The 49,487-nt window shown below is 64.1% G+C and carries 48 protein-coding genes and 1 other RNA gene; 21 read left to right on the top strand and 28 right to left on the bottom strand.

Annotation, left to right across the window (positions count from 1 at the left end; genetic code table 11):
- Nucleotides 1-55: 55 nt before the first annotated feature.
- Nucleotides 56-379, bottom strand: coding sequence for a hypothetical protein (locus XH98_RS30145; RefSeq protein WP_271620760.1), 324 nt, complete (start codon nt 377-379; stop codon nt 56-58).
- 221 nt (nt 380-600) lie between these two features.
- On the opposite strand from XH98_RS30145, the gene XH98_RS30150 reads away from it, so the two are divergent.
- Nucleotides 601-852 carry a DUF3551 domain-containing protein gene (locus tag XH98_RS30150; protein WP_271603486.1) on the top strand — a complete coding sequence of 84 codons (252 nt, stop codon included), beginning with the start codon at nt 601-603 and terminating at the stop codon, nt 850-852.
- Nucleotides 853-915: 63 nt separating this feature from the next.
- Nucleotides 916-1,170: a DUF3551 domain-containing protein gene (locus XH98_RS30155; protein WP_271620761.1), complete on the top strand. Its 255-nt coding sequence runs from the start codon at nt 916-918 to the stop codon at nt 1,168-1,170.
- Between the two features lie 21 nt (nt 1,171-1,191).
- Here the strand turns inward: XH98_RS30155 and XH98_RS30160 are convergent, their stop codons facing one another.
- Entirely contained in the window at nt 1,192-1,482 is a 291-nt protein-coding gene (locus XH98_RS30160; RefSeq protein WP_271620762.1) for a hypothetical protein, read from the bottom strand.
- A 246-nt stretch (nt 1,483-1,728) separates the two neighbouring features.
- Between XH98_RS30160 and XH98_RS30165 the strand changes: the two genes are divergently transcribed.
- A complete protein-coding gene (locus tag XH98_RS30165) occupies nt 1,729-1,983 on the top strand; it encodes a DUF2933 domain-containing protein (RefSeq protein ID WP_271620763.1) in 255 nt (84 codons plus the stop codon).
- Nucleotides 1,984-2,325: 342 nt separating this feature from the next.
- Nucleotides 2,326-3,732, top strand: a complete 1,407-nt coding sequence (locus XH98_RS30170; protein ID WP_271620764.1) for an FAD-dependent oxidoreductase — start codon at nt 2,326-2,328, stop codon at nt 3,730-3,732.
- A gap of 20 nt (nt 3,733-3,752) precedes the next feature.
- On the opposite strand, the gene XH98_RS30175 is transcribed toward XH98_RS30170, so the two are convergent.
- On the bottom strand, nt 3,753-4,067 hold the full coding sequence (locus XH98_RS30175; protein ID WP_271620799.1) for a GNAT family N-acetyltransferase: 315 nt from the start codon (nt 4,065-4,067) through the stop codon (nt 3,753-3,755).
- A 223-nt stretch (nt 4,068-4,290) separates the two neighbouring features.
- A complete protein-coding gene (locus XH98_RS30180; protein ID WP_442868649.1) occupies nt 4,291-4,833 on the bottom strand; it encodes an AAA family ATPase in 543 nt (180 codons plus the stop codon).
- 123 nt (nt 4,834-4,956) lie between these two features.
- Between XH98_RS30180 and XH98_RS30185 the strand changes: the two genes are divergently transcribed.
- Complete coding sequence (locus XH98_RS30185; protein ID WP_271620766.1) at nt 4,957-5,139, top strand: hypothetical protein; 183 nt, start codon at nt 4,957-4,959, stop codon at nt 5,137-5,139.
- 193 nt (nt 5,140-5,332) lie between these two features.
- On the opposite strand, the gene lepA is transcribed toward XH98_RS30185, so the two are convergent.
- Nucleotides 5,333-7,144, bottom strand: a complete 1,812-nt coding sequence (gene lepA / locus XH98_RS30190) for a translation elongation factor 4 (protein WP_271603499.1) — start codon at nt 7,142-7,144, stop codon at nt 5,333-5,335.
- A gap of 114 nt (nt 7,145-7,258) precedes the next feature.
- On the opposite strand from lepA, the gene XH98_RS30195 reads away from it, so the two are divergent.
- Entirely contained in the window at nt 7,259-8,884 is a 1,626-nt protein-coding gene (locus XH98_RS30195) for a glycosyltransferase family 39 protein (RefSeq protein ID WP_271603500.1), read from the top strand.
- A gap of 9 nt (nt 8,885-8,893) precedes the next feature.
- Here XH98_RS30195 and XH98_RS30200 read toward each other — a convergent pair whose 3' ends face one another.
- The 5 genes from XH98_RS30200 to XH98_RS30220 form a co-directional block, all read right to left on the bottom strand.
- On the bottom strand, nt 8,894-9,211 hold the full coding sequence (locus tag XH98_RS30200; protein ID WP_057744504.1) for an HPr family phosphocarrier protein: 318 nt from the start codon (nt 9,209-9,211) through the stop codon (nt 8,894-8,896).
- Entirely contained in the window at nt 9,208-9,609 is a 402-nt protein-coding gene (locus tag XH98_RS30205; RefSeq protein ID WP_007597752.1) for a PTS sugar transporter subunit IIA, read from the bottom strand. Before XH98_RS30205 ends, XH98_RS30200 begins: the two co-directional genes overlap by 4 nt.
- Nucleotides 9,610-9,816: 207 nt before the next feature.
- Nucleotides 9,817-10,281: an HPr kinase/phosphorylase gene (locus tag XH98_RS30210; RefSeq protein ID WP_271620767.1), complete on the bottom strand. Its 465-nt coding sequence runs from the start codon at nt 10,279-10,281 to the stop codon at nt 9,817-9,819.
- A gap of 26 nt (nt 10,282-10,307) precedes the next feature.
- A complete protein-coding gene (locus XH98_RS30215) occupies nt 10,308-12,098 on the bottom strand; it encodes a sensor histidine kinase (protein ID WP_271603502.1) in 1,791 nt (596 codons plus the stop codon).
- A gap of 112 nt (nt 12,099-12,210) precedes the next feature.
- Nucleotides 12,211-12,912 (bottom strand): response regulator transcription factor, encoded by a 702-nt coding sequence (locus XH98_RS30220; RefSeq protein WP_027535781.1) that lies wholly within the window; start codon nt 12,910-12,912, stop codon nt 12,211-12,213.
- Between the two features lie 239 nt (nt 12,913-13,151).
- Between XH98_RS30220 and XH98_RS30225 the strand changes: the two genes are divergently transcribed.
- From XH98_RS30225 to XH98_RS30235, 3 genes are all read left to right on the top strand, one after another.
- On the top strand, nt 13,152-13,898 hold the full coding sequence (locus tag XH98_RS30225) for a HugZ family pyridoxamine 5'-phosphate oxidase (RefSeq protein ID WP_271620768.1): 747 nt from the start codon (nt 13,152-13,154) through the stop codon (nt 13,896-13,898).
- Nucleotides 13,899-13,976: 78 nt separating this feature from the next.
- Nucleotides 13,977-16,571, top strand: a complete 2,595-nt coding sequence (locus XH98_RS30230; RefSeq protein WP_271620769.1) for a CHAT domain-containing tetratricopeptide repeat protein — start codon at nt 13,977-13,979, stop codon at nt 16,569-16,571.
- A 280-nt stretch (nt 16,572-16,851) separates the two neighbouring features.
- A complete protein-coding gene (locus tag XH98_RS30235; protein WP_271620770.1) occupies nt 16,852-18,468 on the top strand; it encodes a phosphoenolpyruvate carboxykinase in 1,617 nt (538 codons plus the stop codon).
- A gap of 174 nt (nt 18,469-18,642) precedes the next feature.
- On the opposite strand, the gene XH98_RS30240 is transcribed toward XH98_RS30235, so the two are convergent.
- On the bottom strand, nt 18,643-19,458 hold the full coding sequence (locus XH98_RS30240) for an acyl-CoA thioesterase (protein WP_271620771.1): 816 nt from the start codon (nt 19,456-19,458) through the stop codon (nt 18,643-18,645).
- A 194-nt stretch (nt 19,459-19,652) separates the two neighbouring features.
- A complete protein-coding gene (locus XH98_RS30245; protein WP_271620772.1) occupies nt 19,653-22,178 on the bottom strand; it encodes a glycogen/starch/alpha-glucan phosphorylase in 2,526 nt (841 codons plus the stop codon).
- 218 nt (nt 22,179-22,396) lie between these two features.
- On the opposite strand from XH98_RS30245, the gene XH98_RS30250 reads away from it, so the two are divergent.
- Nucleotides 22,397-22,630, top strand: a complete 234-nt coding sequence (locus XH98_RS30250; RefSeq protein WP_271620773.1) for a hypothetical protein — start codon at nt 22,397-22,399, stop codon at nt 22,628-22,630.
- 63 nt (nt 22,631-22,693) lie between these two features.
- Here the strand turns inward: XH98_RS30250 and XH98_RS30255 are convergent, their stop codons facing one another.
- Nucleotides 22,694-22,987: a GIY-YIG nuclease family protein gene (locus tag XH98_RS30255; RefSeq protein WP_271620774.1), complete on the bottom strand. Its 294-nt coding sequence runs from the start codon at nt 22,985-22,987 to the stop codon at nt 22,694-22,696.
- A gap of 175 nt (nt 22,988-23,162) precedes the next feature.
- Here XH98_RS30255 and XH98_RS30260 point away from each other — a divergent pair, with 175 nt between their 5' ends.
- Nucleotides 23,163-23,594 carry a hypothetical protein gene (locus XH98_RS30260; RefSeq protein ID WP_057744520.1) on the top strand — a complete coding sequence of 144 codons (432 nt, stop codon included), beginning with the start codon at nt 23,163-23,165 and terminating at the stop codon, nt 23,592-23,594.
- A 112-nt stretch (nt 23,595-23,706) separates the two neighbouring features.
- Here XH98_RS30260 and XH98_RS30265 read toward each other — a convergent pair whose 3' ends face one another.
- Complete coding sequence (locus tag XH98_RS30265; RefSeq protein ID WP_271620775.1) at nt 23,707-24,468, bottom strand: DUF2865 domain-containing protein; 762 nt, start codon at nt 24,466-24,468, stop codon at nt 23,707-23,709.
- A 149-nt stretch (nt 24,469-24,617) separates the two neighbouring features.
- Nucleotides 24,618-25,181 (bottom strand): orotate phosphoribosyltransferase, encoded by a 564-nt coding sequence (gene pyrE / locus XH98_RS30270; protein ID WP_057744523.1) that lies wholly within the window; start codon nt 25,179-25,181, stop codon nt 24,618-24,620.
- 199 nt (nt 25,182-25,380) lie between these two features.
- Between pyrE and XH98_RS30275 the strand changes: the two genes are divergently transcribed.
- Nucleotides 25,381-26,007, top strand: a complete 627-nt coding sequence (locus XH98_RS30275) for a glutathione S-transferase family protein (RefSeq protein WP_057744525.1) — start codon at nt 25,381-25,383, stop codon at nt 26,005-26,007.
- 43 nt (nt 26,008-26,050) lie between these two features.
- Here the strand turns inward: XH98_RS30275 and XH98_RS30280 are convergent, their stop codons facing one another.
- From XH98_RS30280 to XH98_RS30290, 3 genes are all read right to left on the bottom strand, one after another.
- Entirely contained in the window at nt 26,051-26,686 is a 636-nt protein-coding gene (locus XH98_RS30280; RefSeq protein ID WP_220001402.1) for a LysE family translocator, read from the bottom strand.
- Nucleotides 26,687-26,975: 289 nt separating this feature from the next.
- Nucleotides 26,976-30,038, bottom strand: coding sequence for a DNA polymerase I (gene polA / locus XH98_RS30285; RefSeq protein WP_271620776.1), 3,063 nt, complete (start codon nt 30,036-30,038; stop codon nt 26,976-26,978).
- A gap of 81 nt (nt 30,039-30,119) precedes the next feature.
- On the bottom strand, nt 30,120-30,962 hold the full coding sequence (locus tag XH98_RS30290) for a LysR family transcriptional regulator (RefSeq protein WP_271603513.1): 843 nt from the start codon (nt 30,960-30,962) through the stop codon (nt 30,120-30,122).
- Nucleotides 30,963-31,058: 96 nt separating this feature from the next.
- On the opposite strand from XH98_RS30290, the gene XH98_RS30295 reads away from it, so the two are divergent.
- Nucleotides 31,059-32,030 (top strand): quinone oxidoreductase family protein, encoded by a 972-nt coding sequence (locus XH98_RS30295; protein WP_271620777.1) that lies wholly within the window; start codon nt 31,059-31,061, stop codon nt 32,028-32,030.
- 107 nt (nt 32,031-32,137) lie between these two features.
- On the opposite strand, the gene XH98_RS30300 is transcribed toward XH98_RS30295, so the two are convergent.
- Nucleotides 32,138-33,205: an acyltransferase family protein gene (locus XH98_RS30300; RefSeq protein ID WP_271620778.1), complete on the bottom strand. Its 1,068-nt coding sequence runs from the start codon at nt 33,203-33,205 to the stop codon at nt 32,138-32,140.
- Between the two features lie 193 nt (nt 33,206-33,398).
- Here XH98_RS30300 and XH98_RS30305 point away from each other — a divergent pair, with 193 nt between their 5' ends.
- The 6 genes from XH98_RS30305 to XH98_RS30330 all read left to right on the top strand — a co-directional run bounded on the left by XH98_RS30305 (nt 33,399) and on the right by XH98_RS30330 (nt 40,282).
- On the top strand, nt 33,399-34,715 hold the full coding sequence (locus tag XH98_RS30305; protein WP_271620779.1) for a UDP-glucose dehydrogenase family protein: 1,317 nt from the start codon (nt 33,399-33,401) through the stop codon (nt 34,713-34,715).
- Nucleotides 34,716-34,833: 118 nt separating this feature from the next.
- Nucleotides 34,834-37,308 carry an ATP-dependent helicase HrpB gene (hrpB, locus tag XH98_RS30310; RefSeq protein ID WP_271620780.1) on the top strand — a complete coding sequence of 825 codons (2,475 nt, stop codon included), beginning with the start codon at nt 34,834-34,836 and terminating at the stop codon, nt 37,306-37,308.
- A gap of 130 nt (nt 37,309-37,438) precedes the next feature.
- Nucleotides 37,439-37,939: a TIGR02281 family clan AA aspartic protease gene (locus XH98_RS30315; protein ID WP_442868651.1), complete on the top strand. Its 501-nt coding sequence runs from the start codon at nt 37,439-37,441 to the stop codon at nt 37,937-37,939.
- Between the two features lie 60 nt (nt 37,940-37,999).
- Nucleotides 38,000-38,296 (top strand): nucleotidyltransferase family protein, encoded by a 297-nt coding sequence (locus XH98_RS30320; protein ID WP_271603519.1) that lies wholly within the window; start codon nt 38,000-38,002, stop codon nt 38,294-38,296.
- Nucleotides 38,286-38,627 (top strand): HepT-like ribonuclease domain-containing protein, encoded by a 342-nt coding sequence (locus XH98_RS30325; protein WP_271620781.1) that lies wholly within the window; start codon nt 38,286-38,288, stop codon nt 38,625-38,627. Before XH98_RS30320 ends, XH98_RS30325 begins: the two co-directional genes overlap by 11 nt.
- Nucleotides 38,628-38,782: 155 nt before the next feature.
- A complete protein-coding gene (locus XH98_RS30330) occupies nt 38,783-40,282 on the top strand; it encodes a phosphomannomutase/phosphoglucomutase (protein ID WP_271620782.1) in 1,500 nt (499 codons plus the stop codon).
- Between the two features lie 183 nt (nt 40,283-40,465).
- On the opposite strand, the gene XH98_RS30335 is transcribed toward XH98_RS30330, so the two are convergent.
- The 9 genes from XH98_RS30335 to XH98_RS30375 form a co-directional block, all read right to left on the bottom strand.
- Entirely contained in the window at nt 40,466-40,975 is a 510-nt protein-coding gene (locus XH98_RS30335) for an Lrp/AsnC family transcriptional regulator (RefSeq protein WP_057748368.1), read from the bottom strand.
- A gap of 99 nt (nt 40,976-41,074) precedes the next feature.
- Nucleotides 41,075-41,995: a sugar kinase gene (locus XH98_RS30340; protein ID WP_271620783.1), complete on the bottom strand. Its 921-nt coding sequence runs from the start codon at nt 41,993-41,995 to the stop codon at nt 41,075-41,077.
- 8 nt (nt 41,996-42,003) lie between these two features.
- Entirely contained in the window at nt 42,004-42,942 is a 939-nt protein-coding gene (nudC, locus tag XH98_RS30345) for an NAD(+) diphosphatase (RefSeq protein WP_271620784.1), read from the bottom strand.
- A gap of 11 nt (nt 42,943-42,953) precedes the next feature.
- Nucleotides 42,954-43,373 (bottom strand): HIT family protein, encoded by a 420-nt coding sequence (locus XH98_RS30350; protein WP_057748378.1) that lies wholly within the window; start codon nt 43,371-43,373, stop codon nt 42,954-42,956.
- A 235-nt stretch (nt 43,374-43,608) separates the two neighbouring features.
- Nucleotides 43,609-44,736, bottom strand: coding sequence for a muconate cycloisomerase family protein (locus tag XH98_RS30355; RefSeq protein WP_271620785.1), 1,128 nt, complete (start codon nt 44,734-44,736; stop codon nt 43,609-43,611).
- Nucleotides 44,733-45,488, bottom strand: a complete 756-nt coding sequence (locus XH98_RS30360) for an SDR family NAD(P)-dependent oxidoreductase (RefSeq protein ID WP_271620786.1) — start codon at nt 45,486-45,488, stop codon at nt 44,733-44,735. The genes XH98_RS30355 and XH98_RS30360 overlap by 4 nt, the downstream gene beginning before the upstream one ends.
- On the bottom strand, nt 45,488-46,282 hold the full coding sequence (locus XH98_RS30365; RefSeq protein ID WP_271620787.1) for an amino acid ABC transporter ATP-binding protein: 795 nt from the start codon (nt 46,280-46,282) through the stop codon (nt 45,488-45,490). Before XH98_RS30365 ends, XH98_RS30360 begins: the two co-directional genes overlap by 1 nt.
- Entirely contained in the window at nt 46,279-46,941 is a 663-nt protein-coding gene (locus XH98_RS30370) for an amino acid ABC transporter permease (RefSeq protein WP_271603527.1), read from the bottom strand. Before XH98_RS30370 ends, XH98_RS30365 begins: the two co-directional genes overlap by 4 nt.
- A 112-nt stretch (nt 46,942-47,053) precedes the next feature.
- Nucleotides 47,054-47,908, bottom strand: a complete 855-nt coding sequence (locus XH98_RS30375) for a transporter substrate-binding domain-containing protein (RefSeq protein ID WP_271603528.1) — start codon at nt 47,906-47,908, stop codon at nt 47,054-47,056.
- A 183-nt stretch (nt 47,909-48,091) separates the two neighbouring features.
- On the opposite strand from XH98_RS30375, the gene ffs reads away from it, so the two are divergent.
- Together ffs and XH98_RS30385 are read left to right on the top strand one after the other, a co-directional pair.
- Nucleotides 48,092-48,188: signal recognition particle sRNA small type (gene ffs / locus XH98_RS30380), an RNA gene on the top strand.
- A gap of 95 nt (nt 48,189-48,283) precedes the next feature.
- Nucleotides 48,284-49,487 (top strand): DNA polymerase III subunit gamma/tau (locus XH98_RS30385; RefSeq protein WP_271620788.1); only part of this gene is annotated, 1,204 nt, incomplete at its 3' end.

The raw sequence follows: 49,487 nt of genomic DNA on the forward strand, positions 1-49,487 counted from the left end.
GCTGCCGAGCGGGGCTCAGCAGCCTCTTTCCGTGTCAGGTGACAGGGCGATAGCGTCAGCGACGGGTCGGATCTTTGGCTCTGCCTGGACGAAGGGCCTGGGGACCTCCTCCCTGACCGCCATTGCTGCCGCCTGCCGACGCGGCCCCGCCAGTGCTGCCGGTGCCAGCGCTGCCGCCCATGCCGGTTGTGCCGCCGCTCGATCCGGTACCCGCCGAGGAGCCGGCTGCTCCGGTCCCCACACCGGCACCGCCTGTTCCGGCACCAGCGCCGGCACCTGCTCCGCCAGCGCCGCTGCCGCCTGCCTGCGCGTGGGCGAAACCGATCGACGCTCCGGCAAGCAGCGCGCACATGGTCAGCGAGAAGATTGTCTTTCGCATCGTTCAACTCCGTTTGAGGTTGTGCCGGTCAACCGAAGCCGCGTGAGGACGTTCCTAAACCGATGGTGATCCCTCGTGACAGATGAGGCACGATGTCGTGCGCTGCAGGATTGGTGCTTGCCCTTTCGGGGAACAATTCGTAAGCCATGTTCAGCCGACCGGCGACGTTGCCAGGGTCCAGCATTTTGCGGCGCGGTTCGGCTGACAAGATGGAGGATCTCATGCGAATCGCCATTCTGGTTGTTGTCATGGTGGTGGGGCTCTCTTCCGCAGCGCGCGCTGACCGTGATTATCCCTGGTGCGTCATGGGCGGAGAGCTCGGCTATTCCGGCGACTGCATGTATGAGACGCGAGAGCAGTGCCTGGCCTCGGCATCCGGACGATGGAACCTCTATTGCGACATCAATCCGCGCGTGAGGTTCAGGCAGGCGGCGCCACCTCCGCCTCCGCGCCGGACGCAGAGATCACAGTAAGTCCGGCAGGCGCGCGGCAGTCCGCTGCGGCAAGCCGGATTCGAACATCCCCGGAGTCACATCATGCGCGCGGTTCTCCTTCTGCTGGCCTGGATCGCAATGTCCGCGTCCACGCCGGCCTCGGCTCAACGGTTCAACGGCAATTATCCGGTGTGCCTGCAGACATGGGAGTGGGGGGGCGCCACCTATATTTCATGCCAGTATAGTTCCTGGGACGAGTGCAGGGCGGCGGCTTCAGGCCTTTCCGCCATGTGCTTGACGAACCCCTATGTGCAGGAACGGCCGGCCGAGCCGGTCCGCCTTCCGCGTCCCCGATAGGTGCGCTTGCGCGGTCGAACCTCACAGCCAATTGTCTTCGACAAAGCACCAGATCAATCCGCAGGTCAGTGCCAGGCCTGCCAGAAGCTTGTGCGGACTGATGATCAGGATGCCGGGCAGCGGCACCGCGCCATAGGACAGAAGCAGCCAGATCGCGATCGTCGCCAGGGGGACCACCACGATCCCCTCGACTCGCCGAAATCCAAGCAGGCGATCGGGGAGCCAGAACACGGCAATGATCGCGAGCCCTATCGCTCCGATCACGACGACGAGGTAGAGGCCGTATGCAACGGCCATGGCGAGCGTATGCATGCGTCGATCCCGATGAAGATCGCAGGATCCGATCGTGATGGCGCACCGGTTAACGATGCGTGCATACGGCCCCCGGCTCTGCGGCTTGCCCTGGCCTGTCTCGGGCTTGCCCGGATGCGGAAGCGGGCCTGTTGACCGTCGTGTGAAATTCCTCGGCGGGCAAAGGGGCCTTCGCCGAAGGCTTGACGTGCATCAACAATAAAAACAACCGCGCCGCTAAGCTCCGGCAATCGCAGGAGCATAGCTATGTCGGTGCAGGACCATTCCGACGATCGAGAGCGCCATCAAGAGGGCATGTCGACCAAAGCCAAGGCCGGCATCGTGCTGATAGGCCTCCTGATCATCGCCGGCCTGCTCCTGTTCACCGAGCACAGGGCGCATGTGCTCGGGCTGTTCGTCTGGCTGTCGCTCCTCGCCTGTCCGCTGATGCACTTGTTCATGCACGGCCGACATGGCCATCGTCACGGCGGTAACAGGCGAAACGATTCGAGGGGCGTGTGATGCACGATGAGGCACCCGCCAAGGGCCTCTGGACCCTCGTCATCGTCAATTCGGCGGTCCTCATATTGTTCGCCTAATGCTCGTCCATACGTCTGCTCTTGGAGGCAGATCGGATACGGCCGGCGAGGCCAGACGTCGCCAACGAGCCTCGCCGACCAATAAAACGTCACCTCTGACACTCGGCTCACAAGGCAAAGCTCAGAGAAGCTTTGAACCTCTCCTTCGCCACCTCGACCTATGTCTTGGGCGACCCTTGTCCGCGTGAACTTGTGTCGTTGCTGTTCGCCTTCGACGATGGCGAGTCCTCGGCTTCGCCGTCCGACGAACTCCAGGGAGGAACGGATGAGCAAAGTCGTCATTTGCGGCGGGGGCGTGATCGGCTTATGCGCAGCCGCGATGCTTGGTCGCGACGGCCACCGCGTCACAGTCCTGGAGGCTGATCCGGCAGATCGACCCACGGCGTCCGCCATTGGATGGGAATCGTGGGAGCGCCCGGGAGTTGCCCAATTCAGGCAACCTCACAACCTCACTGCGCGGTTTCGGATGATCAGCGATCAGGAACTGCCTGGCTTGACGGATGAGTTGCTTGGCGCCGGCTGCGTTTGGGTGGACTATCTCGACAGTCGCTCGCTTCCCCCGACCCTGACAGACAAGGCACCGCGTCGCGGTGATGAGGCCTTGCGTTTCGTCACGGGGCGGAGACCGATCGTTGAATGGGCCGTCGCCGCCATGGCGCAAGCCGCACCCAACGTGACCGTCCGCCGTGGCATCAAGGTTCGCGAATTGATCACGGGCGCAGCGGCTGTCGGTGCTGTGCCGCACGTGACCGGGGTCCGCACCACATCGGGCGAACAGATTCGCGCTGATCTCGTCATAGACGCCATGGGGCGGCGAAGCCCGGCCTGCGAATGGATTCCCGGCGCGGGAGGCCGCGCTCCGATCGAGGAAGCCGAAGACAGCAACTTCGCCTATTTTACCAGATATTTTTCCGGGCCTCAGCGCCCGCGCAGGATGGGACGCGCGCTCACGCCGATGGGCTTGTTCTCGATCCTGACCCTGGACGGGGACAACGACACCTGGTCGGTCACCTTGTATACCTCGTCAAGGAACAAGGCGATGCGTGCCTTGCGCGATCCAGCCACGTTCCATCGTGTGGTTTCGGCATGCCCGCGGCAAGCCCATTGGCTGGACGGAGAGCCGATCACATCAGTCCTTCTGATGGCAGGAGTCATCGATCGTTACCGGCGGTTTGTCGTCGATGGCCAGCCGGTGATCACGGGATACGCCGCGGTCGGTGATGCCTGGGCGTGTACCAACCCGTCCGCCGGACGCGGCCTGAGCGTCGGTCTTCTGCACGCACAGGTGCTCCGCGACGTCGCTCGTCGTCACGTCAACGATCCCGTAGCGTTCTGCCTGGAATACGACGCCGAGACCGAGCGTCGGGTCGGTCCGTTTTATCGAAACCAGATCGCAGCGGATCGGGCGCGGATCGCCGAGATGAACGCGCTGGAAGCGGGCCTGCCGATGCCGGCACCCAACCCGGTCATGGCAAAGCTTCTCCTTGCCTCATCCGAGGACGCCGACGTGCTCCGTGGCATGATCGAAATCGCGCTGTGCGTTGCGCTGCCTCAGGAGGTCATGGCCAGACCGCGCATCGCCGCAAAACTCGCTGCAATGGAGGGCTATTCGCTCCCGCCGGACCCGAACATCATCGACCGTGATCGGATGGCGGCGCTGCTGGACGGCTGATCCCTGCGACGAAATCGCGATCATGTTGGCCGAGCGTTTGTTGCGTCCGGCATTGTTCTCTCGTGAGACCAGGCCAGACCGGCAACGCGGCGAAATCCAATCGCTTCCCAGAACCGCGCCGCGGTCTGATTGCCGGCATGTACGGTCAGGGTCGAAACGCTGCCAGAGGCGTTCTGCAACAGCGCAGTGGCAATGGCTTTGGCAACATTGCGCCGCCTGAACGCGCGATGCACGTAGAACCGTCGCATTCGCCACGTCGGTTGTCCCGCCAGGGCAGGTTCGTCGGTCATTGCGCCGATCCCGGCGAGTCTGTTGTCGAGATAGCAGGCGTAGATTGCATGAAAAACGGCAGGGGTTTCTGTCTATTCCGTGGCCAGCCGGGTCATGTGCCGATGGCTATCCGCGATTGCGTCCGCCTCCAGGTCGGCGAAGCCGGTCGGCAATTGATCAGCCACTCGTTCAAGTGAAATGTCCGCCACTTTTGGAGTCCCATGAGACGCCGTTAGAGCCGCATCCGACCTAAAGCGCGATGACAATTTAACCGAATCTCATCGCGCCTTAGAGTTCAACTTCAATTCGCTCCTCGTCGTCTCCGAGTGGTTCAAACCGGCTCTTGAGAGCGTCGAAGGTGTGTCGGACGATATGCAGGCCTCCGTCGAGATACAAGTTGCGCCGCTCGACACGTCGCCAGGCTTCGTCGTCCGGACACTCTAAACGATAGAGCCGCGCGCTGGCCCCCAAGGCCACAGCGGTCGCTCTGGTCTGACTCCGCTGGGTTCGCGACCAGAAGCCGAGATCGAGCACCACGTCGAGCCCAAGCTCGACGCATCTTGTCCAGTGCGTCTCAATCAACTTGGAGACACGGTCGTGGAAATCCGCAAACCGATCAACGGCAGGATCGCCGCCATAGAGACGCGCCATCCATTCGTCGTGACTGAAGCGGATGGCGGGCAACTTTCGCTCCAGCCTCCGCGCGAAGGTTGTTTTCCCGGCACCGATGTATCCGTGGATCAGGTGAGCGGTTGGCATATTGCTGTTCCGAGGGGCCGGCTTATTCAGATGCGGGCGGATGAAATTATGGCTGAATGACAATCTACTCAAGGTAGCAAAAAAGAAGCGAGCACGCTAGGTTGCGGCGCTCGATAGGCGGATTTTCTCCCTTTGCTGGCTTTCTACCCTACGGGCGCTATGTCGCTGACAGGCGCTTTGGCCAAGGAATCCCTCATGAGCCGAACTATGCATATACCCACGGGAATCTTCGATAGCTCGCGCTATGGATTCGCGCAGGTTGCCACTGTCCCCACACCATTCGACGTGGTCGTGCATCTGTCCGGCCAGGTTGCTTGGGACGCGGATCAGAACGTCATTGGTGCCGGCGATATCGCAAAGGTGACGGGAATGGTTTGATGGGACAGCGCCGTCTGCCGGTTGCACCACTGCCATGATGCCACCATACCACTGTTTTGCCCGACGGAGCAAGGCCGGTTTCGTATAAATCGAAATATCGCAACGCCGCTGACGCGTCGGCTACTGTGCATGGGGTTGTTTTCGAGATCTGCGCCGTCGGGCCCCGAAATCCCGGGCCGAACCCTGACCGGTCTCAGCTATCCACCTTCAGCGCGGCAATGAAAGCTTCCTGCGGAATGTCGACCTTGCCGAACTGCCGCATCTTCTTCTTGCCTTCCTTCTGCTTCTCCAGAAGCTTGCGCTTGCGCGTGATGTCGCCGCCGTAGCACTTCGCGGTGACGTCCTTGCGCAGCGCGCGCACGGTCTCGCGCGCGATCACCTTGCCGCCGATCGCCGCCTGGATCGGGATCTGGAACATGTGCGGCGGGATCAGCTCCTTCATCTTCTCGACCATGGCGCGGCCGCGCCCCTCCGCGCGGGTGCGGTGGACCAGCATCGAGAGCGCGTCGACCGGCTCGCCGTTGACCAGGATCTGCATCTTGACGAGATCGGCCGGCTTGTAATCGGTGAGATGATAGTCGAACGAGGCGTAGCCCTTCGACACCGACTTCAGCCGGTCGTAGAAGTCGAACACGACCTCGTTGAGCGGCAGATCGTATTTCACCATGGCGCGGGAGCCGACATAGGTCAGCTCCTTCTGCGCGCCGCGGCGGTCCTGGCACAGCTTCAGCACGCTGCCGAGATATTCGTCGGGGGTCATGATCGTCGCTTCGATCCAGGGCTCCTGGATCTCCTCGATCTTCACGACGTCGGGCATGTCGACGGGATTGTGGATCTCGAGCTCGGTGCCGTCGGTCAGCTTCATCTTGTAGATGACGCTCGGCGCGGTCGCGATCAGATTGAGGTCGAACTCGCGCGACAGCCGCTCCTGGATGATCTCGAGGTGGAGCAGGCCGAGGAAGCCGCAGCGGAAGCCGAAGCCGAGCGCGGCCGAGGTCTCCATCTCGAAGGAGAAGCTGGCGTCGTTCAGCCGCAGCTTGCCCATCGCGGCGCGCAGCGTCTCGAAGTCGTCGGCGTCGACCGGGAACAGGCCGCAGAACACGACGGGGATCGCCGGCTTGAAGCCCGGCAGCATCTCGGTGACGGGCTTGCGGTCGTCGGTGATGGTGTCGCCGACGCGGGTGTCTGCGACTTCCTTGATCGCGGCGGTGATGAAACCGATCTCGCCGGGGCCGAGCTCGTCGACCTGCTGCATCTTCGGCGTGAAGAAGCCGACGCGCTCGACGTCGTAGGCCGCGCCCGTTCCCATCATGCGGACGCGCTGGCCCTTCTTCATCGTGCCGTCGACGATGCGCACCAGAACGACGACGCCGAGATAGACGTCGTACCAGCTGTCGACCAGCAGCGCCTTCAACGTCGCATCGCGATCGCCCTTCGGCGGCGGCAGGCGGGTGACGATGGCTTCCAGCACATCGGGGATGCCGAGGCCGGTCTTGGCCGAGATCATCACCGCGTCCGACGCATCGATGCCGATGACGTCCTCGATCTGCTGCTTGACCTTCTCGGGCTCGGCCGCGGGAAGGTCGACCTTGTTCAGGACCGGAACGATCTCGTGATTGTTGTCGAGCGCCTGGTAGACGTTGGCGAGGGTCTGCGCCTCGACGCCCTGGCTGGCGTCCACCACCAGCAGGGAACCTTCGCACGCCGCCAGCGACCGCGACACCTCGTAGGCGAAGTCGACATGGCCGGGCGTGTCCATCAGGTTGAAGATGTAATCCTTGCCGTCCTTGGCGCGGTAGGCAAGGCGCACGGTCTGCGCCTTGATGGTGATGCCGCGCTCGCGCTCGATGTCCATGGAATCGAGCACCTGCTCCTTGCCCGCCATTTCGCGGTCGGAGAGGCCGCCGGTCATCTGGATCAGGCGGTCGGCCAGCGTCGATTTGCCATGGTCGATATGGGCGACGATGGAGAAATTGCGGATGTTGGAAATGGGGACGGTCGTCATGGGCGCGGGATACCACTCACATCCCCGTGCGGCAACCATATTGCTGTATTTTCAGGGCGTTTCTTCACGCCAAGCTGATTCCACCATGGTCCAAAACGCGCTACGCAAGCGCCCATGTCCACCACCTCGATCCCCTCCGCCCGACCGCGCGTAAAAGCCCGGGTCAGCTTTGACCGCTTCCGGGCCTGGCTGGTTGCCTACGCGATCGCCCCCTCCGCCCGGCTCTGGCTGGTGATCCAGCTGGCCATCCTCCATGCGGTGATCTGGACCTTCATCCTGATCAATCTCAAGGCAGCGCAGGACGTTCACATGGACGTCGCAGAAGCCTGGGGCTGGGGCCAGAAATTCCTGTGGGGCTATGGCAAGCATCCGCCGCTGTCGGGCTGGATCGCCGGGCTCTGGTTCAAGGTCTTTCCCGCGACGGACTGGGCGACCTATGCGCTGGCGATGGCGACCGTCAGCGTCGGCATGGTGATCTGCTGGCTGGTGAGCTTGCGTGTGGTCGATCCGCGCCGCGCCTTCCTGGTCGTGGTGATGGTCGCGCTCTACCCGATCTTCAATTTCAAGGGTTTCAAGTACAACCCCGATCTTTTGCAGCTGGTGACGCTGCCGCTCGTCGTGCACGCTTATCTCAACGCGTTCGAGAAGCGGAGCTGGCAGTCCGGAGTCTGGCTCGGGCTCGCCGGCGCGCTGGCGCTGATGACCAAATACTGGGTGCTGACCATGATCGGCGCCATCGGCCTTGCCGCGCTGATCCATCCGGAACGGATGCGGTTCCTGCTGTCGCCGGCGCCCTGGGTCGCGATCGCGACGATGGCCGTTGCGATGATCCCGCACATCATCTGGCTGGCGGATTCGCATTTCGTGCCGCTGACCTATGCCGGCGATACCTACAGCATCGAGGACGCCGGTCTCGTGCATCAGCTCGTGCTCGGTTACGTCCTGCACAATGCCGCGCTGCTGGCTCTCCCCGTCACGCTCGCCGCACTTGCGATGGCGCTGGTACCGCCATGGTGGACCCTGCTGTTGCGCGCACCCTTGCGCATCGTCACGCGGGCTTGGGCGCGCGGCGTCAATCCCGGCGTCGATGTTTCCCAGGCGCGCAATATCTGGATCATCCAGATCATCGTCGCGGTCGGCCCGCCGCTCGGCGCGCTCGCCTTCAGCATCTATATGAAGACCGACTGGGGCATCTCGCTGTTCTTCCTGGTGCCCTTGGCGCTGGTCGCGATTCCTGCGCTGCGGGTGCAGAGCGCCGTGCTGTTCAACATCGTAGCGATCTGGCTCGTGCTCAGCGTCGCGACGCTCGTCGCTTCGCCCTGGATCGCTGCGCGCGAGATGGCGGCGAACAAGGACAACACGGCGACCTACGGCGCGCGCTCCGAGCTCGCGCGCGAGCTGACGCAAGCCTGGCATTCCCGCTTCGCCTCGCGCTGGGCGGTCGTCGCCGGCACGATGGAGTCGATCCAGCCGATGGTGTTCTACAGCCCCGACCATCCGGTCGCGTTCATCCCGAACGAGGCCTGGAGCTCCGGACTGTCGTCACTCGACGACGTCAAGAGATACGGCTTCATCGGCGTGTTCGATCCGACCGACGGCCGCCTGCCCGCGTTCGAGAAATGGGTGTCGGAGATCGCGCCGAACGCCGAGCGGATCGTGATGACCACGCGCCGATTCACCCATGGCAAGGCGGGCCCGGCGATGACGTGGAACATCTACATTGCCCCGCCGGCGAAGTGATCGCGACGCCTAAACGCCCTCCTCGTTGAATTTGCTTTCAACGAGTTCGGTGATTGCCGCAAGCGCAGCTTCCGCATCAGTGCCGGCTGCCGCGACCGTGATCGTGGTCCCCGGTCCTGCGGCAAGCATCATCAGGCCCATGATCGAGGTGCCGCCGACGGTCTCGCCGCCGCGCGTCACCCACACCTGCGCGTTGAAGCGCTCCACCGCCTGGACGAATTTCGCCGAGGCGCGGGCGTGCAGGCCGCGCTTGTTGATGATCAGGAGCTCTTTGGAGATCGCGCCGGCGGGCGCGCCCGCCCCGGCTTGTGGCGCGTCGTCGCTCATTTGCCGGCGAGCACGCGGCTGGCGATGGTGACGTATTTACGGCCGGCTTCCTGAGCCATCGCGATCGCGTCCGGCAGCGGGCGCTCCTCACGTACCTTGGCGAGCTTCACCAGCATGGGCAGGTTGATACCCGCGAGCACTTCGACCTTGGGCCGGCTCATGCAGGAAATCGCAAGGTTCGACGGCGTGCCGCCGAACATGTCGGTGAGGATCGCAACACCGTCGCCTGAATCGACGCGGTTAACCGCCTCGATGATGTCGCTTCGGCAGAGATCGGAATCGTCTTCAGCGCCGATCGTAATCGCTTCGATTTGCTTTTGTGGACCCATCACATGCTCAAGCGCCGCCTTGAATTCGTCGGCAAGGCGCCCGTGGGTCACAAGTACTAGACCAATCATCGGAAAACTCCCGCGGGCGCTTTTGGTGCGCCGCACGAACGCGCCACTTTGACCATCCAGAGCCCCCGCGCAAGAGGGGATGTTGCGTATCTCCCTGAATCTAGACGGATGGATGAGGGGAGCTGCGCCGGTCTACTCGGTCGCGAGTGTGGGGTTCATATGGTTACCATTTCCCTTCAAACAATCGGCTGAAGCGTTAGTCGAAGGTTAACTCTTGGTAGTAGTCAAGGCCGCAACAACCAAGGGAAGGGGCGAATAGCCGCGGCCAACAGGGATTCGCGGTATTTCGACACCGAAAATTGTGGTTTTCAGCGATTCCGGCGGCGGCAGTCGCTCGGCGTCTTCGGCGTCCAGATCGACCACAAGGCCGACCGTCGCATGCTCCACGAAGTCGCAGCAGCGGATTCCGAGCCCGCGAATCTCGATCAGGCCAGCCAGGACAGGGACGGGGCGCACTTCAATTTCCTGGCCAACTGTCGCCAGATGGACACGGTCGTCGCCGACCAGGACGGAGCTTTCGACCACCCCCGAACGGCCCGCCATGATCAAATCGAAGGCAAGGCGCGATTTGCCGGCGCCGGACGGCCCGCGGATCAGCACCGCCGACGACCCGACCTTGACCGCGGAGGCGTGAACGCTCGGCCCGCCGTTGTTCAACCTGCCTTCGTTCAACCTGCCTTCGTTCAGACTGCCTTGGCTCATAGCGCCGGCAGCCTCACCACGAAGCGCGCGCCGGCAACCGTCGGTGCGCCGTCTTCGTCGGCGGGGCCAGCGCGGTTCTCGGCCCAGATCCGCCCGCCATGGGCGTCGACGATCTGCTTGGAGATCGAGAGGCCGAGGCCGGAATTCTGGCCGAAGCCCTGGTGCGGCCGGTCGGTGTAGAAGCGCTCGAAGATGCGCTCCAGCGCGTCGTCGCGGATGCCGGGGCCGTCGTCGTCGACCACGATCTCGATTTCGCCGCGGACCCGGCGGCAGGTCAGGCGCACCTTGCTGCCGGCTTCCGAAAAGGATTGCGCATTGGAGAGCAGGTTGGAGATCACCTGACCGAGCCGCGAATCATGGCCGCTGACAGCGAACGTATCGGTCGGGCTGCGGCCCTCGAAGCGTGCCTCGACGGCGACGTCGTGGCCGAGTTTTGTTTCATTGGCAACCGCTACCAGCGTGCCGAGCAGCCGCTTGAGATCGACCGGGATCGCATCCTGGCGCTGCAATTCGGCATCGAGCCGGCTTGCGTCGGAGATGTCAGAGATCAGCCGGTCGAGCCGCTTGACGTCGTGCTCGATCACTTCGAGCAGGCGGGCGCGGCTGTTCTCATTGCGCGCCAGCGGCATGGTCTCGACCGCCGAGCGCAGCGAGGTCAGCGGGTTCTTCAGTTCATGAGCGACGTCAGCGGCGAACATCTCGATCGCCTCGATCCGCTTGTAGAGCGCGTTGGTCATGTCGCGCAGCGCGCCGGAGAGGTGGCCGATCTCGTCGCGGCGGCGCGTGAAGTCGGGAATCTCGACGCGGGTCTTGATGCGGCGGCGGACGCGTTCGGCACTGTCTGCGAGCCGGCGCACCGGGCCCGCGATCGTGCTCGCCAGCAGCAGCGACAGCATGATCATCACCGCCGCGGCGACACCGCCGACCTTGAGGATCGCGAGGCGCTCGGCCGTGACCATCTGATCGATTTCATCGCCCTGGGTCGATAGCATCAGCGCGCCATGAATGGCGCGCGAGCGCTGCACCGGGACGGCAACCGAGACGATCACCTCGCCGCGCGAATTGACCCGCACCATCGAGCGCTTCTGGCCCTGGAGCGCACCGGCGACTTCGACATAGCCATTGCCGTTTTCGCGCCCGAGCTCGCGATAGAGCGGCAAGTCGCCGCGGTTCAGCCAGGTGCGCACCGCGGCCTTGACGCGCTCGATCACGCCTGGTTTTTCCGACAGGGGCGGCAGCGGAAAGCCCCGAACGACATCGAGATCGCGGCTGTCGAGCAGCACGCTTCCGTTGGGATCGAAGATCCGCGCGCGGGTCTTGGTTGGCGAGATCAGCGTGCTCAACACCGGCGCCACGCGCTCGGGGTTGATCGGAAAATCCAGCGAATCATCCACTCCGCCGTAGCTCTCGCCCAGCTTCAGGTCGAGCAGCCGCTCGGGATCGACGGTGATCGCATTGGTCTGCACCGTTGCGGATGCCCCGATGGCGCCAGCGATGATCTCGGCTTGCACCAGGAGGCTCTGCGCGCGGGCGTCGATCAGGCCGGCGCGGAACTGCGACAAATACAGGATGCTTGCGACCAGCGCGACGAGGCCGGCAAGGTTGAGCGAGACGATGCGGCGGGTCAGGCTCGAGAACGACAGTGCGAAGAAGAACTGTCCGGCGCGCTTGAGCCAGTTCAGCGGCCCCCAGCCTCTTGCAACCGGCTTGTCCTCATGGTCCGAGGCGCCGTGGGATGCAATGTCCTCGGCGTTCGAACTCTGATCAGGCTGCGTTCGGTCAAGCAATGCTTACGCCCGCGTTAGGACAGCTCGTTGCGACGGTCCCGCATCCTAGAGCAAGCCCGGTCCCGATGGAATCAGAACCAGGCTTGAGCTCTTTGTGAAGGCGCGTAGCGCCTCAGGCTTCCTTGAAGCGGTAGCCGACGCCGTAGAGCGTCTCGATCATCTCGAAATCGTTGTCGACCACCTTGAACTTCTTGCGCAGCCGCTTGATGTGGCTGTCGATGGTGCGGTCGTCGACATAGACCTGGTCGTCATAGGCGGCGTCCATCAGCGCGTTGCGGCTCTTGACCACGCCGGGCCGGGTCGCCAGCGCCTGCAGAATCAGGAATTCGGTGACGGTCAGCGTGACCGGCTCGTTCTTCCAGGTGCAGGTATGGCGTTCCGGATCCATGCGCAGCAGGCCGCGGTCGAGCGCCTTGGCGTCGTTCTCCTTCGGCGCGACGGTCGGATCCTTCGGCGCCGAGCGGCGCAGCACCGCCTTGACGCGCTCGACCAGCAGGCGCTGCGAGAACGGTTTGCGGATGAAATCGTCCGCGCCCATCTTGAGGCCGAACAGCTCGTCGATCTCCTCGTCCTTGGAGGTCAGGAAGATCACCGGCAGGTCGGACTTTTGCCTGAGGCGGCGCAGCGTCTCCATGCCGTCCATGCGCGGCATCTTGATGTCGAGGATGGCGAGATCAGGCTGGGTGGTGCGGAAGCCGTCCAGCGCCGAGGCGCCGTCGGTGTAGGTCATGATGCGATAGCCTTCGGCTTCCAGCGCGATCGAGACGGATGTGAGAATGTTGCGGTCGTCGTCGACCAAAGCGATTGTGGGCATGAGCCTCTGCTTTCTGCTTTCCGTTTGGGTCGTGGCTTAAACGGCGAGCAATCCAGTGATGCGCCGCATACATGGGTGCCGAATTGGCATTCGAACCTTGTCACCGAGCAATGCAAGCTGGGCTGAAGTGTGACCAAGTTCCACGAAACACGGCGGATTCGCCGCATATCGACCCATAACCGGGCTCGGGTTTACCCGAAAAAAGGCCCGCCTTGCAACCACCTGAGCCGAGAAAGCCTATGCAACCGACCCCTGATTTTGTTCCCCAACAGCTCGCCAAATCGCTGCTGAGGCGCTCGCGGCAGGGCGCGCTCGCAACCCTCATGGCTGGCAGCGGCGATCCCTATTGTTCCCTGGTCAATCTGGCGAGCCACCCCGACGGCTCGCCGATCCTGCTGATCTCTCGATTGGCGGTCCACACCAGGAATATCCTCGCCGACAACAGGGTCTCCCTGATGCTGGACGAGCGCGCCTCCGGCGATCCGCTGGAAGGCGCCCGGATCATGCTGTCGGGCCGCGCCGAGCGGGCTGAGAATGAGAAGGATTTGCTCCAGCGGCGGTATCTCAGTGCCCATCCGGCGGCAGAAGCCTTTGTCTCATTTAAGGATTTTTCGTTCTTCCGGATCATCCCTTCGGGAACCCATCTGGTCGCCGGGTTTGGCCGGATTATCGATCTCAAACCCGAGCAGTTCCTCACGGACCTCGCCGGCGCCGAGGACCTGCTGGCGGCGGAGGCGGGCGCTGTCGAGCATATGAATGCCGACCACCGCGAGGCCCTGGGCCTTTATGCAACGAAGCTGCTGGGCGCGGCCGAGGGGGATTGGCGCTGCACCGGCTGCGACCCTGAGGGCCTCGACATGCAGGACGGCCAGACCGCGTTGCGGCTCGATTTTCCGGAGCGGGTCACTGATGGCACGGCGCTGCGCAAGATGCTGGTCCGCCTGGCGGGCGAAGCGCGCGCCAAGGTGGGCCAAAAAGCGGACTAGCTGCGACACATTTTGAACGTCGCCTCCCAACGCTGCGACCCAAGATCGTGATCGGTCCGAGGTTGGCAGCGAGGGTTCATGGTAAGTCGTCGTTTGGCATTGGTCGCGGGCCTCGCGCTTGCGATCGCCGCATCCCATGCCACGCCCGGCCTCGCCCAGACGGGCAGTCTGGCCGCGCAGAGCGCGCGCATCAATGCACTGAGAACCGCCGGCAAATATTCCGAAGCCTTGCCGCTGGCGCAGGCCATGGTGGCTGCGCTCGAGAAGACCAGCAATAACCGTGATCTCGCCGCCGCACTCAACAACCTCGCGCAGATCTATGCCGACCAAGGGCACGACGATCAGGCTGAGCCGATCTACAAGCGTGCCATCGCGCTGATGGAGAAGGGGACCGGCCTCGACAGCGTCGAGATTGCGCCCGTGCTGAACAATCTCGCCGCGCTCGATCAGCGACAGGGCCGCTTTGCTGACGCCGAGCCGCTGTTCAAGCGCGCACTGGCCATCCGCGAGAAGGCGCTGTCGCGCGAGCATCCCGATGTCGGCCAGTCCCTCAACAATCTCGCCACGCTCTATGTGAAGCAGGAGCACTTTGCGGAGGCCGAGCCGCTGTTCCAGCGCGCGCTCGCGATCTATCAGAAAGTCGGCGGTCCCGAGCATCCCGCGGTCGCGACGCTGCTGAACAATCTTGGCCAGCTTGATCGCGATCTCGGCCGTGATGCCGAGGCCGAGGCCCCGATCAAGCGCTCGCTCGCGATCCGCGAGAAGGTGTTGGGAGTTGATCATCCCGACGTCGCGCGGTCCCTGAACAATCTCGCCGGACTCTACGAACACCAGCAGCGCTATGCCGATGCCGAGCCGCTGTATCGCCGCGCCCGCGCCATCCGCGAGCATGCGCTCGGGCCCGATCATCCCGATGTCGCGACATCGACCAGCAATCTCGCTTATTTCCTCTATGCATCAGGGCGAATTGCGGACGCATTGCCGCTCGCGGAAAAAACCCTCGCGGGCGATCGCGCGCAGCTGCGTGTGGTGCTGCCGATCCTGTTTGCCGCGCGCCAGCAAGCCCTGCTGGCTGATGACAAGGTGCTGGACGAGGCGCTGGCCGCGATCCAGCGTGGCACGCAATCGTCCGCCGCTTCGGCCGTGAACAAGCTTGCAGTAAGGCTTGCCGCAGGCACCGACCGGCTCGCCGAGCTGGTGCGCAAGGACCAGGATCTCGCGGCCGAATCCGACGCGCTCGACAAGGCGATCATCGCGGCCGTGTCGAAATCATCGGCGCAACGCGACGTCGCCTCCGAGCAGCGCAGTCGTGTGCGGATCGCGGCGATCGCGAGCGAGCGCGCGGCGTTGCAGAAGACGCTTGCCGTCGAGTTTCCCGACTACGCCTCACTCTCCAACCCGCTGCCCCTGACGATCAAGGACGTGCAGCCGCTGCTGTCTAGCGATGAGGCGATGGTGCTCTATTCCGTCGTCGACAAGCGCGGCTATGTCATCGCCATCACGCGCGAGAGCGCGGAGTGGAAAGAGATTCCGCTTGGCGCAGACGCGCTGGCCCAGAAGGTGAGCGCGTTCCGCAGAGGTCTCGATGTCGGCAAGGCCCGCGATGGCTCCGGCAAATCAGGCTTGTTCGACCTTGCGCTCGCCAACGAGCTTTATGTCACGCTGCTCGGTCCCGTTGAGGCGCTGATCAAGGACAAACGCAGTCTGCTCATGGTGCCATCGGGCGCCCTGACCGCGCTGCCGTTTCACCTGCTCGTCACGGAGCCGCCGCAAGCTGCGATCCCGGATACGCTTGAGGGCTATCGCAGCGCGGCCTGGCTGCTGCGGCGTCACGCCGTCTCGGTGCTGCCATCGGTCGTCAGCCTGAAGTCGCTGCGGGCTTTCGCGCGCAAGGACGAGGGCGTCAAGCCGATGACCGGCTTTGGCGATCCCGTGTTCAATCCCGCCGAGGGCGCTCCTTCCGATCGGCGTGCAGCAAGCGGAAAAGTTGCCGCGCGCAATCTCGCGACATCAGCCTATACCGACTTCTGGCGTGGTGCAGGCGTCGATCGTGCGCGGCTCGCACAGGCGCTGCCGCAGCTTCCCGACACCGCAGACGAATTGGACGCCGTCGCGAAAGACGTCGGCGCGAGCGATGCCGACATCCATCTCGGCCGCGATGCCAGCGAGACGACGCTCAAGCGTGCAGCGCTTGCTCAATACGGCATCATTTACTTCGCGACCCACGGCCTCGTCGCCGGCGATATCAAGGGTGTAGGCGAGCCGTCGCTTGCGCTCTCGATTCCCGATCAGCCTTCCGAGCTCGACGACGGTCTGCTCACGGCGAGCGAGGTTGCGCAGCTCAAGCTCAATGCAGATTGGGTCGTGCTCTCGGCCTGCAACACCATCGCTGGCGACAAGCCCGGTGCCGAGGCGCTGTCTGGATTGGCGCGCGCCTTCTTCTACGCCGGCGCACGCGCGCTGCTCGTTTCGCATTGGGCCGTGGATTCAGAAGCTGCCACGCGCTTGACCACTTCGACTTTCGATCTGCTCAAAAACGAACCAGGAATCGGTCGAGCCGAAGCCCTTCGGCGCGCGATGTTAACCTATGCTGATGATCCTTCGTCGCCGCGCAATGCGTATCCCGCGATGTGGGGGCCATTCGCGCTGATTGGCGAAGGCGCGGTACGATAGAACAGCACGGCATTGTGCATCGCAAAACATTCGATAACGCCGAAAGCGGCAATTGGTTGCGCGACCATTAGTGGATTTTCGATGCGCGCGTTCAGAGCTGACATGCGCGACGTTTGGCGCGGTCCTTGAATAAACCAAATCCTGCGGGATCAGCTTGGCAACGCCAGCGTTCATCAGTATTAGGTCATCCAACCGAGGCCAGTCGGCCTATAATTCATGGTGACCGCGATGGCGCCAAGCTTGGTCGCGCAGTGTGTCGCGGGTTCTAGGAGGATTTTTCGTGCAAGAGACGGGCGTGCGCAACGGTGCCTTCGGCGCCGACAAGTTCGGCTTAGAGAATCTCAAGCAGGTTCACTGGAACCTCGGCGCGCCGCAACTCTATCAATACGCGCTCTCCGCGGGCGAGGCGGTGCTGTCCGCCGACGGTTCGCTCTGCGCTGATACCGGTGAGTTCACCGGCCGCAGCCCGAAGGACAAGTTCACGGTGCGTGACGCCACCACCGACAAGAAGATGTGGTGGGCCGGCAATCAGTCGATTACATCTGAGCAGTTCGAGACGCTGTATCAGGACTTCCTCAAGCATGCCGAAGGCAAGCGCCTGTTCGCGCAGGACCTCTATGGCGGCGCCGATCCGGCCTACCGCATCAAGACGCGCGTCTTCACCGAGCTCGCCTGGCACTCGCTGTTCATCCGCACGCTGCTGATCCGCCCCGAGGCGATCGAGCTGCCGACCTTCGTGCCGGAGCTCACCATCATCGACATGCCGAGCTTCCGCGCCGACCCCAAACGTCATGGCTGCCGCTCGGAGAACGTCGTCGCCATCGACTTCGCCCGCAAGATCGTCCTGATCGGCGGGTCTTATTATGCCGGCGAGATGAAGAAGTCGGTCTTCACCACGCTGAACTATTATCTGCCCGAGCGCGGCGTGATGCCGATGCACTGTTCGGCCAATGTCGGCCCCAAGGGCGACACTGCGATCTTCTTCGGTCTGTCGGGCACTGGCAAGACCACACTCTCGGCCGATCCGAACCGCACCCTGATCGGTGACGACGAGCACGGCTGGGGCCCGAACGGCGTCTTCAATTTCGAAGGCGGCTGCTACGCCAAGTGCATCAAGCTCTCGAAGGAAGCCGAGCCGCAGATCCACGCGGCGTCGACCCGCTTCGGCGCTGTGCTCGAGAACTGCGTGCTCGACGAAGACACCCGCGTGGTCGATTTCGACGACGGCTCCAAGACCGAGAACACGCGTTCGGCCTATCCGCTCGACTTCATCCCGAATGCGTCGCGTACCGGCCGCGCGCCGCAGCCCAAGAACGTGGTGATGCTCGCCGCCGACGCTTTCGGCGTGTTGCCGCCGATCGCAAAACTCTCGCCGGCGCAGGCGATGTATCACTTCCTCTCCGGCTATACCGCCAAGGTCGCCGGCACCGAGCGCGGCCTCGGCAACGAGCCGCAGCCGGAATTCTCGACCTGCTTCGGCTCGCCGTTCCTGCCGCTCGACCCGTCCGTCTACGGCAACATGCTGCGTGATCTCATCGCCCAGCACAATGTCGACTGCTGGCTGGTCAACACCGGCTGGACCGGCGGCAAGTACGGCACCGGTTCGCGCATGCCGATCAAGGTGACGCGCGCACTGCTGACTGCCGCGCTCGACGGCTCGCTTCGCAACGTCGAATTCCGCACCGACAAATATTTCGGCTTCGCGGTCCCGACCGCGCTGCCGGGCGTGCCCAGCGAGATCCTCAACCCGGTCAACACCTGGAAGGACAAGGACGAGTTCGACAAGACCGCCCGTGCGCTGGTCGGCATGTTCCAGAAGAACTTTGCCAAGTTCGAAGCCCAGGTGGATGCAGAGGTGCGTGCAGCTGCTCCGGATGTGAAGCTGGCGGCGGAGTAAGCTCTCAGCGTTTGAAGTGCAAAGGGGCGGCCGCGAGGCCGCCCTTTTGTTTTGTGTACGCTCTCTCCATTCGTCATTGCGAGCGCAGCGAAGCAATCCAGAATTCCTCCGCGGAGATAGTCTGTATTGCTTCGTCGCAAGAGCTCCTCGCAATGACGGAGTCTGCGGAAACAGCTACGCCTTGAAATACGCGATCTGCGTCGTGGTCGCGAGCAGCCGTCCGTTCGGCGACCACAGCTCGGCGTTCTGGTCGGCGTAGCTCTTGTGCATGATCTTCGAATCGGCCGTCGCCAGCACGCGCGTGATGTCCTCAGCCGCGAGCTCCTCGCTGTCGGTGTGGAAATAGGTCGTCAGCGACACCGTGCCGAACGGCACCAGCTCGCGCCTGGCGTGGAAGATGCGGCCGAAGAAGGCGTCCGACATCGACGTCAGCGACAGCATGTCGAGCTTGCGCGGTCTGCGATCGCTGATCCAGATTTTCGAGTAGGTGCTGGCGAGCTCGGCCTGCGGCGGGCCGAGCCGCATCTCGCCCTCGACGAAACGAAATTCGTACTGGTTGGCCCAGGATGCCTGGATCTTCGGGAAGGGCAGCGTCTGCTCGAACGGCCTTGCGTCAGGGTATTGCGCCACCCTGTGCTCCCAGGACGGCCGGCGCTCGGCGAATACGGCAGTGGCGAGCGTTGCGACCTCGCCGCCGCCCTGCGACAGCTCGACGCTCCAGTGCTGGCTGGAGCGGTTGGCCTTCACCAGGCGGATGTCGAGATCGAACGGGCCCTTGGCGATCGGCGCGCAGTAATTGACGGTCAGCGCCAGCGGATCGCCTGCGGCTTGCGGATGCTCGATCAGGGCGCGCAGGATGGTTGCAGCGGTGGCGCCGCCGAACGGACCGACAAAGGCCCAATAGTCGTCGCTGGTGTGCCCTTGCCAGCTCGAGTCGCCCGCGGTGATGCGGGTGGCGTCGTCGAAGGGGTGTGGAAGTTTGGCGTGCATTGGTGGTCCTCGATGCCGACTCCCTCGTCATTGCGAGCGCAGCGAAGCAATCCAGAATCTTTCTGTTGAGGCAGTCCGGATTGCTTCGCTGCGCTCGCAACGACCGGTGGTCGAGATGACGATGATCATATCATCATCCTTCCCGCGAGATGCAATGACCTCGCAGGTAACGCCGCTTCCACGCTGCGGAAATATCACCCCGTGGCGTCGCGCCGTTCCTCGGCAGTCTGGAACGGCGGCGTGACCGGATTGACCGGCACGCTCCAGATCTCTTCGGCATATTCGCGGATGGTGCGGTCGGAGGAGAACCACGCCATGCGGGCGACGTTGAGGATGGAGGCACGCGTCCAGGCCGGCGCCACCAGCCAGCGCGCATCGACCGCGCGCTGCGCCTCGTAATAGGAATCGAAATCGGCGCTGACCATGTAATGGTCGAGATAGCGTAGCGCATGCGCGATCGATTCGAAGCGGCCGGGATCGCCGGGCGAGAACTCGCCGGCGCCGATCGCGTTGATGGCGCGCTGCAGCTTCGGTGAATTGCGGATGACGTCGGAGGCATCGAGGCCCTGCTTGCGCCGGATCATCACGTCGCCGGCCTCCATGCCGAAGATCGCGATGTTCTCCGCGCCGACCTGGTCGCGGATCTCGATATTGGCGCCGTCGAGCGTGCCGATGGTGATGGCGCCGTTCAGCGCCAGCTTCATGTTGCCGGTACCGGACGCCTCCATGCCGGCGGTCGAGATCTGTTCGGAGAGGTCGGCCGCGGGAATGATCACCTCCGCGAGACTGACATTGTAGTCCGGCAGGAAGACGACCTTCAGCTTGCCGCCGATGGCGGGATCGTTGTTGACGACTTCCGCGACGTCGTTGATCAGCTTGATGATCAGCTTTGCGTAGCGGTAGCTCGCCGCCGCCTTGCCGGCAAAGATCTTCACCCGCGGCACCCAATTGCCGTTTGGATCGTCTCTGATCGACTGGTACAGCGCGACCGTCTCGATGATATTGAGGAGCTGGCGCTTGTATTCGTGGATGCGCTTGATCTGCACGTCGAACAGCGCGGTCGGGTCCACCTTGATGCCGAGCCGTTCGCCGATCAGGCGCGCCAGCGCGGTCTTGTTGTGGAGCTTGACGCTACGGAATTTCTTCTGGAATTCGGCGTCGCTGGCGCGGGCCTCGATCAGCGAGAGCTGGGTCGGATCATCCAGCACGGCCTCGCCGCAGGTCTCGCGCAAGAGCTCGGTGAGCTTCGGGTTCGCCAGCATCAGCCAGCGTCGGAAGGTGATGCCGTTGGTCTTGTTGGTGATACGGCCGGGATAGAGATGGTTGAGATCGTGGAATACGGTCTCTCGCATCAGGTCCGAATGCATCGCCGAGACGCCGTTGATGCGGTGCGAGCCGACGAAGGCGAGCTGGCCCATGCGCACGCGGCGGCCGCTCTTCTCGTCGATCAGCGAGACCGAGGCGCGGAAATCGATGTCGCCGGGGGCGCGGGCTTCGGCGAGCGCCAGATGCTGCACGTTGATGCGGTAGATGATCTCGAGATGCCGCGGCAAGAGACGCTCGAACAGCTCGACCGGCCAGGTCTCCAGCGCTTCAGGCAGCAACGTGTGGTTGGTGTAGGACAGCGTCGCGACGGTGATCTTCCAGGCCTCGTCCCAGCGGAAATTATGGAGGTCGACGAGGATGCGCATCAGCTCGGTGACGGCAAGGCTCGGATGGGTGTCGTTGAGCTGCACCGCGACCTTGTTCGACAGGCTGCGCAGCTGGCCGTCGGAGGCGAGATGCCGCTTGATCAGGTCCTGCAGCGAGGCCGAGACGAAGAAATATTCCTGGCGCAGCCGCAGCTCGCGGCCGGCCGGACTCTCGTCATTCGGATAGAGGAATTTGCAGATCGCCTCCGCGCGCGATTGCTCGGCGCTGGCGCTGACATAGTCGCCCATGTTGAAGGCGTCGAGCTTGAGCGGATCGGGCGAACGCGCCGACCACAGCCGCAGCGCGTTGACGTGCTGGCCGCGCCAGCCGACGATCGGCGTGTCATAGGCGATCGCCTGCACGGTCTCACCCGGATGCCAGATCGCGCGGTCGCGGCCCTTGTCGTCGACATGCTCGACGCCGCCGCCGAAATTGACGTCGTAGATCACTTCCGGCCGCTGCAATTCCCAGGGATTGCCGAAGCCGAGCCATTCGTCCGGATATTCCTGCTGCCAGCCCTGATTGATGATCTGGCGGAACAGGCCGTAATCGTAGCGGATGCCGTAACCGATCGCGGGGATCGACAGCGTTGCCATGCTCTCCATGAAGCAGGCGGCGAGACGGCCGAGGCCGCCATTGCCGAGCGCCGCATCCGGCTCGCATTTGCGCAGCTCGGGCAGCGACACGCCGAGATCGCCGAGCGCGACCTCGAAGATCTTCAAGAGCCCCATATTGTTGAGCGCGTCGGTGAAGAGACGGCCGATCAGGAATTCGAGCGACAGATAATAGACGCGCTTGCGGCCCGCATCGTAACTGCGCTTCTCGGCCGAGAGCCAGCGGTGCACGATGCGGTCGCGCAGCGCCAGCGCCGCGGCCTGGTACCAGTCGTGCTTGGTCGCCATGCCCGCGTCCTTGCCGATGGCAAGACGCAGCTTCGCCAGGATCGCACCCTTGATCTCCGCCAGCGCGAGCTCGTCGATGGGCTGATCGGGGGCGGGGAAATTTGACTGGAACGATTGATCTTGCAAGGCCGTCACTTCCTGGTCGACAGAAACACCACTAAACCCTACGCAACCTGCCCTTTGCCGGAACCATGACTGGCGCGGCAATGCACTGCGCTGGCGCAAAATTATGCAAGGAACGGGCCGCTTTGGGAACCCGGACCAGCACGGAGAAACGCCGATTTGGTGCTAGACTGGGGGTAAATTCAGCCATCACTGTGGAGGAAGCGCCCATGAAGCCACTGATGCGACTGCTGATCGAAATCGCCGCCGCTGCTGTCCTCGTCGTCTGCATCACCGCTTCCAGCGCAGCCTTTGCCGCCGACAGGCCCGGCCGCAGCGCCGATGGCCTCAGCTGCGCCGTCTCGCTCCCACAAAACGCAACGCCTGCGCAGCGCTGCGCCGCCATCAAGCGCCAATGCGGCGGCAAGTTTTACGCGAGCGCGTGCGGGGACAAGTTGATGTCGGCGGCGAATTGAGCTGACCTGGTGCGACCTGAAGGGCGTCGTCCCGGCGAAGGCCGGGACCCATAAACACCACTGTCAGAGAAGATGGGACAGATCACGCCAATCCTGGTTTTCCTGCTCAATCAAGCGAATCTTCCACTCACGGCGCCATTCCTTCAGCGCTTTTTCGCGAGCAATCGCTTCGGACGGCGATGCGTACGTCTCGACATAGACCAGCCGTGTCACGCCATACTTCTTGACGAACTTCGAACCGCGTCCCGAGCGGTGCAAACCAAGTCGATTGCTGAGGTTGTTGCAGACGCCGATGTATAGCGTGCCGTAGCGTCGGCTCGCGAGGATGTAGACGTAGTAGGCGGCTGGAACATTCATGGGCCCCATTTCCGAAAACGTCTGGCAGCGGTGGTTATGGGTCCCGGCCTTCGCCGGGACGACCTGGACCCATCAGAACAAATTAAGAACACTTTAGCAAGTCTTTGATATATCATTATGATTCGGCGCGTTGCCGACACAATATCTAGGGTCTGACGTCAGTCGCGAGGACTACATGTCCACCATTGCCTTCGATCAATTTGCCCTCACCCGGATCGCCGATTTTGCCCGGTCGCTGTCGCGGCTGCATCAGGCGGCGCGGCGCCAGAGGATCGACGACGACCAGTTCGACCGCGAGTTCAACGCGGTGTGCCAGTCGATCTGGGGCTACACCATCGACGATATCAGCGACGATCTGTTCTCGGTCGAGGATCATCATTTCCTCGACACGCTCGACGAAGCGCATGCGCGCATCTTCGCAGCCGAGCAGGGCTATGACCTCGTCAGCGAGACCGGCATGCTGACCGACTGGTGGGGTTTCTGCTGGATGATCCTGGCCGAGAAGCGCGGCCTGCTCACGGCCGAAAACCGCGCCGCCGCGCGCGCGGCGATCGAGGAGAAATATCTGGCCGCGCCGAATGTGATCGGAGTGATTATCGGGCGGTAGTGCAACATTCTCCGTCATTGCGAGCGCAGCGAAGCAATCCAGAATCCCTCCGCGAAAAGAGTCTGGATTGCTTCGCTGCGCTCGCAATGACGGCTTTAGCCGACAGTTGGGCCTAATCCAATCCCGCCCGCCTCGCCGGCTTCACCTTCGGCACCGCCACATCCGGCAGCGTCTCGCGCGCGATCTGGGCGGCCGGGGCATCGGCCGCCACAGTTTCCGCGCGCACCGGGGCCACCTTCATCTCGCCGAGCAGGCCGCGGACCTGGGCGGTGAGGCCGGGATAGGATGCAACCGGGGTGAACTCCGCGGTCTGCTCCTGGCCGAGGCGGATGCCGGTATAAGCGACGAGGCCGTCGCTGGTGGCGATGACATCGCCGGCCTTCAGCGAAGCGTCGAGGGTCAGATCGACGGGGGCGAGTCCGGCCGGCTCGCGGCCATTGCAGGTGCAGTCGGCGCGCAGCGCCTTGCGGTAGGCGAAGGCGTTCTCGCTGTCGGCATAGCGCTCGCCGGTCTGCGAATAAGCGCCGTCGATCGAGGAGCCGAAATACACCTTTGTCGCGCTGGCAGGACAGAAGGCCTGACACATCTGCGCCGGCGAAGCGAGGCCGCGCATCAGCGGAAAATATTTGCCGTCGCAGCTGCGCACGCAGAAGGCTGGGCCGGAGCCGCCGGCCGCAGCTGTGCGCGTCGGCGGCACATATTGCGACTGGCCGCTCTGACTGGCGAAGGGATCGACGAAGGGGCTTGCCTGCTGCGGCACATCGCGCTGAGGCCGCTGCTGCATTCCGCCGAAGAAGAAGTCGAACAGACCTTCGGCCGAAACCGGAGCCGGGGTCGCCAGCAGCGGGCTTGCGAGAATGGCGGCCACAAGCATCGCGCGACGCCGCGGGCGCGCATGGGACACGATTGTACGCAACGCTTACTCCACCGACGCTACTGAACCGGCCGCGACCATCAGGCCCCAGCACATGATTCACCATAAGGCGGGATGGTAAATGAGCGGTTGAAGGGGGCGCAGCGCCGTCAAGCCTTCAGGAATTCCGACGCCTTGTACAGCGAGCGGAACGGCAGGCCGGCCGCGCCGAACGTATCGGTGGCGCCTTCCTCGCGGTCGACCATGGTCAGCACCAGCACCACTTCGGCGCCGGTCTCGCGCACGGATTCCACGGCCTTCATGGCCGAGCCACCTGTCGTGGTGACGTCCTCGACGATCACGACGCGCTTGCCGGCAAGCGTCTCGCCCTTGGGCAGACCTTCGATCGCGAGCCTGGCGCCATGCTCCTTCGGCTTCTTGCGCACGAAGAACGCCGCGATCGGATGGCCCTTGATCCAGGAGATTTGCGCCAGCGCACCGGCGAGCGGCACCGCGCCCATCTCGAGCCCGCCGATGAAATCGAGATTGTCGTCCTTCAGCGTCTCATAGGTGAGCTCGGCGAGCAGCGTCGCGCCCTCGGGGTCGAGCATGGTCGGCTTCAGGTTGAAGTAGAAATCGCTCTTGCGGCCCGACGCGAGCGTAACCTCGCCGCGGCCGAAGGAGCGGCGGCGGATGATTTCGAACAGGCGGGCGCGGGAGGCAGATTTCGACACGGCGGTCCCTCGAACAGCATTTTGAGAGGAGGCGGAATTTATCCGCGACCGCGGCGACATTCCAGTGGGGGTGTCCACCGTCAACAGGGATCGGCCATCCCGCTCCGTCGGTTGTGGGGGTGCGGCCTCCTGGAGTAGGTGGATGCCGGACATGCCGGGCAAGAAAACGGGCAAGAAAATTGGGCAAGGAAACAGGCAAATGACCATCGAGCTGCACACCTGGAACACGCCGAATGGCCGCAAGATCTCGGTTGCGCTGGAGGAAATGGGGCTCCCCTACAAGGTGGTTCCAGTTAACATCACCAAGGGCGAGCAGATGGCGCCCGGGTTCCTCAAACTGTCCCCGAACAACAAGATCCCGGCAATCCTCGACCCCGAGGGGCCGGATGGCAGGCCCGTCAGCATCTTTGAATCAGGCGCGATCCTGCTCTATCTCGGTGAGAAGACCGGCAAATTCCTGCCGAAATCGCTGGGTGAGCGCATTCCGGTCTATGAATGGCTGATGTGGCAGATGGGCGGATTCGGCCCGATGCCCGGCCAGGTGCATCATTTCATTGCACTGGAGAACGAGCAGGACCGCGCCTACGGCCTGAAGCGCTACATGGCGGAAACGCGACGGCTCTACGGCGTGCTCGACCGTCGCCTCGACGGCCGCGAGTTCGTCGCCGGCGACCTCTCGGTCGCCGATTTCGCCATCCTCGGATGGGCCTGGCGCCATCCCCGCCACAAGGTGGATCTGGCCGACTTCCCCAACGTCAAGCGCTGGTACGAGGCGCTGATGGCGCGTCCGGCGGTGAAGCGCGGCATGGACGCGAAGCTGGATTGAGGCTTCTTCTCCCTCGCCCCGTGCTTACGGGGAGAGGTGAAAATCATACCTTCTTCGCTTCCACGGCCATCCGCACCGCAAGGCCGGCCAGCACGGTCCCCATCAGCCAGCGCTGCACCAGCATCCAGCTCGGCCGGCTCGCCAGGAACAGGGCGATCGATCCGGCGGCGAGCGCGATCATCGCGTTGACGCTGACGCTGATCGCAATCTGGATCGCGCCCAGCACCACCGACTGCATCAGCACGCTCCCGGCCATGGGATCGATGAACTGCGGCAGCAATGCCAGATACAGCATCGCGATCTTCGGATTGAGCAGGTTGGTGACGAGCCCCATCGTGAACAATTTGGGCGGGCTGTCGATCGCGAGCTTCTTCACCTGGAACGGCGAGCGGCCGCCTGGCTTCACCGCCTGCCAGGCCAGCCACAGCATGTAGCCGGCGCCGGCAAAGCGCAGCGCGTCGTAGGCGAAGGGGATCGCGAGCAGCAGCGCCGTGATGCCGAACGCCGCGCACAGCATGTAGAACACGAAGCCCAGTGCGACGCCGCCGAGCGAGACGATGCCCGCCGCCGGGCCCTGCGTGATCGAGCGCGAGATCAGATAGATCATGTTCGGCCCGGGCGTGAGCACGAGACCGAGGCAGACGAGTGCGAAGCCGAGCAGGGCGGATGTATGGGGCATGGATGAACCGGTGCGGGAGATGCAGCGTTCTAATATGCGACGTAGAGCCGTTCCATCGCGCAATTGCACGGAGGACAATTCATAGGCGGGGTCTCACCTCAGGTCGTCCCGGCGAAGGCCGGGACCCATACCCCCAGGAAGAAGTTGTGACGCGAGATCGTAGTGGGCAATCTTCGCCTAACTCGATCCTGTGGTGATGGGTCCCGGCCCCCCGCGCGCAATTGCGCGCTAGGCCGGGACGACACCTGTACGTGGCGTCGGCCGAGTGCAGGAGAGGTGAAGAAAGAGCTCAGTGCGCCTCGTCCCAATTATTCGCCGCCCGCGCGTCCACATGCAGCGGCACGGACAGCAGCACGGCCGGGAACGGCGCGTCCTGCATCACGTGCTGCACGACGGGAAGCGTCTTCTCGACTTCCGCGTCCGGCACCTCGAAGATCAACTCGTCATGCACCTGCAGCAGCATCTGGGCCGAGAGCTTCTTCTCGGCCAGCGCGTCCTCGACCCGCGTCATGGCGCGGCGGATGATGTCGGCGGCGGTGCCTTGAAGCCGCGCGTTGATGGCCGCGCGCTCGTTGAAGGCGCGCACCGAGGCGTTCGACGCCTTGATGTCGGGGTAGTGGCACTTGCGGCCGAACAGCGTGGTGACGTAGCCGTGGCTCCGGCAGAAGTCGCGCGTCTCGTCCATATAGGCGCGGATGCCGGGGAAGCGCTCGAAGTACTTCTTGATGTAGGCCGAGGCTTCCTCGCGGGCGATGCCGAGCTGGTTGGCGAGGCCGAACGCCGAAATGCCGTAGATGATGCCGAAATTGATCGCCTTGGCGCGGCGGCGGATCTCGCTCGGCATGCCCTTGATCGGAACGCCGAACATTTCCGACGCCGTCATCGCGTGAATATCGAGGCCGTCCTTGAATGCCTGCTTCAGCACGGGAATGTCGGCGATCTCGGCCAGCAGCCGCAGCTCGATTTGCGAATAGTCGGCGGAAACGAGCTTATGCCCCGGCGTCGCGATGAAGGCGCGGCGAATTTTTCGGCCGTCCTCGGTACGAACAGGGATGTTCTGCAGGTTCGGCTCGTTCGACGACAACCGGCCCGTGGTGGTCGCGGCCAGCGCGTAGGTCGTGTGCACGCGATGGGTCTGCGGATTGACATAGGTCGGCAGCGCGTCGGTGTAGGTCGATTTCAGCTTCGAGACCTGGCGCCACTCCAAAATCTTCCGCGGAAAATCGTGGCCCTGCTCGGCGAGCTCGTCGAGCACCTGCGCGGTGGTCGACCACGCGCCGGTTTTGGTCTTGGTACCGCCTGGCAGTCCCATCTTGCCGAACAGGATGTCGCCGATCTGCTTGGGGCTGCCGACATTGACGGGCTCGCCGGCGATCTGCTGGATCTCGGCCTCGACGCGCGCGGCGGTCTGAGCAAAGTCGCCTGACAGCCGCGACAGCACCTGGCGGTCGATCGAGATGCCGCGCCGCTCCATGCGCGCGAGCACCGACACCAGCGGCCGCTCCAGCGTCTCGTAGACCGTAGACATGTGTTCTGCGACCAGGCGCGGCTTCAGCACGCGCCAGATGCGCAAGGCGATATCGGCGCCCTCTGCCGACAGCGGCGCTGCCTTGTCGATCGGCACCTGGTCGAAGGTGATCTTGCCCTTGCCGCTGCCGAGCAGCTCGCCCTCTTTCAGCATGGCATGGCCGAACCAACGTTCGGACAGCTGCTCCAGCGCGTGCGAGCCGCGGCCGGCATCGAGAACATAGGAGATCAATTGCGCATCGTCGGTGTTGCGCAAGGTGATGCCGTGCTGCGCCAGCATCACGGCAGCGAATTTGACGTCGAAGCCGATCTTGAGGATGCCCGGTGATTCCAGCACCGGCCGCAGCGCGTCGATGGCATCGGCGTGCTTGACCTGATCCGGTGCAAGGCCGGCGTCGAACAGTCCGGCGCCGCCGCCGGACTGCTTGTGGGCCAGTGGCACATAGCAGGCCTCGTTCGGCGCCAGCGCCAGCGCCACGCCGCAGAGATCGGCCTGCATGGGATCGATCGAGTTGGCCTTGATCTCGATCGCGACCTGGCCGGCATCATGGATGCGTGCGATGAAGGCGTTGAGCTCTTTCAGCGACTTGATGTTTTCGTATTTGGCCCGGTCAACCGGAAGCCTGCGCAGCGCCTCCTCGCGCGCAGCGGCGAGCGAGATCGGCGCGCCCTTCGGGCTCGCGGCCTTGTCCTCCTTGCCGGCCGATGCGTTGCGCTGGCCCGGCCGCGCCTGTGCCGGCGTGCCTGTTCCCGGCGAGGGCACGACGTCGGAGGGCGGCAGCGTCGTGAATACGCCGGCGCCGCTGGCATAGCCGGGATCGGCATCGACATTGGAAGGATCGATCTGCGCATAATCGGCGACACGGCGTGTCAGCGTCGAAAATTCCATCGCCTTCAGGAAGGCGATCAGCTTGCGCGCGTCTGGCTCGTGGACCGCGAGGTCGTCGAGCGGCACTTCGAGCTCAACCTTGTCATCGAGCAGGACGAGCTGCCGCGAGATCCGCGCCTTCTCGGCGTTTTCGAGCAAGGCTTCGCGGCGCTTCGGCTGCTTGATCTCGGTGGCGCGGAACAGGAGCTGTTCGAGGTCGCCATATTCGACGATCAGCTGCGCCGCGGTCTTGATGCCGATGCCGGGCACGCCGGGTACGTTGTCGGTGGAATCGCCGGCCAGGGCCTGCACCTCGACGACCTTCTCCGGCGGCACGCCAAATTTCTCGATCACCTCAGGGATGCCGATGCGGCGATCCTTCATGGTGTCGTACATCGTGACCTTGTCATCCACGAGCTGCATCAGATCCTTGTCCGAGGATACGATGGTCGTGGTGGCGCCGCGTTCGCTCGCCTGCCGCGCATAGGTAGCGATCAGGTCGTCAGCCTCGAAGCCGGTTTGTTCCAGACAGGGGAGATCGAAGGCGCGCACCGCCTCGCGGATCAGGGCGAATTGCGGGATCAGATCGTCAGGCGCCGGCGGCCGGTGCGCCTTGTAGTCGGGATAGATCCTGTTGCGGAAGGTGATTTCCGACTTGTCGAACACGATCGCCAGATGCGTCGGCCGGTTGTCCTCGGGCATCTCGCGGAGCAGCTTCCACAGCATGTTGCAGAAGCCGAGCACGGCATTGACCTGCAAGCCGTCGGACTTGCGGTTCAGCGGCGGCAGCGCGTGATAGGCGCGGAAGATGTAGCCGGAACCGTCGACCAGGAAGATATGGTCGCCTTTTCCTGCCGCCTTGGCCGCGACCGGTTTGGCAGCAGCTGTCGCCGCAGCGGGCATGGTGTCGGCTTTGGCTGAGGTTTTCGGGGATGTCTTTTGGGAGCTCTTGGGCATGGCCGCAATGTATGAATTTTTGCGGCAAAAGACAGCCTCGGGGGATCGCTATTTTGCCGACTCGCACAGCAAATCGCGGCATCAGGCCAGGCAGTCCTCGATGAAACCTGCAACAATGCGCACCGTGGGCGTGCGGCGCAGGTCGCGATGGACGACCAGCCAGACCTCGCGCCCGACGGGACGTCCGCCGATATCATGGCGCTCCAGCCGTGGGTCGGCCTCGCCAAGGAATTTTGGCAGGGCGGCGAGTCCCATTCCCGTCCGCGCGGCCGCCGCCTGGTTCTCCAGGTCGTTGCTGCGAAGCACGATCTCGCGTGAGGCGGAAAAGCGCATCAGCCATCGTTGTTGCGGAACATCATCCATGCTGGAATCGTAGGCGATGAATGCGAAGGCATGCGGTGGCGTCGTCTTCAAATAGTCGGGCGAGCCGTAGAGGGCGAACTCGAAATAGCCGATCTTGCGTGCAATCAGCCCGGGCTCCGTCGGACGCGACAGCCGAAGCGCCAGATCCGCTTCGCGACGGTTGAGCGAGGCCGTGCGCTTCTCGCCGATCAGCTTGATCTTGATACCGGGATGCTGTTGTCGCAGCCGGATCAGCTTCGGCGCGATCAGGACGTTGGCGAGCGAAGGTGGCGCGCTGATCGTGATATCGCCGCCGATGCCGGATTTCGAGGCCTGCACGGCGCGCTCCACCGCAAATGCCGTGTCCGTCATCGGCGCTGCGATCTTGGCGATGCGCTTGCCGTCCTCGGTGAGCTCGTAGCTGCGCGGCCTGCGGTCGACGAGCCTGAGCGACAAGGATGCTTCCAGGGCGGCGACGCGGCGCGCCACGGTGACGTGGTCGACATTGAGGCTCCTCGCCGCGGCGGACAGGGTGCCCTCGCGTGCGAGCGCCAGGAAATGCTGCAGGTCGGTCCAGTCCATTTGTGCAAATTCTCACAACGACATCTCAATCTTGAGCAGTTTCGCAGATTTTCGCGTCATTCCATAGTCCTCCGTCATCGACAGGAGGAATCCGATATGGCCGTGATCGTGAGATTGAAGAGTCCGGGCGGCGCAGACCAGCTCGAGCTGGCGAGCGCTGATTTGCCGCCGCCAGGCCGCGGCGAAATCCGGTTGCAGCAGAGCGCGATCGGCGTGAATACCATCGATATTTATCAGCGCATGGGTCTCTACGCGCTTCCACCCGATCGCATTCCCGGCGTCGAGGCGGTGGGCGTTATTGCGGCGTTGGGTCCGGAGGTGAGCGGCCTCGAAATCGGCGACCGCATCGCCTATGCGGGCACTCCCGTCGGCGCCTATGCGTCCGAGCGCAATTTGCCAGCCTGGCGCTGCGTCAAGCTTCCCGCCGGCATTCCGGACGAGGCGGTCGCGGCAGTGTTCGTCAAGGGCATCACGGCCGACATGCTGCTCAATCGTGTTTTCCCGGTTGGCCCCGGCACGACAATTCTCGTCCATAGCGCGGCAGGAGGACTCGGCCAGCTCCTGACGCGCTGGGCCAGCGTAACAGGGGCGACCGTGATCGGGACCGTCGGATCATCGGCCAAGGCCGAGATCGCCCGTGCTGCCGGTGCGTCGCATGTGATCATTGGGCGGGATGCCGATTTTGCCGCAGCCGTCGCCGACGTCACCGCCGGTCGCGGCGTCGATGTCGCCTATGACGGCGTCGGCGCGACGACGTTGCAGAAGACGCTGGGCTGCGTGCGACCGTTCGGCGTCGTCGCAAGCATTGGCCAGTCGGCCGGGCCGATCCCATCAATCGATGTTCACGATCTCGGGCCGCGGCGCAGCCTGATGCTGGCGCGGCCGAGCGTCATGGCCCACATGAGCGATGCCGATGCCTATCACCGTTCTGCCGCGCGGGTGCTCGCCGCAATGACCGACGGCGTGCTGCAGGTCAGCGGCACAGCCTACAGCCTGCGGGACGCGGCGCGGGCTCAGGCCGACCTCGAAGCCGGGCGTACGACGGGAGCTTTGTATCTGCGCCCCTAAAGCATGATCCGGAAAAGTGCGAAGCGGTTTTCCGAAAAGATCATGCTCAAACAATAACCTAAAGCGCGATGGCGATTCATCTTAGTCTCATCGCGCTCTAGAACGGTCTATTCCGCCGCTTGCAACACCGGCCCGGCCTTCTTCGGCGCGATCCAGAACGCGGCGGGCCGTTCGAACAGGAAGTCGGCGTGGAGCAGCAAGGCGGCCTGCCAGATCGCGAGCGATCCGAGCACGCCGACGATGGTCACGATCAGCGACATCAGGCCGATATCGGAAATGACTGATGTGTGCAGCAGCAGCGTTCGCGTTGCCGCCATCGGCAGGAAGAAGGCGAGATAGATCACGATCGAATGCTCGCCGCAGAAGCGCAGGAAATTGCACCATCCAGCGCGCGCCAGCAGCGTGCCTGATGTGACGATCGCCCCCGCGCCGGCGAAGCCGAGCAGGAGCGAGACGATCTTCCACTCGCTGGCGCCTGATGCGACGAGGCCGGCATTGACCAGCGCCCAGGTCGTAAGCGCCGCGAGTGCAAGCGCGGGGCGGCTTCGTGCGCGGTCCGACAGTGCGAACACATAAGGCGCGAACAGATAGCCGGAATAGAAGTAGACGAAGCGCGCGCAGAATTCGTCGATCGCGGTCCAGCCTGTCGTGACGCGGGCCGTCTCCAGCGCGGCCGCGATCAGCCAGATCGCGAGCGGCGGCCATCTGCGTGTCAGTTTTGTGACGATGAAGAACACCGGCAGCAGATAGATGAACCAGAGCGTGCCGAAGGGCTCGATGAAAGATTCCAGATACAGCAGGCCAACGTCGCGCCAGCCGGTTACGGCTGCGAACGCAGGCGCCTTGAAGCCGAACTGGATTGTCACCCAGACGATATAAAAATAGGCGAAATGCACTGCCTTGCGGTCGAGATAGGTTCGCCAGTCCCGATCGATCACCAGCGGCAGGAACAGGCCCGAAATCAGGAAGAAGTCCGGCATCCGGAACGGCTTTGCGAAGGCCACGAGCAGATGCATGAACCCCGGTTCGCCGGCGGCGAGCTCGACCCCCAGTACCGAATGCATCATCACGACCATGATGATGCAGATGCCCTTGGCGTGATCGACCCAGTCGACACGCGCGGCGTCCGGGGCTTTCGATCCCCCGGTCGCGGCTGATGTGCCTGGTGATGCCATGGTGTCCCTTTTCGAGGCGTATTCCGCCCGGCTCTGTGCGGGCGTGGGGCAGTTTGCCGCCTTGTGGCTTAGGATTTCTTTACCTGTACAATTCGCATGCCTGATTTCGCGCCGGATGGTTTTCTTCTGCCGGGAAAATGCTAAACCGCCCCGTATCAGGGGTTTCGTTAACCAAGCCAAAGCAGGGATTTTCATGCGCATCGCGATGATCGGAACGGGCTATGTCGGACTGGTGTCTGGAGCCTGCTTTGCGGATTTCGGTCACGACGTTACCTGCGTCGACAAGGACGAGAAGAAGATCGCGGCGCTCCATCGCGGCGAGATCCCGATCTATGAGCCGGGCCTGGACGAGCTGGTGGCCAACAACGTCAAGGCCAAGCGGCTCGATTTCACCACCGACCTGTCCAAGCCGGTTGCGGATGCCGACGCCGTGTTCATCGCGGTCGGCACGCCGTCGCGCCGCGGCGACGGCCACGCCGATCTGTCCTATGTCTACGCCGCGGCGAAGGAGATCGCGCAGTCGCTCTCCGGCTTCACCGTGGTGGTGACGAAGTCGACCGTGCCTGTCGGCACCGGCGACGAGGTCGAGCGCATCATCCGCGAGACCAATCCGTCAGCCGATGTCGTGGTCGCATCCAATCCGGAGTTCCTGCGCGAAGGCGCCGCGATCCGCGATTTCAAATTCCCTGACCGCGTCGTGGTCGGCACCTCCGACGAGCGCGGCCGCAAGGTGATGGGCGACATCTATCGCCCGCTGTCATTGAACCAGGCGCCGCTGATGTTCACCGCGCGCCGCACCGCCGAGATGATCAAATACGCCGCCAACGCCTTCCTCGCGACCAAGATCACCTTCATCAACGAGATCGCGGATCTTTCCGAGAAAGTCGGCGCCAATGTGCAGGAGGTTGCCCGCGGCATTGGCCTCGACAACCGCATCGGCACCAAATTCCTGCATGCCGGTCCCGGTTTCGGCGGTTCCTGCTTTCCGAAGGACACCAAGGCGCTGATCAAGATCGCGCAGGACTATGACGTCAATCTGCGCATCGTCGAATCCGTGCTCGCGGTCAACGAGAACCGCAAGCGCGCGATGGCGCGCAAGGTGAGCCAGGCGCTCGGCGGCTCCTTGCGCGGCAAGACCATCGCGGTGCTCGGCCTGACCTTCAAGCCCGATACCGACGACATGCGCGATGCGCCGTCGATCCCGCTCGTCACGGGTCTGCTCGACATGGGCGCGAAGGTGAAGGCGTTCGACCCTGTCGGCATGGAGCAGGCGAAAAGCGAACTGCCCAGCATCACCTATTGCGAAGATGCCTATTCCTGCGCGCAAGGTGCCGATGCGGTCGTCGTCGTCACCGAATGGACCCAGTTCCGCGGCCTCGATCTCGATCGGCTGAAGGCGGCCATGGCCCAGCCCGTCGTCGTCGACCTCCGCAATATCTTCCGCCCCGAGGACATGGCTACGGCCGGCTTCACCTATGAGAGCGTCGGCCGCCCGCCGGTACAGGGCTGAGATAAGTCGTAATAGACTGAAACCGTCATGGCCGGGCTTGTCCCGGCCATCCACGTCTGTTTTCTAGTCCAAGACGTGGATGCCCGGGACGAGCCCGGGCATGACGAGTGGATAGGCCTTGCCCCGCAACTTCGACACGCCCCTCCCGATCGATGCCGTGCTCGACGACCTCTCGCGCACGCTGGGTCAGCACAACGCCGCCGTGCTGGTGGCGCCCCCCGGCGCCGGCAAGACCACGCGGGTGCCGCTGGCGCTGCTCGATGCGCCCTGGGCCAAAGGCAAGAAGATCATCGTGCTGGAGCCGCGCCGCATCGCGGCACGGGCCAGCGCCGACCGCATGGCCAAGTCGCTCGGCGAGCGCGCTGGCGAGACCGTGGGCTATCGCGTCCGCTTCGGCTCGAAGATCTCGCGTGCAACCCGCATCGAGGTCGTGACCGAAGGCATCTTTACCCGGCAGATCCTCGACGATCCTGAGCTTTCCGGTGTTGCCGCCATCCTGTTTGACGAATTCCACGAGCGCTCGCTCGATGCAGATCTCGGCCTTGCGCTGGCGCGCGATGCGCAGCTCGGCCTGCGCGAAGATCTGCGCATCCTGGTGATGTCGGCGACGCTTGATGGCGCGCGTGTGGCAAGGCTGCTCGGAGAAGCGCCGGTCGTCGAGAGCGAGGGCCGCGCCTTTCCGGTCGAGACCCGTTATCTCGGCCGCAAGGCGGATGCGCCGATCGAGCGGCAGATGGCGGATGCCATCGCATCGGCACTGCGCGCCGACAGCGGCTCGGTGCTCGCCTTTCTGCCGGGTGCCGCCGAAATCCGTCGTACCCAGAATTTCCTGGCCGAGCGCGTGCAGGACGCCAGTATCGAGATCGTGCCGCTGTTCGGCGCGCTTGATGCCGCCGTGCAGGATCGCGCCATCGCACCGGCGCCGAAGGGCACGCGAAAAGTGGTGCTCGCGACCTCGATCGCGGAGACCTCGCTCACCATCGAAGGCGTGCGCATCGTCGTCGATTCCGGCCTTGCCCGGGTGCCGCGCTATGAGCCCGATATCGGCCTGACGCGGCTCGAGACGGTCCGCGCCTCGCGTGCGGCGGTGGACCAGCGCCGCGGCCGCGCCGGCCGCACCGAGCCTGGCGTCTGCTACCGGCTCTGGGACGAGCCGCAGACGGCCTCGCTGGCGCCCTATACGCAGCCGGAAATCCTCAGCGCCGATCTCTCCTCGCTGGTGCTCGATCTCGCGCAATGGGGCGTCGCCGATCCGGCCGCGCTGTCGTTCCTCGACCCGCCGCCACAGCCGGCATGGAAGGAAGCCAAAAGCCTCCTCGCCGAGCTCAACGCGCTCGATCGCGACGGCCGCATCACCGCCGAGGGCAAGAGCCTGCGCGCACTGGCGCTGCCGCCGCGGCTGGCGCGCACGATCGTGGATTCGCATCGCGCAGGGTGCGGCGAGGAAGCGGCCGAGATCGCGGCGATCCTCACCGAACGCGGGCTCGGCGGCGACAGCGCCGATCTGGAGCACCGGCGCGACCAGTTTCGCCGCGACCGTTCGCCGCGAGCGGCGAGCGCGCGCGATCTGGCGCGGCGCTGGGCCTCGCAAGTGGCAGCGTCGGAGAAGCCGGGACCGCAGGAGGATCTCTCGACCGGCCTGATGCTTGCTTATGCCTTCCCGGACCGCGTGGCCCGCAACCGCGGTAATGGCAGTTTTGTACTCGCCAACGGTCGCGGCGCCGCAGTGGAGCAGACCTCGTCGCTGGCCCGCGCGCCCTACATCGCGATCGGTGAAATGACCGGCACGGCCGCAAGCGGTCGCATTCTGCTGGCAGCGCAAATTGCTGAAGAAGATATCGAGCGACATTTTGCCGAACATATCGACACCACCGACGAGATCTCCTTCGATCGCGGCGCGATGGCGCTGCGCGCGCGGCGCAAGCGCGTGCTGCACGCGATCACACTTTCCGAAGCAACGCTTGCGGTGTCGCCCTCGGAAGACACCGCGCGCATTTTTGCCGATGGTCTGATCGCCGCAGGTCTCGACCGACTGCCCTGGTCCAAGGCCGCAAAGCAATGGCGCGACCGCGTGATGTTCCTGCGCAAGGCCGAGGGCGACAATTGGCCCGACCTGTCGGACGACGGGTTGATCGCGCGGCGCGACGATTGGCTGGTGCCCGCGCTCTACGGCAAGATCGCGCTGAAGGACGTCTCCGCCGGTGATCTCTCCGATGCACTGATGGCGCTCTTGCCCTGGGACATGCGCGCGCGGCTCGACCGCGAGGCGCCGACACATTTCGAGGCGCCGACGGGCAGCGTGCTGGCGATCGACTACGAGGCCGAGCAGGGGCCGACCATCGCCGTGCGGCTGCAGGAATTGTTCGGCCTCAACACCCATCCCTCGATCGCCGCCGGCAAGGTGCCGCTGGTGCTGGAGCTGCTGTCGCCGGCGCAGCGTCCGGTGCAGGTGACGCGCGATCTCCCCGGCTTCTGGCGCGGCAGCTACGCCGCGGTGCGCTCCGACCTGCGCGGCCGCTATCCGCGCCATCCCTGGCCGGACGATCCGGCGACCGCGCTGCCGACCCGGCGGGCGAAGCCGCGCGGGACGTGAGGCGGTATTAACCGTTCGCTCATCCTTTTCGTCAAAATGACCCGGGCCCTGCCGCGGCGTCGCTCGCAGACGGGCGCGCCGCGTGGTGAAATCGAGCGTTCGGCTCGGAAGTGGTGTGATGCGTAACATTATGATCTTCGCGGCCGTGATGATCGGTCTCGGTACATTCATGGCGCAGATGGCGGACAGGATGAGTTCCGCCTCCGCCACGTCAGCGCCGCACCCGACGGTCGCAGTTGCGACCACCGCGCCGGCCGGCAGCCGCAGCCTCAACATTCCCCGGGATGTCCGCGGTCATTTCCAGGCCGAGGGCCGCATCGACGGCCAGCGCATCGGTTTCATGGTCGACACCGGAGCTTCCGTGGTGGCGCTGAACGAGACCTCGGCCGCCCGCTTCGGCCTGCGTCCCTCCCGCAACGAGTACAGCGCCACGGTCACCACTGCGAACGGCACCGTCAAGGCCGCGCGCACCCGGATCGCGATGCTTGAGGTCGGCGACCTCGTCGTGCGCGATGTCGATGCCATGGTGCTGCCGGACGCTGCGCTGTCCGAGAACCTGCTCGGCCTCTCCTTCCTGTCGCGCCTGAAGCGCTTTGAGTACGCCAACGGCCAGATGGTGCTGGAGCAGTAGATCCACTCTAATTGGTCGGTGGGCCTCCCTTAAGGGCAGACGGGGTGCTATATTCCGTCCATGAACAGCCCCGAGGCGATCGACATCCTCCGACAATCCGAGCCCGCGCTACGCGAGCGAGGCGTCTTGCATGCCGCGTTGTTCGGCTCGGTGGCGAGGGGTGAAAATCGCCCTGACAGCGATGTCGATATTATGGTCGAGATCGATCCGGAGGCGCGGATCACGGTCTTCGACTACATCGAACTCAAGGAATATATCGCCAACCTTTTTGACGGGCGGGTCGATATCGTCAATCGCGACGGTCTGAAATCATACGTTGCGCCCGCCGCGACAGCCGATGCTGTCTATGCCTTCTGATCGCATCGACGGAGTCCTTCGGGACATCTTACATCACATCGATTTGGCGACCGAGTTCGCCGTAGATCTGGATCGCGAGGCATTCGCGACGGATTTACGGACGGTCTACGCTGTTACGCGATGTTTGGAGATCATTTCGGAGGCGTCTCGGCGTCTTCCAGAGGAACTGAAGGCGAGGCACCCAGCGATCGCATGGAGGCAGATGGCGGCTGCAGGCAATGTCTATCGCCACAACTATGAGGACGTCGCAGCCCGCCTTGTCTGGGAGACCGTTCAGCAGGCACTGCCATCTCTCAGGGCAGCCGTCGAAGACGAACTGGCACGCCGATAGCCGATGCGCCAGAAGCGCGGATCTCTCTCAGCGCACCATTTCCCGTTACCAAACTGCCGCAATTATCGGCCATAAGCCTTCATTCCCGCCTTCCGCCGCGCCCTGGCATTCGCTAAGGCTGCATCAATTCCCGTCATTTTCACGAGACCGCCTCAATGTTCCCCAAGCCGAAATCCGTCTTGTTGCCCAACACCTACGCCTTCGAATCCGAGCCGATGGTGAAGCCCACGGGTTTCCGCGAATACGACGCGCGCTGGTTGTTCCAGAAGGAAATCAACCTGATGGGCGTGCAGGCGCTCGGCATGGGGCTGGGCGCGCTGATCGCCGAGCTTGGCGTCAGCCAAGAGATCGTCACCGGCCATGATTTCCGCGGCTATTCGGCTTCGATCAAATATGCGCTGATCTCCGGCCTGATGGCGGCGGGCTGCAAGGTGCACGATATCGGTCTTGCGGTGACGCCGATGGCCTATTTCGCGCAATTCGATCTCGACGTGCCCGCCGTCGCGATGGTCACGGCCTCGCACAACGACAATGGCTGGACCGGCGTGAAGATGGGCGCCAACCGTCCGCTGACCTTCGGCCCCGACGAGATGACGCGGCTGAAAGAGATCGTGCTCAATGCCGAGTTCAAGAACAAGGCGGGCGGCTCCTACCAGTTCCACGAGAACTATCCGGCACGCTATATCGCCGATCTCACCAACCGGCCAAAGCTGACGCGCAAGCTCAAGGTCGTCGCGGCCTGCGGCAACGGCACCGCCGGCGCATTCGCGCCGCAGGTGCTGGAGGCGATCGGCTGCGAGGTGATCCCGCTCGACACCGAGCTTGACCACACCTTCCCGAAATACAATCCGAACCCTGAGGACATGGAGATGCTGCACGCGATCCGCGACGCGGTGCTGCATCACAAGGCCGATGTCGGCCTCGGCTTCGACGGCGACGGCGACCGCTGCGGCGTCGTCGACAACACCGGCGAGGAGATCTTTGCCGACAAGGTCGGCGTGATGCTGGCGCGCGACATGTCGGCGATCCACAAGGATGCGCAGTTCATCGTCGACGTGAAGTCGACCGGTCTCTTCATCACCGATCCCGTGCTGCAGAAGCAGGGCGCCAGGACCGCCTATTGGAAGACCGGCCATTCCTACATGAAGCGCCGCACCAACGAGACCGGTGCGCTCGCCGGCTTCGAGAAATCAGGCCATTTCTTCTTCAACAAGCCGTATGGGCGCGGCTATGACGACGGCCTCGTCTCGGCGATCGCGATCTGCGACATGCTCGACCGCGCCCCCGGCAGGTCCATGGCGGACCTCAAGGACGCGCTGCCAAAGACCTGGTCGTCGCCGACCATGTCGCCGCATTGTGCCGACGAGGTGAAGTACGGCGTCATCGACGCCGTGGTGAAGCACTTCGAGGGCTTGCAGGCCAAGGGCGCCAAGATTGGCGGCCAGGCGATCCGCGATCTCGTCACCGTCAACGGCGTGCGCGTCACCGTCGAGGACGGCAGCTGGGGCCTGGTCCGCGCCTCCTCGAACAAGCCCGAGCTCGTGGTCGTGGTCGAGAGCCCGGTCTCCGAGCAGCGCATGCACGACATGTTCGAGATGGTGAACAGCGTGCTGCGGACCCATCCCGAGGTGGGAGAGTACAACCAGAAGATTTGAGGAGCGCCCTTCGCGGAGGACTGGAGGCCGCCACACACGCCACCGCCATGCCCCGCGAAGGCGGGGCATCCAGGACGCCGCGGCCTATCGATATCCGACTGGCGTCTCTGGAATACCGGATCGTCCGCCTTCGCGGACGATGACAGCATTGGTGGGGCGAAGGATCGCCCTCATCGAAATGTCTTAAGCCGCCACCACCGCCGGGATCGGCAGCGCCGTCACCGACTTGATCTTCTCCATCGCAAAGCGCGAGGTGACGTTCTTCAGCGGCACGGCGCTGATCAGCTTCTTGTAGAAGATGTCATAGGCCTGCATGTCGGCGACCACTACGCGCAGCATGTAATCGACGTCGCCGGCCATGCGGTAGAATTCCATCACTTCGGGCATGGCGCTGACCGCTTCGGCAAACTTCTTCAGCCAGGCGTCGGAATGATCGGAGCTCTCCACCGACACGAACACGGAGATGCCGAGCCCGATCTTGTTCTGATCGACCAGTGCCACCCGCTTCAGGATCACGCCGTCGGCCTCGAGGCGCTGGATGCGCTTCCAGCAGGGGGTCGAGGACAGTCCGACCCGGTCGCCGATTTCGGCAACGGACAGGGAGGCATCCTCCTGGAGGACCATCAGGATCTTGCGGTCGATGGCGTCCAGGCGGCGGCTGGTCTCGGGGATTTGGACAGCGAGGTCGGTCATTTGAAGAACTTTGTTCCATTTCAGGGGCCGATTTCCCTGATATAGAGAAAATCATTCTATAGCAAGCCCATAATCTCGGCGGCGGGCTGGCTCGGCGTCTCAGACGCTGCGCAAAAGCTCTTCAACTTCAACACGTTGCGGTGCGGCCAGGCCGCCACCATGGCGGGTGCATTTCAGCGCCGCAGCGGCCGCGGCGAATCGCAGCGCCTCGCGCAGGCCTCCGCCCTCAGCGAGCCGGAGGGTGAAGGCGCCGTGGAAGACGTCGCCAGCGCCAAGCGTATCCACCGCCTCGACCGGGAAGGCGGGTGTTTCCTCCAGCTGGCCTGCCTCGTTCAGCCAGATCGTGCCGTGCGGGCCGCGGGTGGCGGCGAGGAATGCGGGCGTGAGCTTGGCGAGCCGCTTCAAGGCCTCGCCGTCCTCAGTGATGCCAGCGGTCTCCTGCACCTGCTCGCTGGCGAACAGCAGATGCGAGGCGGCTGTGAGCAGATCGTCGGTCAGCGCCATCGCACGATCGACGCCGACAATGACGGGGATGTCGCGCCGGCGCGCCTCGGTGCAGAGATCAATGCAGAAGGCGCCGCAGCGGCTCTCGACGAGAACCGCCTGGCAACAAGCGAGCAATTCGTCGGCGTCAGATAGCTTCACGCTCCACAGCGCGGGATCGCGGTAGATCGTCAGCGTTCGTTCGCCTGATGCGTCGATGATGATCGCCGAGACGGGCGTGGCCGCGCCCCGAACGCGCACGATCCGCCCGACATCAATCCCCTCGGAAGCCATCCGTTCGAGAATGAAGCCGCTCGACGTCTCCTGCGCGTCGCCCATGGGACCTGCGAACGCGACGCGGCCGCCAAGTCGTGCCATCGCGATCGCGGCATTGAGCGCGTTGCCGCCGCATATCTCGGCAAGATGCGTCGCGTTCGCCTTGCTGCCGCGCTCCGGCACGGCCTCCACCCGAAAGGTGAGGTCGCGCACGGGAATGCCGATGCACAGGATGCGCGGCGCGATCGCAGAGTGCGCCATCGGCAGCCTCAGCTCCTGTCGTGCACCCAGCGGCCGAGCAGATGATGTGCGATCGCAAACGGATGCGGCCCGGCCAGTCCGTCCGGATGCGTCCGTTTCAGCATCAGCGCCGCCTCATCGCGCGTGAACCAGCGTGCATCCTCCAGCTCGGAATGATCGACGACGATGTCCTCGTTCAGCGCCCGCGCGCTGCAGCCAATCATCAGCGACGACGGATAGGGCCACGGCTGCGACATGTAATACTGCACGTCGGTGCAGCGAATGCCCGACTCTTCGAGGATTTCACGGCGCACGGCGTCCTCGATGGTTTCGGCGGCCTCGACGAAGCCGGCGAGGCACGAAAACATGCCGGGCGGAAACTGCTTCTGGCGGCCGAGCAGGCACTTTTCGCCCGATGCCACCAGCATGATCACGACAGGATCGGTGCGCGGAAAATGCTCGGCCTTGCACGCCGGGCAGTCGCGCTTCCAGCCGCCTTCCTTCATCGCGCTGCGGGCGCCGCAATTGGCGCAATAGCCATGGCGCTGATGCCAGCTGACCATCGATTTCGCCATCGCGATCGCCGACAGCTGGTCGGGCGGGATCGCGCCCTGCATCGCCATGCCGCGCAGCTCGGTGACGGTGTAGTCGTCACGGCCGATCAGCTTCTCGGCTGCGGCCTGTGCCAGGCCCATGCCGAAGATCGCCGCGCCGTCGCGCAAGCCCAGAAAGATCGTGCCGGGATTGGCGCCGCATTTCAGCGCCTCGTCGATCGAGAGCAGCGCACGCACCTTGTCGCCCTCGCGCTTCACCAGCAGCGAGTCGCGGTAGATGACATAGGCGCGCGACGACGGTTTCTGTTCCAGTGCAAACAGCTTTTCGTCATCGCGGCGCAAATGCGCGGCGCGGTCGAGGACGTTGGTGACGAAGGCCGGCTGCCCCAAGGGAAACGAGTCGAATGCTGACATTTCTTGTTCTTTCAACCCAACCAGATTTTCTTGCGAAGCGCGCTGATGAAATTCTGTACCTCGGCCGCGTCATGCGCCAAGGGTTTCATCACGCCCCAGACCGGCCGCGGCCATGCGGCGTCACCGGTGCGGCGCGCGATGATATGAATATGAAGCTGCGGCACGAGATTGCCGAGCGCCGCGACATTGAGCTTGTCGCATCTGGTGATCTCCTTCAGCGCGCGCGAGACGCGGGAGATCTCGGTCATCAGCTGGGCCTGCTGCACCTCGTCGAGATCGATGATCTCGACCGCATCAGGCCGCCGCGGCACCAGCAGCAGCCAGGGATAGTTGGCGTCCTTGATGACCAGCACCTTCGACAGCGGCAGGTCGCCGATGTCGATGGTGTCCTCTTTCAGGCGGGAGTGCAGCGACCAGGCGGGTTCGGGCATGAAGGTTTCCGGATGGCCCGATGGGGTCGGGCGTGTTGGGCCAGACCATACGATAGGAGGTCAGTAAGGGAAAGGATGGCAACCGCATACGCGATCGTCGTCCTGGACAAGCGAAGCGCAGATCCAGGACCCACGACCCCAGGGAGCCGTTTTGCGAAGATTCGCGGCGACCAGCTCGCCTCGCGACTCCGGCTTGGGGTAATGGGTCCTGACTTTCGCCGGGACGACCAAAAAACTACGCCTCCGCCAACACCCGCGCATTGGCGCGGATCGAGGCTTCGCTGACGCGAATGCCGAGGCCGGGGCCATCGGGCACCACCACATGACCGGCGCGGTTGGCGACGCGCTCCTCCAGCACGTCTTCGGTCAGCACGTGATGCGGCATGTAGAATTCACAGCCGAGCGAGATGCCCGGTGTCGCCGCGATCAGCTGCGTGCCGGCGGCGAGGCCAATGCCGCCTTCCCACAGCGTGCCGCCATAGCCGGGCAGGCCGGCGATGTCGGCGATCGCCATGATCGCCTGCGCCTCGTACAGGCCGCCTGATTTCATCAATTTGATCGAGACGGCATCGGCCGCCTCGCGGCGCACGACCTCCATCATGTCACGGCGATCGAAGCAGCTCTCGTCCGCGAGCACTGGCGTTTCCAGCGCCGCGGTGAGCTGCGCCATCACGTCGAGAAACTTGCGCGGCACTGGCTGCTCGATGAAGGTCGGCGCAAATTCCTCGACATCGCGCAGGATCTTGATGGCGCCGAACGGCGCCAAAGCCTGGTTGTAGTCGACGCGCAGATCGACCTTGTCGCCGAACTCTTTCCGGATCGCTTCGAGATGATCGAGGTCCTCGCGATGCGGTTTTACGCCGGTCTTGACCTTGTAGATGACATTGCCCTCAGGAACCATCTTGCGCATACGTTCGAGATCGGCGGCGAAGTCAGGATCGGCGATGGAGAACGACAGCGGGATGGTGTCGCGCACGCGGCCGCCGAGCAGGTCGGCAACCGAGAGTCCCGACGATTTGCCGACGATGTCGAGCAGCGCCATCTCAATCGCAACTTTTGCTTCGGCGTGCCCAACCAGCGCGCGGTCGAGCTCAGCCATCAGCGCGCGGATGCGGCGCACGGATTTGCCGATCACGATCGGCCGCAAATAAATGTCGAGCGCCGCGAACGCAGCTTCCTGTGTTCCCGTGAACACCTCCCACGGCGCAGCTTCGCCCCAGCCGATCACGCCGTCGCTCGAGGTCAGCTCGAGCAGCACGCGCTTCACGGTGCCCTTGACGTTGCCGACGCCCTGCAGGCGCGCCATCTTGATCGGGCTTTCGATCAGGAATAGGCGGAGACGCTGGATGGTCGCTTCGGTCATGTCAGGCCTCCATTGACGTGCCAGACCTGACCGGTGACGTAGGATGCTTTCGGGGACGCCAGAAAGGCGATGATCTCGGCGACTTCTTCCGGCCGCCCGCGGCGGCGCATCGGGATCAGCGCTTCCGTTGCGGCGATCTGCTCGGGCGAAAGCCGGCTCTCGCCCGGCTTGTCCTTGACGATCAGGCCGGGCGACACCGCGTTGACGGTGATGCCGTCTTTTGCAAGCTCCATCGCGGTGAGTCGCACCAGCGCTTCCAGCGCGGAGCGGCTCGCGGCCGTCGCTGCGAACGGCGCGAATTCGGGCCGGATCGCGTGTGCGACGAAGGAGGACACCGCGACGATCCGCGCATCATTCCCGGCCCGCAGCATCGGCAGTGCAGCCTCGACCATCCGTGTGAAAGCCAGCGCCGATTCGTCCATCGCCTGCCGGAACTGATCCGCCGGGGTGCCGATCGCGCTGCCGCGGCGGGCATGGCCGCCGACGAGAACCAAGCCATCGAGCCGGCCGAAAGCCGATTGCACCGCGGCGATGGCACCGGTCGCGGCTGTTTCCCCGGCGAGATCGCCAAGGCATTTGGCGACCGCGGCGCCCTTTGCTTCGGCTTCCGCTGCCGTGGCATCGAGGCCCGTGGCGTTCGAGCGCGTGTGCAGCAGAAGCGCCGTGCCGGGTGCGGCAAGCAACTTTGCCGCGGCACGGCCGATGCCGCTGGCGGCGCCGGTGACGAGATAGACGCGATTGATCTCAGGCATCACGATGTCGCGTTGGCCGGCGGCAGCGCGCCGGTGCGGTGGAAATGGCTGAGGAAGGCGCGCGTTGCGGCTTCCCTGGGATTGTCGATCACCTGCCGCGCCGGGCCTTCCTCGATCACGACGCCGTCGCGCATGAAGATCAGGCGGTCGGCGACTTCGCGGGCAAAGGCGATTTCGTGGGTCACGATCACCATGGTCATGCCTTCGGAGGCCAGCTGCTGGATCACGTTCAGCACCTCGCCGACGAGCTCGGGATCGAGCGCCGAGGTCGCTTCGTCGAACAGCATGACGTCAGGCTCCATCGCCAGCGCGCGTGCGATCGCAACGCGCTGCTTCTGGCCGCCTGACAGCGTTGCCGGATATTGGTCCGCCTTCTCCGCGAGCCCGACCTTGGCGAGCTGCGCCCGCGCGAGCTTTTCGGCGTCGGCCTTGGCCATGCGCCGCACGGTGACCGGCCCCTCCATCACGTTCTGGAGTGTCGTCATGTGCGGGAACAGGTTGAAGTGCTGGAACACCATGCCGGTGGTGGCGCGGAATTTTGCCAGGCTCTTTACGTCGGGGAGCTTTGTGCCGTCGCCGAACGCAAAGCTGATATCACCGACGCGCACGCTGCCGCCGTCGGGCACGACCAGAAGATTGATGCAGCGGAGCAGCGTCGACTTGCCGGAGCCTGAAGGCCCGATCAGCGCGACGACGCCGCCCTTGGCGACGTCGAGATTGATGTTCTTCAAAACCTCGTTGCTGCCAAAGCTCTTGCGTAAGGCCCGGATCTCGATTTTCGACGCCTCGCTCATTCGCTGACCGCCAGGTGCTTCTCGCCGCGGCGGACGATGATGGTGAGCGGGATCAGGATCGCCGCATAGGCGACCGCAACCGCGGTGTAGGTCTCCAGCGGCCGGTAGCTGTCATGAGCCGCGACCTGGCTCTGATACACGAGGTCGGGCACCGCCAGCACCGAGACCAGCGACGTGTTCTTGAACTGGATGATCGACTGGTTCATCAGCGCCGGGATCATGCGCTTGATCGCCTGCGGCAGCACGATGCGCCGCATGCTCTGGCCTGGGGTCATGCCGAGCGCGGCACCGGCTTCCGACTGGCCCTTGTCGATCGAGATGATGCCGCCGCGGATGATCTCCGAATAGAACGAGCCGCCGTAGAGCGAGAGCGCCAGCGCCGAGGCCGTAATCGGCGTCATCTCGACGCCGGCGAGGATCGGCAGCGCGTAGTAGAACCAGATCAGCTGCACCAGGATCGGCGTGCAGCGGAACGCCTCGATGAAGGCGAGGGCGACGAGCCGCACCGGCTTCAAGCGCGACAGGCTGCCGAAAGCGCCGAACAGGCCGAACACGAGGCCGAGCAGCACGATCACCACGGTGAAGCCGACGGTGACGCCAAGCCCGTTGAGAAAGAGCCAGCGATAGCTCCAGAGGATGCCGAAGTCCCACTGATACATGTGTGCGATTACTCGTCTCGTACTGTCATTCCGGGGCGCCCGGAGGGCGAGCCCGGAATCTCGAGATTCCGGGTTCGATGCTTCGCATCGCCCCGGAATGACAGCGTTGCTCTTACAGCGACACGCCCGGCGGGATGTCCGCCTCGGTCACGCCCACCAGCTCCATATTGGTGATGATGGCGTTGCGGATGAAGCCGAGGCCCCTGTTGAAGTCGATCCAGGTGTTGACGTAGTCACGCCAGGTCTTGTCGTTCTCGCGGCGGAAGCCGGCATTCGACGTCGTCGCGAAGATCGGCGTCGGCAGTACGAACTGGCCGAGCGAGGGGTTCTTCTTCAGCACGGTCAGCGACAGCATCGTGATCAGGCACTGCGCGTCGACGCGGCCGGTCTGCAGCGCGGCGGTGGCGTCGTCGGCGGTCTTCAGCCGCGAGATCTGCGCCTTCGGCGTCAGGCGGCTGACGACCTGGTCGTGGGACGAGCCCTGGTCGACCGCGATCTTGATATCGGGCGAGTTCAGCTCGGCCCAGCTCTTCGGCTTGAAGTCCTTCTTGCAGAGAATGCCGAAGGCGTTGTTGAAGACAGGCACCGAGAAGTCGACCACCAGCGCGCGCTTCGGCGTCGGGTTCAGGCCGAAGAAGATGTCGATCTTGTTGGACTGCAGATCCAGCACCGAATTGCCCCAAGTCGTCTCGGTGATCTCGAGCTCGGCCTCCATGTCGTCGGCCAACGCCTTGGCGATGTCGATGTAGAAGCCCTTCCACTGGCCGCTGGAAAGATCCTTCATGTAATAGGGCGCGCCGCCGCCGACGGCACCGATCCGCATCTTCTTGGTGCGGCGGATGCGGGCGAAGGTCGATTCGTTGGGATCGGCCGCCTGGGCCACGGCCTTCGAGGCCAGCGCGCTTGCGGTCACCGCGCCGACGGCGCCAAGTCCGACAATCGATGCAACATCACGACGTGTAACCATTGGGATCAATCGCTTTTCTGGTGAGGTGGAGTTCCGGCAGCGTTCTTACCAAGGCGGCCCTGGTAGCGAAAGCACAGCCTATCGGCTGGGCAGGTCAGGAATTGCCCGGATGCTGGGCAAGATCAAGTTGGCCGATATGATACCCGCTTGCTTTCCCGCTCCTTTGGCCCCAAATAGGGACCGGGAGATTGGCGGTGGACGAGCCACTCGCCAACCGGGTCAGGTCCGGAAGGAAGCAGCCCTAACGAGGTCCGGATCGGGTCGCTCGTCAGTCTCCTACCTGTTTTTTCGAGCGAACCAGCGCCGGCGGGCCTCCCGCTGGCGCGCTCCTGTCCGCAAAAGCCAGCCGAGAGACATTCCATTGCGGATTGACCGATGACCGACGCTGGCGCCCCTCCACCTCCTGATAGCGCCGGCCCGGCCGGCAACGCGCCCTATCGGGTGCTGGCGCGGAAATACCGTCCCTCGAGCTTCGACGATCTGATCGGCCAGGAGGCGGTGGTCCGCACCGTCTCCAATGCGTTCGAAACCGGCCGGATTCCGCAGGCCTGGATCCTCACCGGCGTCCGCGGCGTCGGTAAGACCACCACTGCGCGCATCCTCGCCCGTGCGCTCAACTACGAGATGCCGGACGGTTCGGTGAAGGGCCCGACCATCCACATGCCGACCCTTGGCGTGCATTGTCAGGCGATCATGGAAAGCCGGCATATGGACGTGCTGGAGATGGATGCGGCCTCGCACACCGGTGTCGACGACGTCCGCCAGATCAATGACAGCGTGCGCTACGCTCCGGCCAGTGCCCGCTACAAGGTCTACATCATCGACGAAGTCCACATGCTGTCGACGGCGGCGTTCAACGCCTTCCTGAAGACGCTGGAGGAACCGCCGGAGCACGCCAAGTTCGTGTTCGCCACCACCGAGATCCGCAAGGTCCCGGTCACGGTGCTGTCGCGCTGCCAGCGCTTCGACCTGCGCCGCGTCGAGGCCGACGTGCTGATGAAGCATCTCGCCAACATCGCCGCGAAGGAACATGTCGAGATCGAGCCGGAGGCGCTCGGGATCATCGCGCGCGCGGCCGAAGGCTCGGTGCGCGATTCGCTGTCGCTGCTCGACCAGGCCATCGCCCATGCGGCGGGCCGGGTGAAGGCCGATGCGGTCAGGCAGATGCTGGGCCTTGCCGACCGCACCCGTGTCATCGATCTGTTCGAGTCGCTGGCACGCGGCGACATCGCGGCTGCGTTCAAGGAGTTCCGCGATCAGTACGATGTCGGCGCGGATCCGATCGTGGTGCTGTCGGATCTCGCTGAATTCGTCAATTTCGTCACCCGCGTGAAGATCGTGCCGGCGACGGCCGACAACGTCGCCTATGGCGAGACCGAGCGCGTGCGCGCGAAGGATTTCGCCTCAAGGATCTCGATGCGCGTGCTGTCGCGGATGTGGCAGATGCTGCTCAAGGGCATCACCGAGGTACAGGGCGCGACGCGCCCGGCCGCAGCCGCCGAGATGGTGCTGGTGCGCATCGCCTATGTCGCCGATCTGCCGACGCCGGACGAAGCGATCCGGTTGCTGGAGCAGAATG

The organism is Bradyrhizobium sp. CCBAU 51745 (assembly GCF_028128715.1).
Lineage (GTDB): Bacteria > Pseudomonadota > Alphaproteobacteria > Rhizobiales > Xanthobacteraceae > Bradyrhizobium > Bradyrhizobium manausense.

What these genes read in the sequence shown, in the direction of transcription:
- XH98_RS30160 (WP_271620762.1), bottom strand. Translation starts at nt 1,482, where the DNA reads ATGCATACGCTCGCCATGGCCGTTGCATACGGCCTCTACCTCGTCGTC.
- XH98_RS30360 (WP_271620786.1), bottom strand. Translation starts at nt 45,488, where the DNA reads ATGCCTGAGATCAATCGCGTCTATCTCGTCACCGGCGCCGCCAGCGGC.
- XH98_RS30260 (WP_057744520.1), top strand. Translation starts at nt 23,163, where the DNA reads ATGTCCACCATTGCCTTCGATCAATTTGCCCTCACCCGGATCGCCGAT.
- XH98_RS30250 (WP_271620773.1), top strand. Translation starts at nt 22,397, where the DNA reads ATGCGACTGCTGATCGAAATCGCCGCCGCTGCTGTCCTCGTCGTCTGC.
- XH98_RS30280 (WP_220001402.1), bottom strand. Translation starts at nt 26,686, where the DNA reads ATGCCCCATACATCCGCCCTGCTCGGCTTCGCACTCGTCTGCCTCGGT.
- nudC (WP_271620784.1), bottom strand. Translation starts at nt 42,942, where the DNA reads ATGTCAGCATTCGACTCGTTTCCCTTGGGGCAGCCGGCCTTCGTCACC.
- XH98_RS30145 (WP_271620760.1), bottom strand. Translation starts at nt 379, where the DNA reads ATGCGAAAGACAATCTTCTCGCTGACCATGTGCGCGCTGCTTGCCGGA.
- XH98_RS30225 (WP_271620768.1), top strand. Translation starts at nt 13,152, where the DNA reads ATGCAACCGACCCCTGATTTTGTTCCCCAACAGCTCGCCAAATCGCTG.
- XH98_RS30375 (WP_271603528.1), bottom strand. Translation starts at nt 47,908, where the DNA reads ATGGTTACACGTCGTGATGTTGCATCGATTGTCGGACTTGGCGCCGTC.
- XH98_RS30320 (WP_271603519.1), top strand. Translation starts at nt 38,000, where the DNA reads ATGAACAGCCCCGAGGCGATCGACATCCTCCGACAATCCGAGCCCGCG.
- XH98_RS30200 (WP_057744504.1), bottom strand. Translation starts at nt 9,211, where the DNA reads ATGAGCGACGACGCGCCACAAGCCGGGGCGGGCGCGCCCGCCGGCGCG.
- XH98_RS30305 (WP_271620779.1), top strand. Translation starts at nt 33,399, where the DNA reads ATGCGCATCGCGATGATCGGAACGGGCTATGTCGGACTGGTGTCTGGA.
- XH98_RS30205 (WP_007597752.1), bottom strand. Translation starts at nt 9,609, where the DNA reads ATGATTGGTCTAGTACTTGTGACCCACGGGCGCCTTGCCGACGAATTC.
- XH98_RS30290 (WP_271603513.1), bottom strand. Translation starts at nt 30,962, where the DNA reads ATGGACTGGACCGACCTGCAGCATTTCCTGGCGCTCGCACGCGAGGGC.
- XH98_RS30370 (WP_271603527.1), bottom strand. Translation starts at nt 46,941, where the DNA reads ATGTATCAGTGGGACTTCGGCATCCTCTGGAGCTATCGCTGGCTCTTT.
- lepA (WP_271603499.1), bottom strand. Translation starts at nt 7,144, where the DNA reads ATGACGACCGTCCCCATTTCCAACATCCGCAATTTCTCCATCGTCGCC.
- XH98_RS30275 (WP_057744525.1), top strand. Translation starts at nt 25,381, where the DNA reads ATGACCATCGAGCTGCACACCTGGAACACGCCGAATGGCCGCAAGATC.
- XH98_RS30340 (WP_271620783.1), bottom strand. Translation starts at nt 41,995, where the DNA reads ATGGCGCACTCTGCGATCGCGCCGCGCATCCTGTGCATCGGCATTCCC.
- XH98_RS30165 (WP_271620763.1), top strand. Translation starts at nt 1,729, where the DNA reads ATGTCGGTGCAGGACCATTCCGACGATCGAGAGCGCCATCAAGAGGGC.
- XH98_RS30365 (WP_271620787.1), bottom strand. Translation starts at nt 46,282, where the DNA reads ATGAGCGAGGCGTCGAAAATCGAGATCCGGGCCTTACGCAAGAGCTTT.
- XH98_RS30230 (WP_271620769.1), top strand. Translation starts at nt 13,977, where the DNA reads ATGGTAAGTCGTCGTTTGGCATTGGTCGCGGGCCTCGCGCTTGCGATC.
- XH98_RS30350 (WP_057748378.1), bottom strand. Translation starts at nt 43,373, where the DNA reads ATGCCCGAACCCGCCTGGTCGCTGCACTCCCGCCTGAAAGAGGACACC.
- XH98_RS30300 (WP_271620778.1), bottom strand. Translation starts at nt 33,205, where the DNA reads ATGGCATCACCAGGCACATCAGCCGCGACCGGGGGATCGAAAGCCCCG.
- XH98_RS30355 (WP_271620785.1), bottom strand. Translation starts at nt 44,736, where the DNA reads ATGACCGAAGCGACCATCCAGCGTCTCCGCCTATTCCTGATCGAAAGC.
- polA (WP_271620776.1), bottom strand. Translation starts at nt 30,038, where the DNA reads ATGCCCAAGAGCTCCCAAAAGACATCCCCGAAAACCTCAGCCAAAGCC.
- XH98_RS30185 (WP_271620766.1), top strand. Translation starts at nt 4,957, where the DNA reads ATGAGCCGAACTATGCATATACCCACGGGAATCTTCGATAGCTCGCGC.
- XH98_RS30315 (WP_442868651.1), top strand. Translation starts at nt 37,439, where the DNA reads ATGATCTTCGCGGCCGTGATGATCGGTCTCGGTACATTCATGGCGCAG.
- XH98_RS30265 (WP_271620775.1), bottom strand. Translation starts at nt 24,468, where the DNA reads ATGCTTGTGGCCGCCATTCTCGCAAGCCCGCTGCTGGCGACCCCGGCT.
- XH98_RS30220 (WP_027535781.1), bottom strand. Translation starts at nt 12,912, where the DNA reads ATGCCCACAATCGCTTTGGTCGACGACGACCGCAACATTCTCACATCC.
- XH98_RS30335 (WP_057748368.1), bottom strand. Translation starts at nt 40,975, where the DNA reads ATGACCGACCTCGCTGTCCAAATCCCCGAGACCAGCCGCCGCCTGGAC.
- XH98_RS30255 (WP_271620774.1), bottom strand. Translation starts at nt 22,987, where the DNA reads ATGAATGTTCCAGCCGCCTACTACGTCTACATCCTCGCGAGCCGACGC.
- XH98_RS30240 (WP_271620771.1), bottom strand. Translation starts at nt 19,458, where the DNA reads ATGCACGCCAAACTTCCACACCCCTTCGACGACGCCACCCGCATCACC.
- XH98_RS30155 (WP_271620761.1), top strand. Translation starts at nt 916, where the DNA reads ATGCGCGCGGTTCTCCTTCTGCTGGCCTGGATCGCAATGTCCGCGTCC.
- XH98_RS30170 (WP_271620764.1), top strand. Translation starts at nt 2,326, where the DNA reads ATGAGCAAAGTCGTCATTTGCGGCGGGGGCGTGATCGGCTTATGCGCA.
- XH98_RS30325 (WP_271620781.1), top strand. Translation starts at nt 38,286, where the DNA reads ATGCCTTCTGATCGCATCGACGGAGTCCTTCGGGACATCTTACATCAC.
- XH98_RS30295 (WP_271620777.1), top strand. Translation starts at nt 31,059, where the DNA reads ATGGCCGTGATCGTGAGATTGAAGAGTCCGGGCGGCGCAGACCAGCTC.
- XH98_RS30150 (WP_271603486.1), top strand. Translation starts at nt 601, where the DNA reads ATGCGAATCGCCATTCTGGTTGTTGTCATGGTGGTGGGGCTCTCTTCC.
- XH98_RS30195 (WP_271603500.1), top strand. Translation starts at nt 7,259, where the DNA reads ATGTCCACCACCTCGATCCCCTCCGCCCGACCGCGCGTAAAAGCCCGG.
- XH98_RS30330 (WP_271620782.1), top strand. Translation starts at nt 38,783, where the DNA reads ATGTTCCCCAAGCCGAAATCCGTCTTGTTGCCCAACACCTACGCCTTC.